At 32.1% G+C, this 57,671-nt stretch carries 63 protein-coding genes (2 of these 63 only partly in view); 33 read left to right on the forward strand and 30 right to left on the reverse strand.

Translation table 11 applies throughout. The features are described from left to right. The 4 genes in view from HA140_RS02620 to HA140_RS02635 are tightly spaced (at most 47 nt apart) and all read left to right on the forward strand, a layout consistent with a single transcriptional unit that may run on beyond the window. On the forward strand, positions 1–84 hold the end of the coding sequence (locus tag HA140_RS02620; RefSeq protein WP_209039600.1) for a hypothetical protein. The gene continues 213 nt to the left of window position 1, outside the view; the window shows 84 of its 297 coding nt (coding positions 214–297); the start codon falls outside the window, past its left edge; it ends in the stop codon at positions 82–84. A gap of 26 nt (positions 85–110) precedes the next feature. Next, positions 111–716 (forward strand): hypothetical protein, encoded by a 606-nt coding sequence (locus tag HA140_RS02625; RefSeq protein ID WP_209039601.1) that lies wholly within the window; start codon positions 111–113, stop codon positions 714–716. Between the two features lie 47 nt (positions 717–763). Then, positions 764–1,996, forward strand: a complete 1,233-nt coding sequence (larC, locus tag HA140_RS02630) for a nickel pincer cofactor biosynthesis protein LarC (RefSeq protein ID WP_209039602.1) — start codon at positions 764–766, stop codon at positions 1,994–1,996. Continuing rightward, entirely contained in the window at positions 1,993–2,949 is a 957-nt protein-coding gene (locus HA140_RS02635; RefSeq protein ID WP_209039603.1) for a lysylphosphatidylglycerol synthase domain-containing protein, read from the forward strand. Before larC ends, HA140_RS02635 begins: the two co-directional genes overlap by 4 nt. Here HA140_RS02635 and HA140_RS02640 read toward each other — a convergent pair. Genes HA140_RS02640 through HA140_RS02655 form a run of 4 tightly spaced genes read right to left on the reverse strand, consistent with a single transcriptional unit; the run spans position 2,946 to position 6,438 of the window. Beyond that, complete coding sequence (locus tag HA140_RS02640; RefSeq protein WP_209039604.1) at positions 2,946–4,484, reverse strand: ABC transporter permease; 1,539 nt, start codon at positions 4,482–4,484, stop codon at positions 2,946–2,948. The genes HA140_RS02635 and HA140_RS02640 overlap by 4 nt on opposite strands. Before the next feature lie 28 nt (positions 4,485–4,512). Continuing rightward, positions 4,513–5,613 carry a CobW family GTP-binding protein gene (locus HA140_RS02645; protein WP_209039605.1) on the reverse strand — a complete coding sequence of 367 codons (1,101 nt, stop codon included), beginning with the start codon at positions 5,611–5,613 and terminating at the stop codon, positions 4,513–4,515. A 35-nt stretch (positions 5,614–5,648) separates the two neighbouring features. Continuing rightward, complete coding sequence (locus HA140_RS02650; RefSeq protein WP_209039606.1) at positions 5,649–5,939, reverse strand: 4a-hydroxytetrahydrobiopterin dehydratase; 291 nt, start codon at positions 5,937–5,939, stop codon at positions 5,649–5,651. A gap of 13 nt (positions 5,940–5,952) precedes the next feature. Next, on the reverse strand, positions 5,953–6,438 hold the full coding sequence (locus HA140_RS02655; protein ID WP_209039607.1) for a secondary thiamine-phosphate synthase enzyme YjbQ: 486 nt from the start codon (positions 6,436–6,438) through the stop codon (positions 5,953–5,955). Between the two features lie 108 nt (positions 6,439–6,546). On the opposite strand from HA140_RS02655, the gene HA140_RS02660 reads away from it, so the two are divergent. Both HA140_RS02660 and HA140_RS02665 read left to right on the forward strand, forming a co-directional pair. After that, the gene (locus HA140_RS02660; RefSeq protein ID WP_209039608.1) at positions 6,547–8,052 is read left to right on the forward strand and encodes a carboxypeptidase M32; all 1,506 of its coding nucleotides are present in this window, start codon (positions 6,547–6,549) and stop codon (positions 8,050–8,052) included. A 63-nt stretch (positions 8,053–8,115) separates the two neighbouring features. Beyond that, entirely contained in the window at positions 8,116–8,703 is a 588-nt protein-coding gene (locus tag HA140_RS02665; RefSeq protein ID WP_209039609.1) for an inorganic diphosphatase, read from the forward strand. Here the strand turns inward: HA140_RS02665 and hemC are convergent, their stop codons facing one another. Both hemC and rpoD read right to left on the reverse strand, forming a co-directional pair. Beyond that, positions 8,704–9,660 carry a hydroxymethylbilane synthase gene (gene hemC, locus HA140_RS02670; protein ID WP_209039610.1) on the reverse strand — a complete coding sequence of 319 codons (957 nt, stop codon included), beginning with the start codon at positions 9,658–9,660 and terminating at the stop codon, positions 8,704–8,706. Positions 9,661–9,756: 96 nt separating this feature from the next. Continuing rightward, entirely contained in the window at positions 9,757–10,938 is a 1,182-nt protein-coding gene (gene rpoD / locus HA140_RS02675; protein ID WP_209039611.1) for an RNA polymerase sigma factor RpoD, read from the reverse strand. Between the two features lie 323 nt (positions 10,939–11,261). Between rpoD and priA the strand changes: the two genes are divergently transcribed. Then, on the forward strand, positions 11,262–13,538 hold the full coding sequence (gene priA / locus HA140_RS02680; RefSeq protein WP_209039612.1) for a replication restart helicase PriA: 2,277 nt from the start codon (positions 11,262–11,264) through the stop codon (positions 13,536–13,538). Here priA and HA140_RS02685 read toward each other — a convergent pair whose 3' ends face one another. The 3 genes from HA140_RS02685 to HA140_RS02695 all read right to left on the reverse strand — a co-directional run bounded on the left by HA140_RS02685 (position 13,539) and on the right by HA140_RS02695 (position 16,098). Beyond that, complete coding sequence (locus HA140_RS02685; RefSeq protein WP_209039613.1) at positions 13,539–14,648, reverse strand: DUF3153 domain-containing protein; 1,110 nt, start codon at positions 14,646–14,648, stop codon at positions 13,539–13,541. A gap of 3 nt (positions 14,649–14,651) precedes the next feature. Further along, on the reverse strand, positions 14,652–15,503 hold the full coding sequence (gene argB / locus HA140_RS02690) for an acetylglutamate kinase (protein WP_209039614.1): 852 nt from the start codon (positions 15,501–15,503) through the stop codon (positions 14,652–14,654). Positions 15,504–15,567: 64 nt separating this feature from the next. Continuing rightward, positions 15,568–16,098, reverse strand: coding sequence for a DUF2854 domain-containing protein (locus HA140_RS02695; RefSeq protein ID WP_209039615.1), 531 nt, complete (start codon positions 16,096–16,098; stop codon positions 15,568–15,570). Between the two features lie 41 nt (positions 16,099–16,139). On the opposite strand from HA140_RS02695, the gene HA140_RS02700 reads away from it, so the two are divergent. Beyond that, positions 16,140–16,322 (forward strand): hypothetical protein, encoded by a 183-nt coding sequence (locus tag HA140_RS02700; protein ID WP_209040227.1) that lies wholly within the window; start codon positions 16,140–16,142, stop codon positions 16,320–16,322. 1 nt (position 16,323) lies between these two features. Here the strand turns inward: HA140_RS02700 and HA140_RS02705 are convergent, their stop codons facing one another. Then, on the reverse strand, positions 16,324–16,749 hold the full coding sequence (locus HA140_RS02705; protein ID WP_209039616.1) for a single-stranded DNA-binding protein: 426 nt from the start codon (positions 16,747–16,749) through the stop codon (positions 16,324–16,326). A gap of 28 nt (positions 16,750–16,777) precedes the next feature. Here HA140_RS02705 and HA140_RS02710 point away from each other — a divergent pair, with 28 nt between their 5' ends. After that, on the forward strand, positions 16,778–17,578 hold the full coding sequence (locus HA140_RS02710) for a precorrin-6A/cobalt-precorrin-6A reductase (protein WP_209039617.1): 801 nt from the start codon (positions 16,778–16,780) through the stop codon (positions 17,576–17,578). A 13-nt stretch (positions 17,579–17,591) separates the two neighbouring features. Further along, entirely contained in the window at positions 17,592–17,897 is a 306-nt protein-coding gene (gene cutA, locus HA140_RS02715) for a divalent cation tolerance protein CutA (RefSeq protein WP_209039618.1), read from the forward strand. A 6-nt stretch (positions 17,898–17,903) separates the two neighbouring features. Here the strand turns inward: cutA and HA140_RS02720 are convergent, their stop codons facing one another. The 4 genes from HA140_RS02720 to HA140_RS02735 all read right to left on the reverse strand — a co-directional run bounded on the left by HA140_RS02720 (position 17,904) and on the right by HA140_RS02735 (position 22,580). After that, positions 17,904–18,905 carry an adenosine kinase gene (locus HA140_RS02720; protein ID WP_209039619.1) on the reverse strand — a complete coding sequence of 334 codons (1,002 nt, stop codon included), beginning with the start codon at positions 18,903–18,905 and terminating at the stop codon, positions 17,904–17,906. A 15-nt stretch (positions 18,906–18,920) separates the two neighbouring features. After that, positions 18,921–20,231 (reverse strand): adenylosuccinate synthase, encoded by a 1,311-nt coding sequence (locus tag HA140_RS02725; RefSeq protein ID WP_209039620.1) that lies wholly within the window; start codon positions 20,229–20,231, stop codon positions 18,921–18,923. 81 nt (positions 20,232–20,312) lie between these two features. Then, on the reverse strand, positions 20,313–20,750 hold the full coding sequence (gene psb27 / locus HA140_RS02730; RefSeq protein WP_209039621.1) for a photosystem II protein Psb27: 438 nt from the start codon (positions 20,748–20,750) through the stop codon (positions 20,313–20,315). Between the two features lie 27 nt (positions 20,751–20,777). Further along, positions 20,778–22,580 (reverse strand): proline--tRNA ligase, encoded by a 1,803-nt coding sequence (locus HA140_RS02735; RefSeq protein WP_209039622.1) that lies wholly within the window; start codon positions 22,578–22,580, stop codon positions 20,778–20,780. 175 nt (positions 22,581–22,755) lie between these two features. Between HA140_RS02735 and HA140_RS02740 the strand changes: the two genes are divergently transcribed. The 5 genes from HA140_RS02740 (at position 22,756) to lepB (ending at position 25,043) form a co-directional block, all read left to right on the forward strand. Then, positions 22,756–23,106, forward strand: coding sequence for a resolvase (locus HA140_RS02740; protein WP_209039623.1), 351 nt, complete (start codon positions 22,756–22,758; stop codon positions 23,104–23,106). 96 nt (positions 23,107–23,202) lie between these two features. Next, positions 23,203–23,457, forward strand: a complete 255-nt coding sequence (locus tag HA140_RS02745; protein WP_209039624.1) for a hypothetical protein — start codon at positions 23,203–23,205, stop codon at positions 23,455–23,457. Continuing rightward, entirely contained in the window at positions 23,447–24,001 is a 555-nt protein-coding gene (locus tag HA140_RS02750; RefSeq protein ID WP_209039625.1) for an inorganic diphosphatase, read from the forward strand. The genes HA140_RS02745 and HA140_RS02750 overlap by 11 nt, the downstream gene beginning before the upstream one ends. Further along, on the forward strand, positions 23,998–24,354 hold the full coding sequence (locus tag HA140_RS02755; protein ID WP_209039626.1) for a Spx/MgsR family RNA polymerase-binding regulatory protein: 357 nt from the start codon (positions 23,998–24,000) through the stop codon (positions 24,352–24,354). The genes HA140_RS02750 and HA140_RS02755 overlap by 4 nt, the downstream gene beginning before the upstream one ends. A 29-nt stretch (positions 24,355–24,383) precedes the next feature. After that, a complete protein-coding gene (gene lepB / locus HA140_RS02760) occupies positions 24,384–25,043 on the forward strand; it encodes a signal peptidase I (protein WP_209039627.1) in 660 nt (219 codons plus the stop codon). Positions 25,044–25,091: 48 nt separating this feature from the next. Here lepB and HA140_RS02765 read toward each other — a convergent pair whose 3' ends face one another. Continuing rightward, positions 25,092–26,420, reverse strand: a complete 1,329-nt coding sequence (locus HA140_RS02765) for a histidine phosphatase family protein (protein WP_209039628.1) — start codon at positions 26,418–26,420, stop codon at positions 25,092–25,094. A gap of 116 nt (positions 26,421–26,536) precedes the next feature. On the opposite strand from HA140_RS02765, the gene HA140_RS02770 reads away from it, so the two are divergent. The 4 genes from HA140_RS02770 to tal all read left to right on the forward strand — a co-directional run bounded on the left by HA140_RS02770 (position 26,537) and on the right by tal (position 31,254). Beyond that, on the forward strand, positions 26,537–27,898 hold the full coding sequence (locus HA140_RS02770) for a CPBP family intramembrane glutamic endopeptidase (RefSeq protein WP_209039629.1): 1,362 nt from the start codon (positions 26,537–26,539) through the stop codon (positions 27,896–27,898). Positions 27,899–27,982: 84 nt separating this feature from the next. Beyond that, complete coding sequence (locus HA140_RS02775) at positions 27,983–28,411, forward strand: hypothetical protein (RefSeq protein WP_209039630.1); 429 nt, start codon at positions 27,983–27,985, stop codon at positions 28,409–28,411. Further along, positions 28,411–30,162: a peptidoglycan D,D-transpeptidase FtsI family protein gene (locus HA140_RS02780; protein ID WP_209039631.1), complete on the forward strand. Its 1,752-nt coding sequence runs from the start codon at positions 28,411–28,413 to the stop codon at positions 30,160–30,162. The genes HA140_RS02775 and HA140_RS02780 overlap by 1 nt, the downstream gene beginning before the upstream one ends. 90 nt (positions 30,163–30,252) lie before the next feature. After that, positions 30,253–31,254: a transaldolase gene (tal, locus tag HA140_RS02785; protein WP_209039632.1), complete on the forward strand. Its 1,002-nt coding sequence runs from the start codon at positions 30,253–30,255 to the stop codon at positions 31,252–31,254. A 24-nt stretch (positions 31,255–31,278) separates the two neighbouring features. Here the strand turns inward: tal and HA140_RS02790 are convergent, their stop codons facing one another. The 5 genes from HA140_RS02790 to HA140_RS02810 all read right to left on the reverse strand — a co-directional run bounded on the left by HA140_RS02790 (position 31,279) and on the right by HA140_RS02810 (position 35,705). Beyond that, entirely contained in the window at positions 31,279–32,412 is a 1,134-nt protein-coding gene (locus HA140_RS02790; protein WP_209039633.1) for an NAD(P)/FAD-dependent oxidoreductase, read from the reverse strand. Continuing rightward, positions 32,409–32,957, reverse strand: a complete 549-nt coding sequence (gene frr, locus HA140_RS02795; protein ID WP_209039634.1) for a ribosome recycling factor — start codon at positions 32,955–32,957, stop codon at positions 32,409–32,411. The genes HA140_RS02790 and frr overlap by 4 nt, the downstream gene beginning before the upstream one ends. A gap of 21 nt (positions 32,958–32,978) precedes the next feature. After that, a complete protein-coding gene (pyrH, locus tag HA140_RS02800; protein ID WP_209039635.1) occupies positions 32,979–33,683 on the reverse strand; it encodes a UMP kinase in 705 nt (234 codons plus the stop codon). Between the two features lie 126 nt (positions 33,684–33,809). Continuing rightward, positions 33,810–34,502, reverse strand: coding sequence for a cob(I)yrinic acid a,c-diamide adenosyltransferase (cobO, locus tag HA140_RS02805; RefSeq protein WP_209039636.1), 693 nt, complete (start codon positions 34,500–34,502; stop codon positions 33,810–33,812). A gap of 33 nt (positions 34,503–34,535) precedes the next feature. Continuing rightward, positions 34,536–35,705: a site-specific integrase gene (locus HA140_RS02810; RefSeq protein WP_209039637.1), complete on the reverse strand. Its 1,170-nt coding sequence runs from the start codon at positions 35,703–35,705 to the stop codon at positions 34,536–34,538. A gap of 65 nt (positions 35,706–35,770) precedes the next feature. Between HA140_RS02810 and hemH the strand changes: the two genes are divergently transcribed. From hemH to HA140_RS02825, 3 genes are all read left to right on the forward strand, one after another. Then, complete coding sequence (hemH, locus tag HA140_RS02815) at positions 35,771–36,946, forward strand: ferrochelatase (protein WP_209039638.1); 1,176 nt, start codon at positions 35,771–35,773, stop codon at positions 36,944–36,946. Between the two features lie 137 nt (positions 36,947–37,083). Beyond that, entirely contained in the window at positions 37,084–38,847 is a 1,764-nt protein-coding gene (gene ilvB, locus HA140_RS02820; RefSeq protein WP_209039639.1) for a biosynthetic-type acetolactate synthase large subunit, read from the forward strand. Between the two features lie 67 nt (positions 38,848–38,914). Beyond that, positions 38,915–39,265 carry a hypothetical protein gene (locus HA140_RS02825; RefSeq protein ID WP_209039640.1) on the forward strand — a complete coding sequence of 117 codons (351 nt, stop codon included), beginning with the start codon at positions 38,915–38,917 and terminating at the stop codon, positions 39,263–39,265. A 7-nt stretch (positions 39,266–39,272) separates the two neighbouring features. Here HA140_RS02825 and pgeF read toward each other — a convergent pair whose 3' ends face one another. The 3 genes from pgeF to HA140_RS02840 are packed head-to-tail and all read right to left on the reverse strand — an operon-like array spanning position 39,273 to position 42,182. After that, complete coding sequence (gene pgeF, locus HA140_RS02830; protein WP_308788989.1) at positions 39,273–40,055, reverse strand: peptidoglycan editing factor PgeF; 783 nt, start codon at positions 40,053–40,055, stop codon at positions 39,273–39,275. A gap of 22 nt (positions 40,056–40,077) precedes the next feature. Then, the gene (locus tag HA140_RS02835; protein WP_209039641.1) at positions 40,078–40,983 is read right to left on the reverse strand and encodes a Tab2 family RNA-binding protein; all 906 of its coding nucleotides are present in this window, start codon (positions 40,981–40,983) and stop codon (positions 40,078–40,080) included. Further along, on the reverse strand, positions 40,980–42,182 hold the full coding sequence (locus HA140_RS02840; RefSeq protein WP_209039642.1) for a S1 RNA-binding domain-containing protein: 1,203 nt from the start codon (positions 42,180–42,182) through the stop codon (positions 40,980–40,982). The genes HA140_RS02835 and HA140_RS02840 overlap by 4 nt, the downstream gene beginning before the upstream one ends. A gap of 66 nt (positions 42,183–42,248) precedes the next feature. Between HA140_RS02840 and HA140_RS02845 the strand changes: the two genes are divergently transcribed. The 6 genes from HA140_RS02845 (at position 42,249) to folE (ending at position 47,646) form a co-directional block, all read left to right on the forward strand. Then, on the forward strand, positions 42,249–43,043 hold the full coding sequence (locus HA140_RS02845; protein WP_209039643.1) for a creatininase family protein: 795 nt from the start codon (positions 42,249–42,251) through the stop codon (positions 43,041–43,043). A 111-nt stretch (positions 43,044–43,154) separates the two neighbouring features. Next, positions 43,155–43,883 carry an aldehyde oxygenase (deformylating) gene (locus HA140_RS02850; protein WP_209039644.1) on the forward strand — a complete coding sequence of 243 codons (729 nt, stop codon included), beginning with the start codon at positions 43,155–43,157 and terminating at the stop codon, positions 43,881–43,883. A 108-nt stretch (positions 43,884–43,991) separates the two neighbouring features. Further along, positions 43,992–45,032 (forward strand): long-chain acyl-[acyl-carrier-protein] reductase, encoded by a 1,041-nt coding sequence (locus tag HA140_RS02855; protein WP_011862552.1) that lies wholly within the window; start codon positions 43,992–43,994, stop codon positions 45,030–45,032. Between the two features lie 3 nt (positions 45,033–45,035). Then, complete coding sequence (locus tag HA140_RS02860) at positions 45,036–46,043, forward strand: acetyl-CoA carboxylase carboxyltransferase subunit alpha (RefSeq protein WP_025887807.1); 1,008 nt, start codon at positions 45,036–45,038, stop codon at positions 46,041–46,043. Further along, positions 46,018–46,752 carry an SDR family oxidoreductase gene (locus HA140_RS02865; protein WP_209039645.1) on the forward strand — a complete coding sequence of 245 codons (735 nt, stop codon included), beginning with the start codon at positions 46,018–46,020 and terminating at the stop codon, positions 46,750–46,752. Before HA140_RS02860 ends, HA140_RS02865 begins: the two co-directional genes overlap by 26 nt. Positions 46,753–46,905: 153 nt before the next feature. Continuing rightward, positions 46,906–47,646, forward strand: coding sequence for a GTP cyclohydrolase I (gene folE / locus HA140_RS02870; RefSeq protein WP_209039646.1), 741 nt, complete (start codon positions 46,906–46,908; stop codon positions 47,644–47,646). On the opposite strand, the gene HA140_RS02875 is transcribed toward folE, so the two are convergent. After that, on the reverse strand, positions 47,643–48,299 hold the full coding sequence (locus HA140_RS02875) for a phosphoribosylanthranilate isomerase (protein WP_209039647.1): 657 nt from the start codon (positions 48,297–48,299) through the stop codon (positions 47,643–47,645). The two genes, folE and HA140_RS02875, sit on opposite strands and share 4 nt — an antisense overlap. Before the next feature lie 55 nt (positions 48,300–48,354). Here HA140_RS02875 and HA140_RS02880 point away from each other — a divergent pair, with 55 nt between their 5' ends. Next, the gene (locus HA140_RS02880; RefSeq protein ID WP_209039648.1) at positions 48,355–49,578 is read left to right on the forward strand and encodes a site-2 protease family protein; all 1,224 of its coding nucleotides are present in this window, start codon (positions 48,355–48,357) and stop codon (positions 49,576–49,578) included. 22 nt (positions 49,579–49,600) lie between these two features. On the opposite strand, the gene HA140_RS02885 is transcribed toward HA140_RS02880, so the two are convergent. After that, on the reverse strand, positions 49,601–50,329 hold the full coding sequence (locus HA140_RS02885) for a lipoyl protein ligase domain-containing protein (protein WP_209039649.1): 729 nt from the start codon (positions 50,327–50,329) through the stop codon (positions 49,601–49,603). A 102-nt stretch (positions 50,330–50,431) separates the two neighbouring features. Between HA140_RS02885 and psaM the strand changes: the two genes are divergently transcribed. The 3 genes from psaM to HA140_RS02900 all read left to right on the forward strand — a co-directional run bounded on the left by psaM (position 50,432) and on the right by HA140_RS02900 (position 52,031). Beyond that, positions 50,432–50,536 (forward strand): photosystem I reaction center subunit XII, encoded by a 105-nt coding sequence (gene psaM / locus HA140_RS02890; protein WP_209039650.1) that lies wholly within the window; start codon positions 50,432–50,434, stop codon positions 50,534–50,536. 88 nt (positions 50,537–50,624) lie between these two features. Then, the gene (locus HA140_RS02895; protein WP_209039651.1) at positions 50,625–50,972 is read left to right on the forward strand and encodes a hypothetical protein; all 348 of its coding nucleotides are present in this window, start codon (positions 50,625–50,627) and stop codon (positions 50,970–50,972) included. 54 nt (positions 50,973–51,026) lie between these two features. Continuing rightward, positions 51,027–52,031, forward strand: a complete 1,005-nt coding sequence (locus HA140_RS02900) for a protochlorophyllide reductase (protein WP_209039652.1) — start codon at positions 51,027–51,029, stop codon at positions 52,029–52,031. Between the two features lie 6 nt (positions 52,032–52,037). Here the strand turns inward: HA140_RS02900 and bchL are convergent, their stop codons facing one another. The 4 genes from bchL to HA140_RS02920 form a co-directional block, all read right to left on the reverse strand. Beyond that, positions 52,038–52,925, reverse strand: coding sequence for a ferredoxin:protochlorophyllide reductase (ATP-dependent) iron-sulfur ATP-binding protein (bchL, locus tag HA140_RS02905; protein WP_209039653.1), 888 nt, complete (start codon positions 52,923–52,925; stop codon positions 52,038–52,040). Between the two features lie 190 nt (positions 52,926–53,115). Continuing rightward, positions 53,116–54,687: a ferredoxin:protochlorophyllide reductase (ATP-dependent) subunit B gene (locus tag HA140_RS02910; protein ID WP_209039654.1), complete on the reverse strand. Its 1,572-nt coding sequence runs from the start codon at positions 54,685–54,687 to the stop codon at positions 53,116–53,118. Positions 54,688–54,693: 6 nt separating this feature from the next. Further along, a complete protein-coding gene (locus tag HA140_RS02915; protein WP_209039655.1) occupies positions 54,694–55,950 on the reverse strand; it encodes a ferredoxin:protochlorophyllide reductase (ATP-dependent) subunit N in 1,257 nt (418 codons plus the stop codon). Between the two features lie 157 nt (positions 55,951–56,107). After that, positions 56,108–56,476: a hypothetical protein gene (locus tag HA140_RS02920; protein WP_011862565.1), complete on the reverse strand. Its 369-nt coding sequence runs from the start codon at positions 56,474–56,476 to the stop codon at positions 56,108–56,110. Between the two features lie 97 nt (positions 56,477–56,573). On the opposite strand from HA140_RS02920, the gene HA140_RS02925 reads away from it, so the two are divergent. Continuing rightward, the gene (locus HA140_RS02925) at positions 56,574–57,344 is read left to right on the forward strand and encodes a hypothetical protein (RefSeq protein WP_011818055.1); all 771 of its coding nucleotides are present in this window, start codon (positions 56,574–56,576) and stop codon (positions 57,342–57,344) included. 7 nt (positions 57,345–57,351) lie between these two features. On the opposite strand, the gene HA140_RS02930 is transcribed toward HA140_RS02925, so the two are convergent. Further along, a protein-coding gene (locus tag HA140_RS02930) for a non-canonical purine NTP pyrophosphatase (RefSeq protein ID WP_209039656.1) crosses the window boundary here: on the reverse strand, positions 57,352–57,671 show its 3' portion. Its footprint extends 265 nt past the window's final position; 320 of the gene's 585 nt are visible here — the last part of the coding sequence; its start codon lies off the right edge, out of view; the stop codon is at positions 57,352–57,354.

The raw sequence follows: 57,671 nt of genomic DNA on the forward strand, positions 1-57,671 counted from the left end.
AATGATGCGACAAATCCTTCTGATGCTATTGACGATGCATTAAAGTCTTTTAATGGTTTGGAGGAAAATAAGAAACTTAATTAGATAAATTGTTATTTCAAATTTTTAATATGCTGAAAAATCCTATCCCACAAGTTACTAATCAATTGCAGTACAGAGCAATAGGCATTGTCAATGGAAAATTTATCCCCCATGATATTGAGCAATTAAATAGAGGCCTCTTAATTGATGATGAAGGCGAAAAAATTGAAACAGTAGTTTTAGGTAAAGCATTATCACTCTTAAAAAAGCATATTGATTTAAAGAAAAATTATTATTGGATTGTTTATCCTAAGAATAAAAATACTCAAAACTTACATTTACAGGTTGCGGGTATCTGGCATCCTTATCAACTAAATGATTTCCCAAATGATTCTCCAAAAACTAACTTCTCAAAATTATTAGAAGAATTAGATTTAAAAGATAATTATTTTTCTGTTAGAGGAGAATTAGTTTTTGTAAATACTCAAAAAAAAGAAATTGTTATTAAAGTTTGCTCTGCTTCAAAGTTAAAGAATTTAAAAAATAAAAATTTTAAATTAGTTATTAGAGGAGAGCTTTCTCTTGAACTTCTTAATAGTTTTGTGAGTTTAGATATCATCAGAGATAAAAATGCTTTGAAATTAATCAGGTACGAAGTTATTGAAAAAAATTTTTCTGAAAAAAAAATAGAATAAAAGATTGATTTTTATCGTAATTTTACCAATCAAGCAATCTTAGATTTATGGAAGATGTTTTAATTGAATGTTCTCCAGGCATCTCTGGAGATATGTTGTTAGGGGCTTTTTATGATTTAGGTGTACCTAAAAAAGTCATTGAAAAACCACTAAATGAGCTTGGATTGAGGGATCTATATCATTTAGACTTTAAAGAATCAAAAAGTTGTTCTATACGAGGTGTCAAGGTAAAGGTTGAGAATATTGATTGCAATCCTGTCAAAAGAACTTGGGGCAGTATTAAAGAACTTATTTCAAATGGGAACTTAGAAGATAAATTAAAGGAAATAATTTATAAAGTATTTGAATCCTTAGCAATTGCAGAAGGGAAGGTTCATGGCATCAAATCTGAGGATGTTCATTTTCATGAAATTGGAGCTATAGATTCATTGGTGGATATTATCGGAGTATGTGCTGCCTTGAATTACTTAAAACCAAATAAGGTTTATTGTAATGAACCTACGTTGGGGAAAGGTTTTGTTCAAACTGAACATGGAAAATTATCTGTACCACCTCCTGCTGTAATAGAGCTAATAAGACAAAAAAACATTAAGGTTTTATCCAGTCGTGACTCAATAGAGGGCGAACTCTCAACTCCAACTGGCATTGCTCTACTTGCTAATTTAGTCAACTATCTAGAACCTCCCACAAAATATTCGATTAACTCTTATGGAGTAGGAATTGGGAACCTGAAATTCACATTCCCTAATTTGGTAAGAGTTTATAAAATTACTTCATTTGAGGATTCTTTTATTAACGATAATGAACAAATTAGTCCAAAGTGTGAAGAGATATCTATTCAAGAAGCATGGATTGATGACCAAACACCTGAAGATATATCGAATTTTGTAGAGAAACTCAAAGTTGAGGGAGCTTACGACGTTTCCTATCAAGCTATTAATATGAAGAAAAATAGAATTGGATTTTCTATTCAAGCAATCTTGCCCATAGAGAAAAAAGAATTTTTTAGGCGATTATGGTTTGATTATTCCAATACTATTGGTGTTCGTGAAAGGACCCAATCTAGGTGGATATTACTTAGACGCAGAGGAGAATGCCCCACGACTTTTGGAAATATAAAATTTAAACAGACTTTGAAACCAGATGGATCAATAACTATGAAGCCTGAAAATGACGAAGTTTTAAGATTGGCACTAGAGCATAAAATATCAACCGAAGAAATAAGAAAAATAATAAAGGATTCCAGTAAAAAATTTAAAGCATTTGAAAACTGGAAATGAGATTCAATTTAAGAAATCAATCATATTGGAAATTTCTAAAAAAATTTAAATTTGGAGTTTTAAAGAGTACTTTCTTTATTTCAAGCTTGTTATATTTTTGCGTCTATTTTTTTTATAATATTGATCAAATTTCTTTTGATATTAATTTAGAAACAAATGGAATTAATTTATTTTTATCATTTTTATTTTGTGTTTTAAGTATTTATCTGAATGCTTATGCATGGAAATATATAGTTAAATGGTTTGGGAAAGAATTTAAAAGTAATAATCTAGTCTCTTTTTATGTCTTAACCAATATTCTTAAATACGTTCCAGGAGGTATTTGGCATTTTGTTGAAAGATTTAATTTTATAAAAAAAATTAGTAATCCAAAGATTGCTTTGTATTCCACACTTATAGAACCTTATTTTATGTTGAGTGGATCTTTTCTCTTGGCATCTCTGGGATTAATTTTTTCACCACTTTATTTTTTTTTGATTTTTCCTTTAGTATTCTTAAATAGGAAATTAATTTATTTTATATTAAAAAGATTAGGGTCTCTTAAGGGGAAAGTATTTGATGTTCTGAGACTTCAAAATTTAAATGACCAATTTGAAGAGAGAATAAATATAATTTCTTTTTTCCCTACTAGAGCTTTATTCTTTGAAATTGGTTTTGTTTTATCTAAATTTATTGGGTTTTATTTTTGCTTAAATACTTTTTATCCAAGTAATACTTTGGATATCATATTTTTATTAGTAATTTTTTCTTTATCATGGTCTTTAGGATTGGTAGTTCCAACAGCTCCAGGAGGACTTGGTGTTTTTGAAGCCTGCCTCCTTTTTCTTGTTGGCATAAATATCCCACAGAATGCAATTCTTGTTAGCTTAATTTATTTTAGAGTTATATCTACATCGGCAGATTTGTTGTTAAGCTGCCCTTTTTTAATTAGAAAACTTTTTAAAAGAATTTAGTTTTTTTTCTCTAAACTTGGTATCAACGTAATTGATGCAATAAGACCTAGAGTCATGATAAAAATAGCTGGTAATATTGCTTCTACCATTCTTTCATCTCCAGCATATTGATATATTCGTACAGATAATGTATCGAAATCGAATGGTCTTAAAATAAATGTAATGGGCAATTCTTTTATCGTATCTACAAAAACTAAAAGTGATCCTACAAAGATTGGACCTTGGAGCAAAGGCAGATGAATTTTTTTGATGATTCCAAGCCAATTCTCTCCTAACCCAAGTGCAGCTTCATCTAGACTAGGTGAAATCCGCTCAAGACTTGAATCAATAGAACCCTTAGAAATGGTAAGGAATCTGACAAGATAACCCCAAATTAGTAAGCAAATAGCAATGAAGTTTAATTTTGAAGAAGAAACGCTTATTAAAGATAAAGCTAAGACTGTCCCAGGTATTGCATAACCTATCCCCGCAAGGTTTGTTATTATTTCAAGCAATAAGTTTTTATTTGGACGTCTAGCCAAGGAAATTATCGACGAAAATAGCATTGTTATTAATGCTGTAAAAAGTCCTAGACTAATAGTCCTAAATGATAGGTTTAATAATTCTAAAGATAACCCTTTGTGAATTTGATCGATATTTAGCAGAACCCAAAAAAAAGGAATTCCAAAAGAGAAAATTGGAGGGAATAAGGATATGGTTATTGCTAGAAAAGCTCTAGTTTTTTTTAATTTCCATCCTTGAGAATCTTTTGATGCGGGATTCTCACTCCACCTCTTTGATTTTCTTCTCGAGAACTTTTCAAAAATAATTAAAGTGAAAATTATTGACAAGGCCACTAAAGATAATCCTATAGCATTTTTTGGATTACCTTCAATTATCCAATTTTCCGCTATGCCTGTAGAAATACTTGGAATATTTAATAATGCAAACGTACCTAACTCATTCATTACTTCCATACACATTAAACTTATTCCCGTTATTAGTGCTGGCATTGCCATTGGGAAAGCTATTTTGAAGAAGCTCCTCCAAGGGCCAACTCCTAATCCTCTACTTGCATTTATTTGATTAACACCAAATTTATTAAAACTTTCATTTGCAAGAATGAATACATATGGATATGTAGAAATCGATAGTATTAACACCCCCCACCATAAACCAGTTATTTGATACCCAAAAATACTTCCTAAATCCTGCAAAATAGCTGTTATTAGATATGCTGGGGCAGCTAGTGGAACTAGCTGAAAAATACGAAGAATTTTTCTGTACTTAAAATCGCAATTTGAAAGTAACCATCCGTTCAAGGTTCCCAAGCCTCCTCCAAATAAACTTGTCAGCGCTAATACTTTTAAAGTACCAATTACCTCTTCTCCTCCAGCAATACCTAATGAAAAATCTCCACTTAAAACATATTGAATTCCCTCAAGAAGAAAATTGCATATTGGAATGATTACTACTATTGAAAGAATAAACGAGATTGCATAAAGAAGTTTTAATTCGTTTACTGCTTTTTTAAATCCCTTAATAAGTATTTTCAAAGATTAATTAAACCCTAATATGTATACTCTAATCTGTACTAAATCTACATGATGAGAGTTGCTTCTTAATAGTTTGATGATCTAAGTCTTTCCCAATTAATACTATCTTGTTAGATTTTTCTTTTGTCCATTCTTCATCATCTAGAGAAAATCGTTTTCCAGATAGGTGAAAAATGTGTTTTCGTTCACTTTCCATAAACCATAATATTCCTTTCGCCCTAAATACATTTTGTGAGATTTGATTATCTAAGAAATATTGAAACTTCCTTAAGGAAAATGGTTCAAATGTCTCATAAGAAACTGATGTAAAGCCCTCTATATTATTGATCAAATCGTGCGAATGAGAAGAGTGATCGTGTGAATGAGAAGAGTGATTATGCGAATGAGAAGAGTGATCGTGTGAATGAGAAGAGTGATTATGCGAATGAGAAGAGTGATCGTGTGAATGAGAAGAGTGATCGTGTGAATGAGAAGAGTGATCGTGTGAATTGCCTTCTTTATCGTTATCGAATTTAAAGCTATCTGTTTCAAATAGTCCTACACTCATGATTGTTTGTAACCCAACTTCACTATTGGTTGATCTCAAAATCCTTGGTTCTTTTTTTATTTTATTAATAAATTTTTCGACTTTTTTTAATTGTTTTTCGTTGACTAAATCACATTTATTAAGAAGCAGGATATCTCCGTATAAAATCTGGGAATAGGCGACACTTGTATTATTAATTTCAAAATCAAAATTTTCTCCATCAATGACAGTGATGATTGAATCTAATCTTACTTTTTCCCGAAGATCTCCAGCGGCAAAAGTCATGGCTACTGGTAATGGATCAGCTAAGCCAGTAGTCTCGACTATCAAATAGTCTATTTTTTCAGATCTTTCTAAAACTTTGGATACTGTATTTAATAACTCACCATTAATAGAGCAACATATACAACCATTATTTAATTCGATCATATCTTCTGAGCCTTCTATTATTAAGTCATTATCTATTCCTATCTCTCCAAATTCATTAACCAAAACAGCTGTTTTAAGACCAACTTGATTTTTTAAAATATGATTTAAAAGCGTAGTTTTGCCAGAACCTAAAAATCCACTGATAATCGTAACAGGTAATAACTTTTTAGACATTTTGACGAATTTTTTAAATGAATGAATTTGTAATTTTATTGATCGAAAATTTTATTTATTTCTGAAGCTAATGTTTGATCGAGATTTGTTATGCCCCCCAAATCATGTGTACTTAATCTAATTATTACTCTTGAATAAACGTTTTCCCAGTTAGGATGATGGTTGTATTTTTCGCAGATTAAAGCAACTTTAGTCATAAATGAGAAGGCTTCAATAAAATTAAAAAATTTAAATTCTCTTTGTATTTGATCATCGTTAATTTCCCAGCCTGGTATTTTGACAATTAATTCCTTCAATTCTTCATCTTGCAAAAGGTAAGGTTTCATAAAGTGATTAATATTAGTTCTTATTAGTTACATTATAAATATTCTGTCTTTTCTCACCAATTATATGTACATTTAAAACCCTTTCTTTTTGATCAAATCTATGTTCCCATAAATAAACTGCTTGCCATGTGCCAAGCATAATATTGCTGTCCAGAAAACTTAAGGATAAACAAGTGTTGGTTAAAGATGTTTTAATATGAGCTGGCATATCGTCAGCACCTTCCTGATAATGTTTATAAGAAATTTCTTCTCTATTTTTTGATAAAGTTAAGTAGGAATTATATGGGACTATAGATTGTATATATTTTTTTAAGTCTTTTAGTACGTTTGGATCAGCATTCTCATTAATAGTTAAGCTGCAACTGGTGTGAAGTGAAGTTAAATTTAAAATTCCTGAATCAAAATTATTTTTTTCAATAAATAAATTCAAATCATTTGTTATGTCAATAAAACCCTCACCATTAGTTATAAATTCTAATTTTGAAAATATTTGTTCCATATAAATAAAACTCAATTAATTGATATTCTATTATGGATTAAAAATGTATGTTTTATGCAAACATCAGAATTTTTATCTTAAAATAAATTTAATCTATATAAAAAATTTTTGGCCGAAATTCAATGGAATAAGCTGGGTGCTTATCTTAAAGAAACTCAAATATTAGGCTCAATCCAAAATACGCTTTATTGGGATCAGAATACTGGAATGCCCAAGAAAGGAGCCTCTTGGAGGTCTGAACAACTTACATATATTGCCAAAATCTTGCACAGGAGAAATTCTTCTGAAGAATTTTATAATTTAATACAATCTGCTAAAAATGAATTATTAGATACTGAACAAAATTCTAATAATCAACTCTTCATTAAAGATAAAGAAAGAAACATTAATCTTTTAATTAAGGAATTTAATAGAGCGAAGAATTTAGATCCTAAGTTGGTTGAGTCTTTAGCAAAGGCAAAATCTAAAGGATATGAAAGTTGGCAAGAAGCTAAGAAAAAATCAGATTTTAAAGTTTTTCTCCCATTTTTTGAAGAACTTGTCAAATTACGGATTGAAGAGGCGAAACAAATATCAGATCAATATTTACCATGGGAGACTCTAGCCCAACCCTTTGAGCCTGAAATAACTTTAAAGTGGTTGAATAAAATGTTTCAGCCTTTGAAAGATACTCTCCCAGAATTGATTAAAGGAATAAGCAAGTCAAAGAAATATCATTGGGATTTAAGTCCAGCATCTCAACAGATTTTATGTTCAAAATTACTTGATGAGTTTGGGAGAGATAAAGATCTAGTTGTGGTTGGCAAATCTCCCCATCCTTTTTCGATAACATTAGGGCCGAATGATTATAGGATTACGACAAGAATCGTTGAAGGCGAACCATTATCAAGTTTTTTAGCAACTGCACATGAGTGGGGGCATTCAATTTATGAGCAAGGTCTGCCATCACAAAGTCATCAATGGTTTGCTTGGCCTTTAGGTCAAGCAACTTCAATGGGTATACATGAAAGTCAATCATTATTTTGGGAAAATAGAATAGTTAAATCAAAATCTTTTTCGAAAAGATTTTTTAAAAAATTTGTTTCAGCTGGATGTACATTAAATAATTATTTTGAACTATGGAAATCTATTAATCATTTAGAAGCAGGATTAAATAGGGTTGAGGCAGATGAATTGACTTATGGTTTACACATTCTAGTTAGAACGGAACTTGAAATAGATTTAATTGAGGGAGGGTTACCCGCTGAAGATATTCCAGAGGCATGGAATAAAAGATATGGTGAACTTTTAGGAATAAAACCATCTAATGATTCAGAAGGTTGCCTTCAAGATGTACATTGGAGTGAAGGTGCGTTTGGATATTTCCCTTCATATTTGTTAGGTCATCTTATAAGTGCTCAAATATCTTCTCAAATGGAAAGAGACATTGGTTCGACAGATGATTTAATCCAAAATGGTGAATATCAAAAAATCATATTTTGGTTAAGAAACAATGTTCATAAATATGGCAGATCAGTTAATTCTATGGAGTTAGTAAGAGCTGTAACTAATGAAGAACTAACGCCAAACTATTTTATTAATCATTTAAAGTCAAAAATAAATGATTTTTGCTGAAACATTACTTTTAAAGAATTTGGTTGAGTGTGAGGATGTAAGATAAATAAAAATTATTTCTTGATGGCAAACCTTAATCAACCCCCAAGCAGGGTTACACCAAATTTATTGCACATACTAAACGCTTTCACTGATAGCTCAAATACAATAATAAACACTATTGTTGAGTTGAACTCTAATACCATTAATAAATATGAATTAATTACAGAAACGGGCCATCTTAAACTGGATAGGGTAGGTTATTCTTCACTCGCTTATCCTTTTGCTTATGGATGTATACCAAGGACATGGGATGAAGATGGAGATCCACTCGATGTCGAAATTGTTAGTGTAGCTGAGCCACTGATACCAGGATCTATTGTGGAGGCAAGGATTATTGGGGTGATGAAATTTGATGACGGTGGGGAGGTCGATGATAAGGTAATAGCTGTTCTCGCAGACGATAAAAGAATGGACCATATCACAAGTTATGAAGACCTTGGAGAGCACTGGTTGAAAGAAACAAAGTATTATTGGGAGCACTACAAAGATCTAAAAAAACCAGGAACATGTACTGTAAATGGTTTTTTTGGAATAGAAGAAGCTGTTAAAGTGATTAAAGATTGTGAAGAAAGATACAAAAAAGAAATTGATCCTAAATTAGTTAATTAACTAATTTTTGTTTTCTCTAAATTCTTCAAATATTTCACTAAGTATTTTGTCGGCACCTTGGAGCTTTAGTTTTTTTGCTAGTTCTGCCCCTACCAATTCAGGGTTATTAATATTACCAATAACTTGATCTTTTATAAGCCTTTCTCCATCAAGAGAGGCCACCATACCTGTAAGGTAAAGTTGTTCATTATCAATATTACTATTAACACCTATTGGGACTTGGCATCCACCTTCAAGTTCTCTTAAAAAAGCCCTTTCTGCCAGACATCTTTGACTAGTGGGTTTATCTTCTAGGACATTTATAATTTCTAAAACTTTTTTATCATCAGATTTACATTCAATACCTAAAGCTCCTTGGCCAACTGCATGAAGGGAAATTTCACTTGGTATAATCTGGTGAATTCTTGATTCAAAGCCTAATCTCTTTAAACCAGCGGCCGCAAGAATTATACAATCAAATTCTCCGGCATCTAATTTTTCAATTCTTGTAATAACATTTCCCCTGATATCTTTGAAAACAAGATGAGGGTACTTATATCTTAATTGTGCAAGTCTTCTTAGAGAACTTGTTCCTACAATAGAACCTTCAGGTAAGGTTTCTAATTTATAACAGTCATTTTTTTTGCTTACTACTAAAGCATCCGCTGGATCTTCCCTTTTTGTGATGCATCCTAATTTAAGGCCATTAGGTAAATTGGTTGGTAAATCTTTAAGAGAATGTACTGCTATATCAGCATGGCCTACTAGCATTTGTGCTTCAAGTTCTTTTGTAAATAAGCCTTTGTCGCCTATTTTTGCTAAGGCTACATCAAGGATTTTGTCACCCTGAGTTGCCATAGCTTCTATAGATACCTCTAAATTGGGAATATTCCTTTCTAGTTGATCTTTAACCCATAAAGTTTGAACCATGGCTAGTTTACTTCTTCTGCTAGCTATTTTCAGTTTAAAGTTGGTCATTAAATATTATATTGAGTTTAGATTAAAATTAAGTCGAAATTATTTTAAGCTATTCTTTTGCAACTTTTCCAAGCTGAAAATTATATTTAACCTTTTTTATTTAATATATTCTTTTAAAACTCCATTTCGATTTGGATGTCTTAGTTTTCTGAGGGCTTTTGCTTCAATTTGTCTAATTCTTTCTCTTGTTACATCAAAAATCTGTCCAATTTCTTCAAGAGTTTTCATTCTTCCATCATCAATTCCATATCTCAACCTCAGAACATCTCGTTCTCTTGGACTTAGAGTTGCTAAGACTCCCTCTAAATCTTCTCTTAATAAAGTTTTAGAAACATCTTGCTCTGGATTTTCTATGTCAGCCTCTATAAAGTCTCCAAGTCTTGAGTCCTCTTCTTTACCTATTGGAGTTTCTAAGGAAATAGGTAGCTGAGCACTTTTAGCTATAAATCTTAATTTTTCAATTGTCATTTCCATGCTTTCAGCTATTTCTTCTTCACTTGGTTTCCTTCCAAATTCTTGGCTAAGAACTTTTGTAGTTTTTTTAATTCGAGATATTGTCTCGTATAGATGAACTGGTAATCTAATTGTCCTACTTTGGTCTGCGATTGCTCTAGTAATGGCTTGACGAATCCACCAAGTAGCATAAGTAGAGAATTTGTAACCCTTTTCATGGTCAAATTTTTCGGCTGCTCTAATGAGGCCCAAACTTCCTTCTTGTATTAAATCTTGAAATGACAAACCTCTATTCATATATTTTTTAGCTATGGAAACCACTAATCTTAAATTTGATTGAACCATTTTCTCTTTAGCTCTTCTTCCTAAAAGAAGTCTTCTTCTGAATTTAGGAAGAGGCATATCTATTAACTCAGCCCATTCTCTAACTGAAGGGAAATGTCCTTTTTCTGACTCAAATTGAGTTGCCAGTTCTTCTAATTGGAGTAAGTCAGCAATTTTTCTTGCAAGTTCAATTTCTTCATCTGGTCTTAAAAGTCTAATTCTTCCAATTTCTTGAAGATAAACTCTTATTGAATCTTCAGTGTAGATACCTTTTGGGCCGAGTTTAATATTACCAAGCCCTTTATCTTCTTCTTCAGAATCACTAAATTCATTATTTTTTTCAATACTGCTTTGATTTAACTGAGAAGATGTCTCTAAGCTTTGACTATTTTTATCATTATCTTCTTCAACAACTGTTCCTAAGTTTGTATTAATTTTTTTATTGATCTTTTTTTTTGAGCTGGTCTTGGAATTCTTTGATTCTGCTGCTACTGGACACATGATAGACTCCTTTCTACGGTGAATTTAACTAGATTAAATTTTATTTAGGGCTAATTTGTACATTTAGTAGTAAATTTCCCCATTAATTTGTAAAAGAACTTTTTCAGGAATTTGAATAAAAAAGTTTTTTAAACTGTTGAAAAATTTAAATAGTGCTATAGATTACCTAAAGTAAAAAGTCTTGGGATTTCTCAGACAGGCAGATCATTTTTTGAATTTTAAGTCAATGATCAAAGCTTCATGTCTCCCTTAAGAACAGGATACTTACAATGTGCAAAAAACACTTTGTGGAATGTTCAACAATCCAATACTAAGAAAAAGTTTTGAAGCCGGCAAGTAATCAGTTATTAAATATTTCCTGCAAATTGGAAATTTTGCTCGATACAGGTAGTAGTAATGAAAGCTTTTTCTATTTAGATGGAAATAATCTTGGGGCAGAAGTTGGGGATATTGTAAGTGTGAGACTAAGAGGAAGATTATTGAATGGGTTAGTGATCTCCAAAAAAAAATTTTCGACAATTAATAAAGACGAATCTTATATTACTGGAGGGAAAAGCATAAGATATTTGTTTGTTGAAAGTATTTTGCAGAAAAAAATAATTGATAACTCTTGGAGAGAATGGATAGAGTCCCTCGCCTCTTTTTATATGGTTAGTAATTTAAAAATGTTTAAAACTGCATTTCCTCCTGGCTGGATTGGTAAATATAACAAAATTTCTCAAGGCTTAAAAGATCAAATATGGATTGAAACTAAAAAAGAATTCGATATTAAGAAGAATGGATTAACCAAAAAAGAATTTTTTTTAATGAATACTTTGTATGAAAAAGGTAATTGGCAAAGTGAATTAATAAAGTCTGGTTTTAATTACACTCTGATCAACTCAATGGTCAGTAAAAATTACCTTGTCAAATCTAAAAGAAAAAAAAATTACAGTACTAAATTAAATTCCTTTTTAGATGATCATATTGCAACGAAAAAACCAAATCCTACAAATGAGCAGAAAATTGTATTTCAAGAATTTCAAACAATGAAACCAGGAGATGCATTACTTCTATGGGGCGAAACAGGTTCAGGTAAAACAGAAGTTTATATGAGAATTGCTGAAGATCAATTTCTAAAGAAGAAAAGTTGTTTGATACTCGCCCCAGAAATCGGACTAATTCCTCAACTTATTGATAGGTTTAGTCGGCGATTTAATAATGTTGTTTACGAATATCATAGTAACTGTTCTTCTATTCATAGAACTGCTGTTTGGAAGAAAATTATTAATGCTAATGAACCTTTAATAGTAATAGGAACACGGTCCGCAGTCTTTCTTCCAATTAAAAATCTAGGATTAATAATAATTGATGAAGAACATGATATTTCATATAAACAAGATAGTCCTATGCCTTGTTATGACGCAAGAGAGATTGCTATTGAAATAGCAAAAAGGAATTCTGCAAAGTTGATTTTTGGGAGTGCAACCCCATCAATGAAGACTTGGAAAAAGTGTATTTTTGATAAGGATTTTAAATTGGTAAGAATGATTCAAAGGATATCTAGTAATGAGATGCCTGACATAAGAATTATTGATATGCGCCATGAGTTCAAGAAGGGAAATATGAAAATTTTTTCCAATGAATTATTAGAATTGCTTTCTCAACTTCACTTAAAAAATGAGCAGGCAATAATTTTGGTCCCTAGGAGGGGGCATAGTGGGTTTTTAAGTTGTAGAAATTGCGGATATTTAATAAATTGCCCCAACTGTGATGTTCCTTTATCAGTGCATCTCGGTTCGCAAGGGAAAAAATGGTTGAGATGTCATTGGTGTGATCATAAATCGAGATTGATCAATCGTTGCCCAGATTGTCATTCAACTGCCTTTAAACCTTTTGGAATAGGGACACAAAGGGTTATAGAGTTTTTAAATGCAGAATTTCCTAACTTAAAAGTACTTCGCTTTGATCGAGACACAACATCAGGAAAGGATGGTCATAGAGATATCCTTTTAAAGTTTTCTAAAGGTGATGCTGATATTCTTGTCGGCACTCAAATGTTGGCGAAAGGGATTGACATCCCCAATATTACTCTTTCAGTAGTTGTTGCAGCAGATGGTTTGCTTCATCGCCCAGATATTTCGGCAGAAGAAAAATCTTTACAATTGTTTTTACAATTGGCTGGCAGGGCAGGCAGAGCTGAAAAAAAAGGAACAGTAATTTTTCAAACATATAAACCTAACCACCCGGTAATTTCGTATCTTCAGAAAAGAGATTATGAAAGATTCTTAATTGAAAACTCTCGATTGAGAAAAGATACTAATTTATTTCCATTTTGCTCGATTTGCCTTCTTAAATTATCAGGTGAAAATTACGAATTAACTGAATCAATTGCAATTAAATTAGCAAAGTATCTAGTCAATTTTTGTGAGAAAAAGAATTGGAAATTAATTGGCCCTGCTCCTAGTTTAATTGCTAAAGTTGGAAAAAAATTTAGATGGCAGATATTAATACATGGTCCTGAAGGAACAAAGATACCTTTACCTGATAGATCAATATTATGGAAACTTATTCCAAAAAATGTTTTTTTAACAATTGATGTTAATCCAGCAGAGTTGTAATTACTTTGATGGAAGTTGAGGTAAATCTGTACCTAATTTAAATCTATAGAATCTTAATAAATAAGCTAATACAATAATAATTAAAATAGTAGATATCCCAATCAAAAGTTTATTGAGGCTCCAGAAAGAAAATTCAAGACTATTTATTTGTCCTTGATTTAAATTCCAAATTATAAGATTTTTTGTGATTTCTAAATTTGAATTATTTTTACCAATAAGGTTAGCTTTATTAGGGTGTACAATTTTAAAAATGAGTTCTAAATTATCAACACCTTCAATAGAAGTCAGATCCAAATCTACCCTGTAAAAGTATTTTTTAAAAAAAATAAAATCTTTTTGATTAGTATTAATTTCTATATTTGTTGATCCTCCTGCCAATTCTCCAGCTGTATTTTGGGTGATTTTAAGAACTTGCTTTGTATCTTCAAGATTGAGATTTTTATGTTTCATAGAAAAGGTTGATTCGTCTTGTTCAATTTCTACGTCAGGAAAAATATCTTTCATGTTCTCTTCGAATTTTAATTGCCAAGGAAATTTCTTTATGTATTTACTTTCTATTACTAAATTATTGTTTATTGAATCAATGTCTCTAAGATCAAGTGTATTTTCAACTTTAACGCAGCCACTTAAAAGTGGAATTAATAATAATAGTATTAAAAAAATGATCAGTGAAAAGCCTTTCTGAAAGGGTTTTGTTTCACCAGTTGGAATTTCAGTTACGTTAATAAATTTCTTTTTCTCCAAAATTTCTCTTTTTTTGCGCAGTGAGTTAAGAGATTTTTTATTTAGTGATGGATCGCTTTCAAACTGTACGTTCCAATTTTCTGGCTTTTTAATGTCAGGAGAATCTATAACTTCCATCAAATATTTTGCATTTTCTCTAGTCTTATTATCGTAAGATTTTTGAAGTTCTTTACAAAATCTTTTAGCCTCCTCCTTTTTATTAATACCACAAAGAGCAGTAATTAAAATTGTTCTTAAATTTACCCCCTCTTTGCTTGATAAAGAAAATGATTCGATTATAGGTAAAAGAAATTCAATACAATATTGATACTCTCCTTTGGCCAAAGCAAGTTCTACTGTTTCTAAAACTTGCTCATAAGTTTTCATAGGTTACGCAACTATCATTGTACCTACTCCAGAATTTGTAAAAATCTCAAGAAGTAATGCGTGTTCTATTCTTCCATCGATTATGTGAGCAGCTTTGACTCCTTGTGCTAAAGCTCTTATGCAGCATTCTGTCTTTGGAATCATCCCTTCGGTGACAATTTTTTTATCAATTAAATTTCTTGCCTCTTTGAGATTCGTTTTTTCAACAAGACTATTTTTGTTATCTTTTTCTTTTAAAATCCCTTGAGTATCAGTAAGAAGAATAAGTTTTTCTGCATTTATTGCAGCAGCAATTTCTCCAGCAACAAAATCTGCATTAATATTATGTGAAATACCTTCCATGGTTGATCCAATACTAGAAATAATAGGGATATATCCTTTAGAAATAAGAGGATCTAATATTTCAGGATTGATTTTTGTAACCTCTCCCACTAACCCATGACTCCCATCTCCTAATTCTCTAGATTGAATTAAGTTCCCATCAAGACCTGATATGCCCACAGCTAATGATCCAGTTTTATTAATGCCTTTTACAATTTGTTTGTTAACCCTACCCATTAGAACCATCTCGACAATCTCCATTGTTTTTTGATCAGTGATTCTTAATCCATTTTCGAATTTAGGAGATATTTCTAATTTCTTTAACCAATTATTAATCTCGGGTCCACCTCCATGAATTACTATCGGACACACGCCCACGCTTGATAAAAGTGCTATGTCTCTAAAAAAAGCATTTTTTAAGTCATCTTCTTCCATGACAGATCCACCATACTTGATGACAATTTTTCTACCTGAGAAACTTTGTATATATGGAAGAGCTTCGCTTAATATTGATACTCTTTGAGAATCATTCATTATTAAAAATCATTAAAAATTGATTAAATTGAAAAATTAGGTTTTTACGAATATATCGCTATATTCAATAAAAGAGAATAAAATCAAATTCTTTTTTATTATCGTGGATAATAAATTCTGATTCAAGACCTTTGACAAAAAACCTGTTTAATCTTTCTTGTTTTTCAATCCATTTTTCTAGAGGGACAGCATTTAATTCGAAACGCATTCTGAGACCATTTTTTTCTTCCTTCGTAATCTCTTCTATTTCTTTTAGTTGAGGGGGATTATCCTCATCCCACAAATTTAAAGATTCTAATGACGATTCAAGATGAGCTTTTATACCGTACCTCCATCTCGTAACATCTTTAACTAATGCTGTTAACTCTTTTGGTCTATTAAATTTATTTGTAACAAAATCTGTCTTGTTAAATAACTCTACAGGAGGTATCTCCGAAGTCTTTAAACCTAATCCAATTAAAAAAATAGGTACTCCATAAAAAAAAGTAGGTACACTTAAATTTACTGAGTCTGTGAAATAAGCAGTCATTCCAACAAAAGCTAATATACCCCCAGCGGTTACTATTACGTTTCCGGGCGATAAGTACTTCTTCATTTTGATTTAGTAGAATGAACTTTAATAGGCTAACAAGAATTATGCTAGATCTGAATACTGCAAATCAAGAAGATTTAATTTTCAAACTTGATCAAGATAGAGCATGGTTATTAGAAAATCTTGATAAGGGTAAATGGACAGAAATCAGAAGCGAACTTGCGGCGCTTGAAAGAAAAATAAGTAAGCTAATTATAAGTGTTCAAGAAAATAATGTTGATATTTGATTTAAAAAGGTATTTCGTCAACTTCGGGAACCAAAGGTGAACTATCCCAATTAGATTTTTTGGAGGGTTCTTTATTATCAATTGACTCATTATTTTCTTTTTCATCAGATTTAATAGCGTCAACTGGTCCTATTTGATGAATTTTTGAGGCTGTAAGTTCTGGTTGCTTTTCTTTTGTTCCGTCTTTTCTAGTGACAGAATTCATTTTCAGGCGTCCCTCAATAACAATATTTTGACCCTCCTTGAGTTCATCTACCATTTCTTGGGCAATATTTCCCCAACCTATGATCTTTAGATCTCTGGTAGGATCTTCACTACGTAATCCCTTAAAATTAACAATCATTTCTGCAATGGGAGTTTGGTTTTCTTTGGTATACCTCATTTGGGGAGCGCTATTAATTACTCCCTGGATTAAACAATGATTCATTACTTCTTATTTAATTAAAGATATACTGATGCAGAATCAAGGAAATTGCTATAAAAATGTTTGGATCCTATCAGGAACTTCTGATGGACCTGTGATAGCTAATATGCTTCTCGAACTAAATTATTCTGTTTTTGCAAGTGTTTTAACTTATAAAGCTGGTCAAGCTTATATTGACAATCCAAAGTTACATATCATTACAGGTAAATTAAATAATAAAGATGAAATAATTAATTTTATAAAAAAAAATCAAATCAGATTCGTTGTCGATGCTACTCATCCTTTTGCCGTTATAATTTCTGAAAATCTTAATAATGCATGTAAAGAGATTAATACACCTTTCTTTCTATTTGAGAGAAACTCTCTAATAAAAAACACTAATAATTTTTCTTATATTGATGATTTAAAGGATATAAATAACGTTGATCTAGAGAATAAGAATATTCTTCTGGCAATAGGTTCAAGATTCCTTAGCGATACAGCTAATTATTATATGAAGTGTAAGGCAAATGTATTTACAAGGGTACTTCCTACCTATGAGAGTATAACCAAAGCTTTTGGATCATGTATTAAAAATTCAAATATAGCGATACTTAAACCGAGTAAAAATAATAAAAGAATCTTAGAAAAAAAACTCTGTGATTTTTGGGAGATAGATTATGTTCTATGCAGAGAATCAGGAAGTTATTCTCAGAAAAACTGGGAAAGGATTATTTCTGGAAGTAACATGAAGTTATTTTTGGTTAAAAGGCCAAAAATAAAAAATGATTATTCTTACTCTTTCAATCAATACAAGGATTTGATTAATCACATAATTAAATCAAATTATTGATGTTTAATTCATTATGGAAATATTAGTTATTATCGCAACTGAATCAAGTAAAACAAATGCTGTGAGAATGGCTAAATTACTCATAAAAGAAAAAATTGCAGCTTGTGTTTCCATAAAGCAAATTTTTTCAGTTTATGAGTGGGATGATGATATTCAAGAAACTAAAGAGTTTGAAATTACTATAAAAAGTAAACTAGAATTTAAAGATTGTTTAATTGATTTCGTAAATAAAAATTCCACATATGATGTCCCTCAAATTATTTACAAAAAATACCATGCTGAGATGAAATATTATGATTGGTTGAATAAGACTATTTGATTACATCTATTTTATTAACTCTTTAAGATCAATATCCGATCTAGATCCTAATTGCGTAATAATTTGCCCCGCACAAATTGAAGCTATCTCTCCGCATTTTTTGAGGGAACAATTGTTTATTAATCCATGGATAAATCCTCCCGCATAGATATCTCCCGCTCCTGTAGTATCAATTATCTTGCCTTTCGTTATTGATTCAATTATTTCAACATTATTTTTGTTAACTATAAGAGAACCATTGCTTCCAAGAGTTACTATGACTAATTCACATAGGGAAGATAGGTCTTCTTGGCAGCTTGATAATTTATCATTTTTAAATAGACTTAACACTTCGGATTCATTACAAAAAACAATATCTACATATTCATAAATTAATTCTAAGAAACTCTCACGATGTCTATCTACACAAAATGAATCAGACAAAGAAAGAATTATTTTTGTACTAGATTGTTTTGCAATTTGGGCGGCTTTAATAAAAGCTTTTTTAGCTAATTCGCTGTCCCATAAATATCCTTCTAAATATAAGTATTTACTTTCTTTAATTACATTAAAGTCAATGTCTTTTGGTTCAAACTCCACAGATGCTCCTAGGTAAGTGCACATAGTTCTTTGTGCATCAGGTGTAACTAAAATAATTGAATGAGCTGTTGGAGCACCTTCAATAGTTGGTGGAGTATTAAATATTGTTTTACTTTTTTTTATATCGTCAGAAAAGAAATTACCAAATTGATCATTTTTCACTCTTCCTATAAACTGAACATGATTGCCTAATTCTGCTAAAGAAACAACGGTATTTGCTGAGGAACCACCTGAAATTCGTTTGATCACTTTGCAATTTTCTAACAATCTCTGAGATTCATCAGAATTAATTAGATTCATTGATCCTTTATCCAGATTATTTATCTCAAGAAACTCATCTTCAATATTTACAATAATATCTACTATTGCGTTTCCCAGACCAATGAGATCAACTTTTTTATGTTCAAAATGTCTAAAGGATTCCTTCATTAATTCGGAACTAAATTACCTTAGCAGTGCTCTTTTAGGACCATGTATTGGGTCTTCAATTACTATAGTTTGATCTCTATTCGCCCCCAACGAGACGATGGCAATTGGAACCTCCATTAGTTCAGCTAAAAATCTTAGATAATTCATAGCATTCTCTGGGAGATCAGATAGTTTTCTGCAATCTGCAGTTGAACATTGCCAACCTTTTAATTTTTTGAAGATTGGTTTACATTTTTTTAAGTCATCTGAATTTGTAGGAAAGTAGTCTATTTCCTCTCCATCGAGATCATATGCAATGCAAACTTGAATCTCATCCAATTCATCTAACACATCAAGTTTAGTAACGGCTAAACAATCAAGACCATTTACAGATACAGCATATTTACCAATAACTCCATCAAACCACCCACATCTTCTCCTTCTCCCAGTAGTGGTTCCAAATTCACTGCCCCTATCACATAGTTGATCATTAATACTTCCTTGTAATTCAGTTGGGAATGGCCCTTCACCTACTCTTGTGGTATAAGCTTTTGCTACACCTATGACTCTATCAATTAAAGTTGGACCCACTCCAGCACCAATACATGCCCCTCCTGATATAGGGTTTGATGAGGTAACAAAAGGATAAGTTCCATGATCTAAGTCAAGTAGAGTCCCTTGAGCACCTTCGAAAAGAATATTCTTCTTGTTTTTTGAGGCTGCATGGATAGTCCTCGTACAGTCAACAACATGCTTTGATAATCTTTCCCCATAGTCAAGATATTCTTCAATAATATCTTCTAATTTGAGTGGTTTAATTCCATAGATTTTTTCTAGTAGACCGTTTTTTTCTCTTAATGGAATTTCGATTACATCACTTAGCCTTTCCCTATTGAGCAAGTCTCTTATCCTAATTCCATTTCTTTGTGATTTATCCGCATAAGTTGGGCCAATCCCACGACCTGTGGTCCCAATTTTGTTTGAACCTCTATCAGCCTCCATCGCCTCATCTAATATTCGATGGTAGGGCATTGTTACATGTGACGTTGATGAAATTTTTAATCCTGAGATATCAATTCCATTATCAATTAACATATCAATTTCTTTAAGCAAGATTTTTGGATCTACAACAGTTCCCGAACCAATTAGACAAGAAGTATTTTTATAAAGTATCCCTGAGGGAATTAAATGTAATTTTAAAACTTTATCATCTACGACTATAGTATGACCTGCATTTACTCCCCCTTGATAGCGAACAACAACATCTGCCGAACGACTAAGTAAATCCGTTATTTTACCTTTTCCTTCGTCACCCCATTGGGCTCCGATTACAACAACATTAGCCAATTTTAGAAGAGCATTATTTTTGTGCGAATATCTAATATATTCAAAAATCTTGGTTTACTTTTAAAAAGTAAATGAATTGTATCAACTTTCTCTTAGAACCATTTTTTCAGCAAGAGAAAATTCTTTTGTTAAACGCTCTTTAAGTTTATCTGGTAAAGGTCTACTTGCAAAGTTTTTGTAATGACCTGCCATAGCATTTAATGCTGTTTGCATTGTGGTAAATGATTGTGTTTTATTCACCATCCCTCTATTTCTATATCTTGAAATATAGTCAGTTATGAGTGTAAGAGCTTCACTTCTCACTTCATCTTTATTTGGAGAATCTTTTGGAGTATCAACAGCTGTTTGTAATGTTTTAACGACTGAAATTGTATCCTTTGCATAGTCACCTGTCATAGCGGTTTTTGCAGCTATGGAAGGGGAACTAAATAGTGTAAAAGCAACAATTAAGGATATTGCAAAAGATATAGCTTTGATAAGATTCTTAAAAAATAATTTTGATGTCAATTTCAGTAACATAACTTTGCTCCCAGAAAAAAATAAGCCTCAGGACTTTTTATTGTACATTATTTCAGATTCGGAAATAAATGTTTCTAACAATTTATCAGTACTAATTTTAAGCTTAGTATTATTTGTTCTACATAAAAGTTCTACTTCTTTATTAATTGAATCTCTGCCAATAATTATCTGAAAAGGAATACCAATTAATTCCGCATCTTTAAATTTAACTCCAGCCCTGTCGTTTCTATCATCAAGAAGGACATCAATTTTATTAATTAAAAAGTTGTTATAGATTTGCTCAGTAAGATCACCTTGAATAGGATCTTTTAGGTTAGTTGGGATAATAATAACTTCAAAAGGAGAAATCTGGATAGGCCAACAAATTCCTTTTTGATCATGATTCTGTTCGATAGCCGCTTGAGCTATTCTTGTCACTCCTATTCCGTAACAACCCATCCATAAATTTTTTAACTGACCGTCCCTATCAGAGAACTTTGCATTTAATTTTTCACTATATTTCTGACCTAGTTGGAAAATATGTCCAATCTCGATACCTTTTTTTTCTTTAAGTTCTTCATCATCATAAATATTTACTTTATCTCCTTTTTTGGCATTTCTGATATCCCCAATTAGATAGTCTTTTGAATCAAAAGAAAATTCTTGAAAAACTTTATGGAAATTAACTTTATTCCCACCACTTATAAACTTTGAAAGGTCACTTGCAGAATGGTCAATTATTCTTGTCCATTTTTTTTTCCAATTAGAACTAGCTTTAATAGTTTTATTATCTAAATCTGGCCCGATAAAACCAAAGGGTAAATCAACTAGATTTTTTTCGATAGTATTTTTGTCTTCAATCTTTTTAAGATTAAGGAGATTGAAGTGATGAAGTTTATTGATTAAGTTAAAAAGCTTTACTTCATTAATTTGTTGATCGCCTCTTATGCATGCAAGAACTGGGACCTCAAATTTACCTTCGAACTGTGCAAGGAATATTACTACTTTAACAATTTGACTTGGGTCTAAATTATTATTACTGCAAACTTCTAGGATTGTTTTTTGATTAGGCGTTTCCAACCACTCTGCAATATTATCCTTTAGTGGGATAGGTTGAGATGGTAGAGAAACAGCTTTTTCGATATTGGCAGCATAAGAACCGCTTTGAGTGAACAAAATGGAATCTTCCCCAGCATCAGCAGTGACCATAAATTCCTTAGATGAAGCACCGCCAATTGCTCCACTATCAGCTTCAACCCCTACTGTCTGCAGTCCACAAGATTTAAAAATATTTTCATAAGCATTGCCCACTTTTTCATAGAAAGAAGCTAGATCGTTTTCTGAAGAATGAAAAGAATAACCATCTTTCATTATGAATTCTCTACTTCTCATCAATCCAAACCTTGGCCTTATTTCATCTCTAAATTTTGTCTGAATTTGGTAAAAACATTGAGGTAATTGCTTATAGGAGTTGATGGTCTCTGATGCAATACTCGTTATCACCTCTTCGTGAGTTGGTGCTAAACCAAATTCTTTGCCTTGTCTATCTTTGAGATTAAACATTATTCCTTCACCTGCGGTATATCCTTCCCATCTTTCACTTTTTTTCCATAAATCTGCAGGATGAAGTTGGGGTAATAGTAATTTTGTACAACCAATACTATTAAGTTCTTTCTCAATAATTGCGGATATTTTTTCAATAACTCTAAGCATTATTGGCATGTATGCATAAATACCGCTGTTAACTCTGCGAATATACCCAGCTTTTAATAGTAATTGATGTGAAATAATCTCAGCTTCAGAAGGTGTGTCACGAAGTGTCCCCAGAGGAAATGAGGTGGTCACGCGCATACAAAAAAATCCTTAGATAATATTTAATTTTATCAATTAAGATGAAAAAATAATTCAAAGTGTCTTGAGTCCCTCAACGCGGCTAGTCTAAGAATGTTCTTTCTGCTAACTTCTTCAGTAATAAAGTTCAAACTCTTTAAAAAGTTCATTACTACTTAATCATTTTCTTAAGTTTATGGAAAATATAGATTCCAATATTTCTAGTGAAGAGGAATTAGTAGGTATTGATGAAGTTCAAAAATTCCTAAATAGATCAAGAGCTTCTGTCTATAGGTATACAAATACAGATTTAAGAAATCTAAACCCTAGTTTTAATCCAAGAAAATTAAATCCCGAATTTCGGACTGATCAAAAAGATCCTTTAAAATTCCATCCTAATGAAGTAGCAAGATTTGCAAAAGATATTCTAAGAATAAAGGAAGTTACTGTAGAGGTCTTTAATTCACCTTCGTCAGCTGCTCAAAATATACTGGCGCAAATATTAGACGAACTAAAATCTATTAGGTCTTTGCTAGAAAAAGAGTAATTAAAAGGTCACCAATGAATGTTTTGATTTATTGACATTTTGAATGTAGGATAATGATGTTTAATTATCTCCTTAATCTTTACCAATTAAGAGTCCTTGAGTTACACGAAATCAAAGCAGTTTATTCAAAGTAAATCAAGCGAAGAATCTTCTCATGGTTCTCCTCGAAATGATTTTGAAAGAGATGATGATGACCCCTTAAGTATAAGGAGTTTATCAATAACATCTTTAGGTATTATTTTTGCCTTTTTGACAATTTTTTTACCTTCAATAAGTATTTTAATTGGCAGACCTCTATCTCAAAGAAACGAGATAATTCATAATCACGATTTTAAAAAAGATGGACCTTAGTTCAATACCTCCATCTCCAATGAAGGGAATAGTAAATATTGTTGTTGAAATACCTGCAGGGAGTAGGAATAAATATGAATATTGCTCTGACGCAGGAATAATGGCCCTAGACAGAGTATTACATTCTTCAGTTAGGTACCCTTTTGATTATGGTTTTATCCCAAATACCCTTGCTGAAGATGGAGCTCCACTTGATGCAATGGTGATAATGGATGAACCTACTTTTGCGGGTTGTCTAATAAAAGCTAGACCTATTGGAGTTTTGGATATGCATGATTGTGGTGCATATGATGGCAAACTTTTATGTGTGCCTATGGCTAATCCTAGGCAGGCTAATATAGTGAGTATTAATCAAATTGCTCCTAATCAGCTTGAGGATGTTGCAGAATTTTTTAGAACAAGTAAAGGACTCGATGGAAGAACAGTTCAAATTGATGGTTGGAGGGATTTTGATGTAGTTGAAAATTTATTGAAAAGTTGTATGCCTCTAAAAAAGAAGAACTTTAAAGTACTTAAGAAATCAAATATTAGTAAATTAAATTGAAAAAAATAATTTTTTATAGTTATTTAAAATGCTCTACATGCCGAAAAGCTGCAAAGTGGCTTGAAAGCAAAGACTTTGAATTTCAGTTAATTGATATTGTAAAAGAACCTCCGCTTGTTAATTATTTAAATCTAGCCTTAGAGCAATACTCTGATGATAAGAAAAGGATTTTTAATACAAGAGGTAAAGCCTTTAAAACTCTTGATCTTGATATTGATCGTTTGTCAAAGGAAGAAATTATTCAACTTCTTTTAAGTGATGGCAAATTAATAAAAAGACCATTTTTGATTTACGAAGGGGGAAAAGTAATATTAGGTTTTAACGAAATTGAGTATGCAAAACAATTTATATAAGTTTAGAAAATCAAGACTTGATTAATCCTATGCCTAATTCCATAAAAAGTTTTTTAAAAGAATGGGGTCTACTAATTCTATTAACTTTTTTTGTTTCTTCTTGTAGATCATTTTTAGCAGAACCACGTTATATCCCCTCTGGTTCAATGCTCCCAGAATTACAAATAAATGATAGGTTAATTATTGAAAAATTTTCACTAAGAAACTCTTTACCAAAAAGGGGAGATATTGTTGTTTTTAACTCACCTTACTCGTTTGACAAAAAATTAATTTCATCAAGATCTAAGCCTTTACCAAAAAAAAGATATTGTTTTTTTATGAGTTTCCCTCCAATGTCGTTTATTCCTGGCTTGAGGGATCAAGCTTGCGATGCTTATATTAAAAGAGTGGTGGCCCTTCCAGGAGAAATTGTAAGTGTAAACTCTAATGGTGAATTAATAATAAATAATAAATTAATTCCTGAACCCTATGTCTCTAATAAGTGCTCATTATCCCTATTTAATAATTGTGGTAAATTTGAAAACATAAAAGTGCCAGAAGATCATTTTTTGGTTTTAGGTGATAATAGGGCAAATAGCTGGGATGGAAGATATTGGCCTGGAAGTAAATTTCTTCATAAAAAAGAAATAATTGGTAAAGCATATTTCAGATTTTGGCCTCTTAGTCAAGTTGGCTTTTTCAGTAAATGAAGCCTTTTAACTGACTCTAAATTTATCAAAATTTTAACTAGGCTTAATTTAAAGTGCTCCTGAAGCAGTTGAATCAAGTATTCCCCCTAGATGTGTTGTAATGTTAAGAGCGCTAATCACAGGGGGCTTATTAGGATCATTAAAAAGATCAATTATAGTTATGCCGCCATTACCCTGTTTTATCATCCAAATATTTGAATAATTAATCCCAAGGATATTACAAATTAGAGTTTTATTGACTGCATCATGAGCAACTATGAGAGTTTGATCATTATCCTTTTGAGATAAACAAATTTTGTCAAAAGCCTCTACTGACCTTTCTGATACATCTTTTATACATTCACCTTCGGGCATTATTACTTCTTCAGGTTTATCATGCCAATTTTTTAGTAAACTAGGCCACTCTTCTCTAATTTCTGCTTCCAATTTACCCTCCCATAATCCGTGACTGATTTCTACAAGCGAATCTATTCTCTCAATTTTTAAATCTTTTTTATTTTGAAGGATTATTTGTGCAGTTTCATAAGGTCTATGCATTGAACTTGAAAATGCCTTATTGAAAGAAATATTTCTCAAATATTCAAAAGTCCTTCTAGCTTGATCTCTTCCGTTTTCATTTAAAGGGATATCAATTTGGCCTTGAAATCTACCTTCTTTGTTCCAGTTAGTTTCACCATGCCTTATTAGAAATATTCTGGAATCTCCAATTTTATTTGGAATATTTTTATTAAGATGGGAAGTTTGATTTAAGCATTCAATTTGAGTATTAAAAGAATCATCTTTCTTTGAAATATTGAGTATCGAGAAAGAAGCATTTTCTAATCTTATTTTTCTAAAACCTTGCTTAGGCTTTCCTAATAACAAGAGTATTAAACATCTGAGAATTGCATTATGTCCAACAACTAAAATATTTATATCATCTTTGTCTTGATAAATTTTTAAAATATCTTCTACAAAATTTGTTGCTTGAAAAAATAACTCTTGAATTGGTTTATGAGTTTTATTGTCATTTCTTTTTAAGATAAGATTTTCTGGATCATTTTTCCATATAGGGTAAATTTCTGGAAATTTCTCTTTTATTTCATCAATTTTTAGACCAGACCATTCACTAAGATCTACCTCTAGCAAATTATCATCGAATATAATATTTTGTTCTTTATTGAAGGCCTTTTTAATTGTTTTTGCTGTCTCTGCTGCTCTCACAAGTGGGGAGGAATAGATTTTATCGAAGTTTATTTTTGATAATGCTTTTCCTGCTTTTCGGGCTTGTTCGTATCCTTCATCGGTTAATAATGAATCGTCTGTTCTTCCTTGAATTAATCCTTTTGCATTGAAACTGCTTAGTCCGTGCCTAACTAAAACTAATCTTATAGCCATTATATAAATTTGAAAATTAAGATAATTTAATCATCTCATGGCGTGATTAAAATAGATATATAAATATAAGGAAATTCAATGATAACTAACTATAGTTTTCAAGAATATAATAAGTTATGATCTTTAAAAATAGTTCTAAGTCGAAACTCACATTAGCTTTTATTTCGATCGTCATAACTTTTTTTGTTTGGCAACAAGGCTTAAGAGACAGTTTAAATAGACCGTCTGTTTCATTTGATATTAGTCAAAAAGAGCAAGAAATTGCTGAATTATCTGTCCAATCAATACCTGTAAAGCTTAAAAAATTTTTTATCATTAATGATCCTGTTGATCAGATAAATAAAGCACTCTCTGATGTCTCATTTGAAGAGCTAACAGAAAGAAATAAATTAATTCGAATAATCACTTCAGAATCAAATGATTCTTTAATTTATAAAAATATATCCAAAGATTTTAAAGATAAAAACTTTGAATTTCTTATTGATGAGATAGAAAAAAAATCTAATAATAATTCATATAAAGCAAATCCAGATAAATTTGATTTATTTAAAGGTGATAGATTTTTATATCACCTTTTAAGCAGGAAATTTGATTTTGACGATAGTGCATTAATAACAAAATCATTTTCAAGAAAAATGTTTTTTAAAATATTAGCCATAAGATTAATTCCACTTTTAACAATACTTATTGGCTCTATTCTGGCTTTAAAAATATTATGGAAAACCATATCTTTGAAAAAGTTTGGTTGGAAAGAAATTAAATCCTTAGATTTAGAATTAGTAGATATGGTTTTATTAATTGCAGGTGGATTTGTTGTTTTAGGAGAAGTGGTATCACCTTTGTTTTCTATTAGTTTGGTTGAACTTTTTTCTAAAAATATCTCTAATGAATTGTCTCAATCTTTAAAAATTTTCTTTGGATATCTTTTTATGGCTATTCCGCCATTATGGATAGTTTTTTATCAAATTAAATCCTTGAATGGTGAATTTACTTTTAAAAAGGATTATTTACAGTTCAATATCTTGCCAATAAAATATGCAATTATTCAGGGAATTAAAGGTTGGTTAACAATTGTTCCTTTTGTTTTATTGATCTCTCTGATTATGAATAGTCTGATCGATAATCAGAATGGTAGTAACCCCTTGCTGGAAATTGTTCTTAATAATAATAATTACTTATCATTTTTTTTATTATTTGTAACAACAACTCTATTGGCTCCTTTATTCGAGGAGATTATATTTCGCGGTATTTTACTGCCAACTCTTTCAAGAGATTTTGGAGTAATTTCGGGTATCATAGTTTCTGCTTTTATCTTTGCATTAGCTCATTTAAGTTTGGGAGAAATGCCACCGTTATTTGTTCTAGGGATCGGATTGGGAATTACAAGAATTGCTTCAGGAAGTTTGTTCTCTTCAGTGATTATGCATTCTTTATGGAATGGATTGACTTTCTTGAATTTGTTCTTATTGAGGACATAAAGAACTTAATTTTTTACTTGCGAATCAAACAAAAAGATGTTTATTTAATTAATAACGCCTCTTTCATTTAAAAATAAATCATAGATGAAACCTTATGGGAATCAACTTAATTTTAAAAAAAAAGTTTCAAATGAAAGTAAAAAAAATTTCGAAAAAATATCCATAATCAATATCAAATTAATACATCTAATTTTCGATACTATTAATATCTCTCTATTGGTATTAATTTTTACCTTATTTTTCTTATCTTTTGATAGCCAAAGAAAATGGTCAAATACATATAAAAGCTTATCTAAAACAAGAGCTATCAATAATAATCTCATTGATTATATTTCTAAAATTGAGGAAATTTATATTAGCGAACTTGAGTCTCTCAATATCTATAGAAAAACAAAACCTGAAGATTTAATCTATCTCGATAAACTAGTAGAAAAAAAAGAAAGTTTATTTAAAAAAAATTTAAGTAGTTTTATTGAAGGTTTTATAGATAGCAAATATCAAAAGGGATATTGATGAAAAAATTCAAAAAAATTGTTCGTCTAACACCCCTTGATCAAAGAAGATTTAAATTTATTTATGTTTTTAGTTTACTACTAATATTTTGTTTGTTTGGTAGGTTAGTTAAATTGCAAGTCTTTAACGCATCTGATTTGCAAAGGAAAGCTAGATTAATACAGTCTTCTAAAACTAACGCCTTAAAAAAAAGGAGATCAATTGTTGATAGGAATAATAGACTAATCGCTTACGATAAACCTCTCTACAAATTATGGGCCCATCCAGAATATTTTAATTTTCCGGGTGATTCAATTAACAGAGTTCGCAGTATTGAAGAAGTTACAAAAAAATTGTCATCTATCTTGGATATTAATGATGAAATACTCGTAGAAAAATTTAATAATAAAATGAGTGGTATTAAGATTTTAGATAAGATTTCTGAAGAAAAGGCAGAAAAGATTAAGAATCTTCAAATAAGCGGACTTGATTTGTTTAAATATTCGCAGAGATATTACCCCCAAGGAGAGCTTTACTCTAATCTTGTAGGTTTTGTTAATGATGATAATAAAGGTTCAGCAGGTTTAGAGCTTCATTTAGATAATCAAATTAAAGTTTTTAATAAAAGTAATTTAATAAAAAGAGGAGGAGATGGAACTCCTTTACCGGATAATTCGGCCCCAGGTGATTTTATTTATGATTACAAAAGTTTAGGACTAACTATAGATTCAAAATTACAGAAAGCGTCATTCAATGCATTATCAAAGCAAGTAAGCGAATGGAAAGCAAAGAAGGGATTTGCCATAGTTATGGATGTTAATAATGGTCGGATCCTCTCCTTGGTTACTGTCCCATCATATGATCCAAATAAATTTTGGCAGTATGATTCTGAACTCTTTAGAGGCTGGTATTCTCAAGATTTATTTGAGCCTGGTTCAACTTTTAAACCTATTAATCTTGCCTTGGCGTTAGAAGAAAAAGTAATCCAGAAAGATGGATTAGTTGAAGATATTGGGCAGATTAAGGTTGGAGGATGGACACTTTCGAATTGGGATAAAAAAGGTAATGGATACATTGACTATCCAAAAGTATTGCAAGTTTCAAGTAATGTTGGGATGGTAAAAATAATGCAAAATCTAGACCCCACAATTTATTGGGATTTGTTACAAAACTTAGGTATAAATAAAAATTTAGAGACTGACTTATTTGAATCAACTGCTGGCCAACTAAAGAGAAAAGATTTGTTTGTAAATCAATCAATTGAGCCTGCCGTGACTTCTTTTGGCAAAGGATTCTCAATCTCGCCACTTAAATTGGTTCAACTTCATGCGGCTTTAGCAAATGGGGGTTTTGAAGTGACTCCACATGTAACCGCAACTTTCAAGGAAAGAATTAATAAAAATCCAAAGAAACAATTTTTTTCATCGGATGTCTCTAAAATTGTTCTTGAATGGATGGAGAGTGTAGTTGATAAAGGTAGTGGATCTGGAGCAAAAATTGAAGGATATAGGATAGCGGGGAAAACGGGTACTTCTCAAAAAGCCATAAATGGTTCGTATACAAGTAAAAAAGTTTGTAGTTTCGTAGCAACCTTACCAGTTAATGATCCTAAATATGCTGTCCTCGTAGTTGTTGATGAGCCATCTAAATCATATGCATATGGTTCAACTGTTGCAGTACCAGTAGCGAGAGAAATTATCGAGAGTTTGATAGTTATTGAAAAAATACCTCCTAATATTAAAGATCACGGAATGATTGTTAAAAAACCCTAAAAATTTCCATTTTTATAAATATTTAGTACATTATCTGATGATTTCATCAGGAATAAAAGCTAGTTTATGTATATGTATGATTATCTAGATATGAAATCAATTTTAGAACAATTGTCCTCAATGACCGTTGTTGTCGCTGATACTGGAGATTTAGATTCGATAAAAAAATTTCAACCAAGGGACGCCACCACTAATCCATCGCTAATACTTGCTGCTGCTAAGAACCCTGATTATGTGAAGTTAATTGATAAAGCTTTAGAAAGTTCAGAAAATGCATTGCCCCAAGGATTCTCTGAAATTGAACTAATTAAAGAAACTGTTGACCAAGTTTCAGTATTTTTTGGAAAAGAAATATTGAAAATTATTTCAGGGCGTGTATCTACAGAAGTTGATGCAAGACTGAGCTTTGACACTGAAGCTACAGTAGAAAAAGCAAGAAAATTGATCAATCTTTATAAAAATTTTGGAATTGAAAAAGAAAGAATCCTAATTAAGATTGCCGCAACTTGGGAGGGAATAAAGGCAGCTGAAATTTTGGAAAAAGAGGGTATTAAGTGCAACTTAACTTTACTTTTTAACTTCTGCCAAGCTGTAACTTGTGCCAATGCAAAGATAACTCTGATTTCTCCTTTCGTTGGCCGTATATTAGATTGGCATAAAGCAAAAACTGGTAAAACTAGTTTTGTTGGTGCTGAAGACCCTGGTGTTATTTCAGTTACACAAATATACAACTACTTTAAAGAAAAGGGATTCAAGACAGAAGTCATGGGAGCGAGTTTTAGAAATCTTGATGAAATAAAAGAATTGGCAGGTTGCGATCTTTTAACAATCGCACCAAAATTTCTTGAGGAACTTAAAAAAGAAAAAGGAGAGTTAGTTAGAAAATTAGATGTAAGAACCCAAATAAATAATTCTATTGACTACGAATTTGAAGAAAAAGATTTCAGATTAAGTATGTTAGAAGATCAAATGGCAAGTGAAAAGCTTAGTGAAGGCATCACTGGATTCAGTAAGGCTATAGAAGAATTGGAAGAGTTGCTGCTAAAGAGATATTCAGAGATTAAAAATCATAAATTGATTTCTGCTAACTAAATTTAAGTTCGAATTGAAAAAGAATTAAGTCCCACTTTTTGTTAAAAGTCTTCTTATGACTCTTTTTGCAATATCTTCATAACTCATTTCTCCTGATAATATTTGAGCAATACGTTTAGGTGCTGTTTTTCTTTTTACACCTAATTGATATCCAGTTCTGGGAAATCTATAAAAAACTTGGGCTATTCTCCTCCCCCAAGCCATTGATTTCCCCCATATGTTGTTAATTTTTTTCGTATAAAGATTTAAATCATCTACCCTACCTAATAGGCACTGATCTATGTATTCTGCAGCATAAAAACTGCTAATTAAAGATGGTCTAATTCCTTCAGCTAAAAATGGATCACACAGAGATGCTGCATCTCCAACCGCTAAAACTTTGTCACCATTAATTGAGTGGAAGCCATTCCATATTCTCAGTTTCTTACTAATTGTTTTATCGGGAAAATCATCAAAACCGAAGCTTCTGATAACTTGTTTATTTATAGCCTGATTTTCTAAGAGACCATTATTTATAAAAGTACCTAAACCAATATTTAAGCTTTCTCTTAGGGGGAATGCCCATGCAAAACCATATTTTATAAATCCAAACTCAAATCTAACTGCATCGCTAGGTATTTCACCTAACCCTTTCAATCTTAATGAGATTGTGTTAGCAAATTTCGGATTTCTTGGCCCTAAATTGAAATAACTCGCCCATTTCGATTGGGACCCATCTGCAATTACAAGAAATTCTGCAATATATTTTATTTTGTTATTGCAAGTAATTTCCCATTTATCATTTTTTTTTATGATTTTATCTATCAATAATGATCTCATTATCTGGGCTCCATTACTCAAGGATTCATCAAGTAATAATTGATCGAGTTTTTCTCTTTTAATAATCCAAAATGGGGATTCACCAGTGAGATCAGCAGTTACATTATCTGCAGCCTTCCATCTGAATTCAACATTTTTAATTTTTGATTCTATGGAATCTGTTATGTCTAAAGGGAGAAATTGTTGCATTGAAGATGCCATCCCACCTGCACATGGTTTGTAATCTTGGAATTTTTCTTTTTCAATAATTAAAACGGAATAACCTTTCTTTGATAGGTTAAGAGCAGTGGAAGATCCTGATAAACCTCCACCAATTATTACAACGTCAAATCCTATCAAACTTTTAGAATTTCCTTTTCTTTCTCAGACAATTTAGTTTCTATTAAAGCAATATATTTATCAGTAATTTTCTGAATTTCAGATTGATTATCTCTCGATTCGTCAATAGAAATAAGGCCATCTTTTTCGTCTTTTTTTTCTTTATCAACTGCATCTCTTCTGATATTTCTCAAAGCCACTTTTCCTTCCTCTGCATATTTAGAGGCTAATTTACAAAATTCTTTTCTTCTTTCTTCTGTTAAAGGAGGAACATTTATTCTTATTACTTTCCCATCATTATTTGGAGTAATACCTAAATCACTCATAGAAATAGATTTCTCTATCGCTTGTAAACAAGAAATATCGAAAGGTTGTATTGAGATTGTTTGTGAATCAACAGTGCTTATAGACGCAAGTGATTTGATTGGTGTTTCTGCTCCGTAGTATTCAACACTTATTCTGTCTAACAGGGAAGCATTAGCTCTGCCTGTCCTAATTGTATTAAAGTTTCTTTGTGTGGCTTCAATACTTTTATTCATATTTTCTTGAATTTCTTTTTCTTTCATGATTAAAAAATTAAATAATCTTTAGCTAATTAAAGAGCCTATTGACTCACCTGCAACAGCTTTAGAAATGTTCCCTTTTTTGAATATATCAAAAACCATAATTGGGATATTATTATCTTTGCAAAGTGCAATCGCAGTACTGTCCATTACTGCTATTTCATCACTAAGAACTTGTTGATAACTGAGAGAGGAATATTTTTTTGCATCTTTAAATTTATTTGGATCACGATCGTATACTCCATCAACTTTAGTAGCCTTCATAACAACTTCAGCGTTTATCTCTGCTGCCCTCAAAGCTGCCGTAGTATCAGTTGTAAAAAATGGATTTCCGCATCCACCCCCGAAAACTACAACTCTACCTTTTTCTAGGTGCCTCATGGCTCTTCTTCTGATGTAGGGTTCGGCAATTTCCTGCATTTCGATTGCTGTTTGCACTCTGGTTGCAACTCCTACTCTCTCAAGACCATCTTGGAGTGAAATTGCGTTCATTACTGTTGCCAGCATTCCAACATAATCAGCCGTCGCGCGATCCATTCCGTCTGCAGATCCTTTAAGCCCTCTAAAAATGTTTCCACCACCCACAACTATTGCAAGTTGTATATTATTTTCGACTACTTTTGAAACATCCTCTGCAATTGACTGAACTATAGCAGGATCTATACCATATGGTTTTTCACCCATTAGTGCTTCTCCACTAAGTTTTAAGAGAACTCTTTTGTAAGTCATTCAATAATTGTACTTTTAAGACATTAGCAAGTAAATGTACCAAATTTATTTTTTGTTCAGATATTGCTTGCGTCTTTAAACATTTCTAAACTTGCCTTAAGAGTATTAAATTAAAATTTGTTTTAATTAGAACTCAACGCACTTTTGTGCTTTTATTCCTTGTTCTTTGAAAGGATGTCTTATAAGCTTCATTTCTGTAACTAAATCAGCGTAATTGATCATTAAATCAGATGCGCCTCTTCCAGTTAAAACAATATGATTTTTTCTATTATTTAAACTTTTTAAAAAGGTAATTATTTCTTCTGAAGCTAGATAGCCAAGTTTTGTGGCTACATTAACTTCATCAAGGATTATAAGTTTATAAGATTCATTTTTAATATATTCTTTGGCTAGTTCCCATGCTTCCTGAACTAATTTTTCATCCCTAATTCTATCTTGCGTCTCCCAAGTAAATCCTTCTCCTAATGAATGCCAAGATATGTCTGAAGAGAAATTCTTAAGTGCTTTTTCTTCTCCAGTGGTCCATCCCCCTTTAATAAATTGTATTATTGCAACTTTATGACCGTGCCCTATCGTCCTTAATGCCATTCCTAAAGCTGCAGTTGTTTTACCTTTACCATTCCCAGTGAAAACTATCAATAATCCTTTTTTGTTTTTTCTGATTTGTAGTCTTTCAGCTTGAATATCTTTTCTTTGTTGCATCCTTTTTTTATATGAGCTCTCATCATTCTCTGGCGATAGTTTACCTCCCATACCAAGCTCTTTAGCTTGACTGTCAAGACTAAATATCTTCTCAGTGGGAAAAGGTTCTTCTTGCATAACAATCTAATTTTATTAAGTGATTATAAATCTTTAAATACTTTTAGATCTCTTAACTTTTAAAAGTGCATTATTAACTGCCTGTTGTTGATCTCTTTTAGTAATCCAGTGGTGATAAGTTTGAGTATGTAGGCTAACCGAATGTCCCATCATTCTTGCAGCTACAGTATCAGGTAAATCATAAAAGATTGTTCTAACTGCCCAAGCATGCCTAAGATCGTAAGGTTTTATTTGTAAAGAGTAACGCTTAAACTGATCTGTAATTTTTTTTCCAATTTTCTGTAAGGTTGTAATCTTTAGATCCTTGTTAATATTTGGCAGTAGTTCTGGATTTTCACCAAGTTTTGATAATTCGAACTTTTCTACCCATTCAGGATGAAATGGCCAAACTTGATGTTCCCCTGTTTTAGTAGTAGGTAAAACTCTTATAATTTTGTCTCCAAAACTTGTTAAAGAACTTAAATCGCAAAAAAACACTTCATGATTTCTTAATCCGTATGTGGCCATTAAACCAAAAACAAATTTCCAAGATTTATTAGGTATCTTCGCCCAAATAATTTCTATTACCTCGTCTGTTGGGAGATCCCTAAATCCTGCTTTATTTAAACCATATCCTCTAGAATTTAGTTTCCAATCTTCTGGAAGTTTAATTTCCAAAAACTTAGCTAAAACACTTAGAGAAGTCGCGCATTGTTTCCTACTTCTGCTTCCTTCCTTATAACTTTCAAGTGTTTTTTGAAATATTTTTTCTAAATCTTCACTGCCATATTCACTATAAATATTAAGGACTCTTTTCAGATAAGGTTTGTAAGAACTTCTCCAAGTAGTTTTTCTAGTACTGCTTAAATATTCACTTTTGCTTTCTTTAAAAAAGAATTCTTCAAATTGATTCAATCTATTTGGAAATTCAAAGTCATTTTTCCCCCCCTTTTTACTTGGGTTAACTATCCAATTAATCCAGTCAAATTGATTTAATTCCAGTTGCAAATTGATTAATTGTAATTTTTTCTTAGCCTCCTCTAATCCAGAAATATCAGCTTTTAAACCAAGAGATATTCTTTGAATTTTAAAGTTATTCTTATCTTCTTTTAAAGGAAGTGAACCTCGTATATTTAATTTCCCCCCCCTTTTTTCAATTCTTAGTTTGCTCCCTTGAGTAGCAAATTTATCATTGATATTATTTATTTCCTGAATTACGTTCATTTATTTATATAATTGAACTTATAATGACGTTTTTAATGTTGATTTTCAATCTCCATAAATTTTAAATGGATAAAGTAGGCGTCTTACTAATGAACTTAGGAGGGCCTGAACGTATTAATGATGTAGGTCCATTCTTATACAATCTTTTTTCTGATCCAGAGATAATCAGGACCCCTTTCCCTGCTTTCCAAAAGCCTTTGGCTTGGTTAATTAGTACGCTTAGAAGTACTACTTCTCAACAGGCTTACCTTTCTATAGGTGGTGGATCTCCTATAAGAAGAATAACTGAACAACAAGCAAGAGAATTGCAATCTAAATTAAGAGATAAAGGGTTGAATGCTACTACCTATATTGCCATGAGGTATTGGCATCCTTTTACAGAATCAGCAATAGCTGATATGAAAGCAGATGGTATCGATCAAATTGTAGTACTACCTTTGTATCCACATTTTTCAATCAGTACAAGTGGTTCAAGCTTCAGGGAATTAAAAAAATTACGAGATTCAGATAGTGATTTTAAGAAAATCCCGATGAGATGTATAAGAAGTTGGTTCAGTCAATCAGGTTACTTAAAATCAATGGTTGAATTGATTTCAGAGCAAATTTCACTTTGTGAATCACCTTCTGAAGCTCATATATTTTTTACTGCACATGGAGTTCCTAAGAGTTACGTAGAGGAAGCAGGAGACCCATATAAACAACAAATTGAAGATTGTTCTTTATTAATAATAAATGAGTTAGAAAAATATTTAGGTCATAGCAACTCTTATACACTTTCTTATCAAAGTAGAGTTGGCCCAGTTGAATGGTTGAAGCCTTACACAGAAGAAGTGTTAGAGGACCTGGGAAGTTCCAAAGTTAATGATCTGATTGTGGTACCCATAAGTTTTGTTGGGGAGCATATTGAAACATTGCAAGAAATTGATATTGAATATAAAGAAATTGCTGAAAAAGCTGGAATAGTAAACTTTCGTAGGGTTAAGGCTTTAAATACTCATCCTACTTTTATTGAGGGTCTTAGTGATCTAGTAGTTTCTTGTTTAGAAGGGCCTCTAGTTAATATTGAAGAGGCTTCACAGTTGCCTGAAAAAGTTAAACTTTACCCTCAAGAGAAATGGCAATGGGGTTGGAATAATAGTTCTGAGGTTTGGAATGGAAGAGTTGCCATGATAGTTTTCCTCATACTTTTTATAGAACTTATTTCTGGTTCTGGTCCGTTACATAGGCTAGGAATTTTATAAAGATCAACTTATAATTTACCTTGAAAAAATTTGAATTTATTGAAAGATTTTTGAATTAGTTTCTGACATTACATTTCTAAATGAGGCAAAAGTTTTTGATTAAGTTTAATATTTATAGTAATTATTGAATTTCTTTAGTGACTCTTACTTCGAGATCCTTTTCAAAAGGTAGTTCAAAAAATGAAAACCCAGTTTGGATAACTGGTGCAGATGCACTAATGGATTCTCTGAAAATTCATGGGGTAAAAGTTATATTTGGATATCCTGGAGGAGCCATACTACCAATATATGACGCAGTTCATAAAGCAGAACAGGATGGTTGGTTAAAGCACTATATGGTTAGACATGAACAAGGAGGTTCTCATGCGGCTGATGGATATGCAAGATCTACGGGTGAAGTAGGAGTATGTTTTGGGACTTCAGGGCCAGGTGCAACAAATTTGGTTACTGGAATAGCAACTGCTCAAATGGATTCAGTCCCTCTTGTAGTTGTTACAGGTCAAGTTCCAAGACCTGCTATTGGGACTGATGCTTTCCAAGAAACTGATATTTTTGGTATAACTCTTCCAATTGTTAAACACTCATGGGTAATAAGAGATCCTGCAGACATCGCAAAGGTTGTTTCAGAAGCTTTTTTTATTGCCTCTTCTGGTAGACCTGGCCCTGTGTTAATTGATATACCCAAGGATGTAGGTCAAGAATTCTTTAATTACCAAAGAGTTTTACCCGGTGAGATTATTCCTAAGGGATTTAAAAGAAATGGCGATATAAATAATTGTGATATCAAAAAAGCGATTAAATTGATAGAAGGGTCTGAAAGACCTCTTCTTTATGTCGGTGGTGGGGCAATATCTTCAGGAGCTCATGATGAAATAAGAATATTGGCTAAGAATTATCAAATACCAGTAACTACAACATTAATGGGAAAGGGTGCTTTTGATGAAAAAGATAACTTATCGGTTGGAATGTTAGGTATGCATGGAACTGCTTACGCAAACTTTGCAGTTACAGAATGTGATCTTCTAGTAGCTATTGGAGCTAGATTTGATGATAGGGTGACAGGAAAATTAGATACTTTTGCTCCTAATGCTAAGGTCATTCATATAGATATTGATCCAGCAGAAGTTAATAAAAATAGGCGTGTAGATGTTGCAATTGTATCTGATGTTTCAAAAGCTGTTCGCAAAATTAATGAAAAATCTCTCAATAGCAAATTTGCTTTTAAGACTAAGAACTGGTTAGAAAAAATAGATTTTTGGAAAAATAAACACCCTTTGTATGAGCCACCTGAGAAAGGAGAAATTTATCCTCAGGAAGTTCTTTTAAAAGTAAGGGAACTTTCACCTGAAGCTTATATAACTACAGACGTTGGACAGCATCAGATGTGGGCTGCTCAATACCTTAGAAATTCTCCAAGAAAATGGATTAGTAGTGCAGGATTAGGAACTATGGGTTTTGGATTACCAGCGGCAATTGGAGTAAAGGCTGCCTTACCTAATTCAAATGTTATTTGTATCGCAGGAGATGCAAGTGTCTTAATGAATATTCAAGAATTAGGAACATTATCTCAATATGGATTAAAAGTAAAGTTGGTCATCATAAATAATCGCTGGCAAGGGATGGTAAGACAATGGCAGGAGAGTTTCTACGATGAAAGATATTCCTCATCAGATATGAGCTGCGGTGAACCTGATTTTGTGAAACTTGCGGAATCTTTTGGAGTTAAAGGTTACTTAATTTCTGAAAGAAAACATTTGCAGAATGAATTTAAAAATGCGCTTGAACATGATGGCCCTGCCTTGATTAATATCCTTGTAAGAAGAGGTGAAAATTGTTATCCAATGGTTCCTCCAGGTAAAAGTAATGCTCAAATGGTTGGATATGTTAATTGTGAAGATTAATTTGTTTTAAATTCGTCATTTTAAAAAATTAACTTTAAGATAATTTAAAAACTTAGATATTACTGAATTGAAAAAATTATCAAAAATTTTTATTATTATCTGCTTTATTGTTCTAAATCCTGTAATAGTTAACTCGGCTGAAATCCTTCAAATTAAAAGTTCAAATACTATTTTGGTGGGGGACCAAAATAGGAATTTAACTATTGGATTATTTTGTGTAGACGTAAATGAAAATGATGAGCTTAAAGCAACTAATTTACTTAAGAGTGAATTTCCAAGGGGAAGCAAAGTGAAAATAAAACCTTTTGGTTTCAAAGAGAATGTTTTGTTAGCAAAAGTTTTTAATATTAAAGGTACTAAGGAGATGACAGAATTATTAGTCGCTAAAGAGTTAACTAGTAAAATTTGTTCAAGTTAACTTGGCTCTATGAACAGATAAAATTCCATTGCCTCGAGATTGTTTTGCTCCTTCTCCAGGAATTAAATTCATTTTTTAATTTGTATGTGCATAAATTGGAGATGTTTATATTTGTATTAGGGATATTTTCATTTACAAGTTGTCTATAGGCAGATCTTTTAAGATTAAGTTGATTTAAGTATTGCTCTTTGAAGTGATTTGAATCACTAAAACAAAGATCTTTTTCAGTTTTAGTTAAATTGATTTTTATGTTTATGTTTTCTGCCTTTCTATAAAATTCCTTGAGTGTCAATTTATCAACTAGATAATGTTCCTCTGAAATCGCTGGCCCTATCGCAACAAGTAAGTCATCTTTAGATGTCCCAAAATTATCGAAAATTTTAACAAGATTTTTTATTATTTTTTTTTCTAAACCCTTTCTTCCACAATGCAAGGCTGCAACATTTCTTGTCCTTTTATCTGCAAAAAATATTGGCATGCAATCAGCGGTATAAACCCATAAGTTTTGATTGTATTTATTACCGAAAAGACAATCTGCATCAGTCTTATTCCCTTCTTGCGAATGTGATCCAAACACTATCACATCACTGTGAATTTGATTGGAAACACAATTTATATAATTTTCATTAAAGTGATTCCCTAATAATTGCAGAAATTTCTCAGAGCTAGACTTCGTAAAGTATGCATGTTTGAAATTATTATCACTCAGGATAGGTGATGAATAATACTCAAATTTCTTGTTTTGAATAAAAATTTCAGCTTTTGAGAAATTTATTTCTTTATAAGATATAGTTCCCGCTCCTAAACTTAATTTATGAAATTAATTCAATATCTCTCAAGATCCAGAATCCTGCAAATTTTTCGATATATGGCGTTGACTGTATGGCAATAAATTGATAACCAAAAGAATTTTTTTTATTCTCTAAAAACTTTGTGCTCAATATGTTTGCATCTTTTTCTGGCAAATCTGTAACGAGCCACTTATCGTTTTCTGATGCTTCAAGTATGAGTTGGTTCTTATTGATGACTAATTTAATAGGTTCTAAGCAACTGAACCATGCAGAAAGTGCTAATGATCTATCTTTGCTAAAAAGTCTTAATCCTGGTACTAAATAATTATCATCTAAATCTTGATTAATTGGGAAAATATCTCCAAATTCCATAGGCCAATTTTGTGCTGATTTTAATTCGCCAATTGATATTTCAGAGATAGTTAAAGCATCACCTCTCACTGCTTCTGGTAAAGGTTGAGGAGGGGTTTCCATTTTTGAAGTAAAAGTAGGAGCTAATACACCTCTTACATAACCTTTTTCATTTGGATAAATATCTTTTTCGAGAAATTCGATTCTATCGAATAAATCGTAAGTTCTCCTACTTACAAGAGCATCAATACTTACGGCCTCTAGAGATTTCTTAATGATCGATTTCATTGAAGACCTCCAGAATCGAACTATTGAAGGTTTCGCCCACCCTTGTTTTTTTGCTTCACTTATTGCTTCATTTAGTGCCTTTGTAAGCCATACTGAATTAACTTCATTGGCAGGACATTTTTTATTCCAAAGAAAAATATCTTCTGTCTTAAAATTCTTTGTAGAGCAAATAATTAACTCCCACCTTTTTTTTCCATTTGATTCAATAATTGGTCTTGAGTAAAAGTCTAATTCCCAATCTGAAATTTTTAATTTAAGACTTGACTCCATTTTTTTATTGATGTTCATTTATCTTGTTCTTTTTTGTCGAAGAGGGCTTTAGTTTTTAGTGCTCTCTCTGTGGCTTCTTGCATAACTTTTTGCTTATCAATAATTAATTCTCCCGCTGAGTTTTCTAGGAGTGCTGTATTGAGACCAATGCGACCTTTTTCGAGGTCAATTTCAGATATTAAAGCTTTTATAATTTCCCCTTCTCTAAAAACTTCTCTTAAAGAACGAATCGATCCATTTGTTAATGAGGATTGATGTAGAAGTCCACTAGCTCCACCTAATTCAATAAAAAAGCCATATGGTTTTACAGCTAAAACTTCTCCTTCAATTAATTGACCTACTTCTAGACTTGTAAGTTTAGAAACTAATGATGCTTTCTTTTCAGAGAGAACTAATTTTCTGGACTCTGGATTCACCTCAAGAAATGCTACTTTTAGAGTTTTTCCCACAAAAGATTGATAATCTTGACCATCTTCAAGCTGGGATCTTGGGATGAATCCTCTCAATCCATCCACATCACATGTAAGCCCACCTCTATTAAATCCATTAATTAAAACGTCAATTAATTCTCCATTTTTTGCAGAACTTGATACTTTTTCCCAACTTTGTCTGAGAATTAATGCCCTAGCGCTCACAGTTACCATCCCATCAGCATTTTGTTCTTTAATAACCAAAACTTCCATTTCAAGACCTATAGAAAACTTTTCTTTAAAGTTAGTTATGACGCCCAAACCACACTCTTTTTTGGGCATATAACCAGGCGCTTTCCCACCAATGTCAACATATAGTCCATCACTTTCGACTGCTATAACCTTCCCTGTAATTGTTTCTCCTGTGGCCCCAATTGGCTCATTTGCATTTAAAGCCTCCAAAAAAGCATTTTCGTCAAAATCGAATTCATCAACTGTTCTTTCTAATTGAAAATCTGTGTTTTGCTCAGAAAAATTAAGGGGTCTATTTAGGTCTTGTTGAGAAATATCAGAAGCCTCATTGTTTTCATTACTGTCCACAATTTCTTTTACTGGATCATCTTTAATTATTTGAGGTTTGATTGCGATATTCTCTTTTTTAATTTCTTCTTGCAAATTGGTTTGTTTATTATCTTTTTCTTGAGACTTTTTTTGAGTATCTCTCTTGCTTATGCGAAGTACCTGAAGAGGTTTTTTATTGCCCTTTGGTTGGATATTATCTTGGGCATTTTTATTACTGACTCCCATCGTAGGTAAAATAAGGATAATTAATTATTAACATACTCTAAATGTTAGTACTCAAAATTAAAATTAATGAACTTTAAACCAATACCTAATAAATTTGAATACTTAAATTGGCAAGAAGTTGAGAGTGTTGCAAAAAACAAAAGATCAACAGTGATTTGGCCATTCGGAGCTGTTGAGCAACATGGGCCGCATTTGCCTCTTGCTACAGATAGTATTTTTGTTGATGAAATTATTAGTGAAGTTTTTAAATTACTCCCTGCCGATATTCCATTAAAAAAACTGCCCACTCAATATATTGGTTTTTCTCCGGAACATAAGGGTTTTGCCGGGACAATTTCACTGACCTCAAATTTAATAACATTAATGATTAAAGAAGTTGGAGGTCAGTTATCTGAAATGGGTTTTAAAAGATTGATATTGATTAATGGACATGGCGGTCAAATTTCACTACTAAATACAGCTGCAAGAGAGCTAAGGAGTTTCGCACCCGAGATGGCAGTTTTCCCTTGTTTCTTATGGAGTGGTGTTATTGGATTAAGTGAATTGTTAACAAAAACTGAAATCCAGGATGGGCTTCATGCTTCTTTAGCTGAAACAAGTTTGATGCTCGCTTTGAAGCCAGAATTAGTAGGTGATGAACGCCCAAATGAGGGCATGAAAGGACAAATTCCAGAAGGCTGGAGTCTAGAAGGGAATGCGCCTACTGCTTGGCTTACTGACGACTTCAGTAAATCAGGTGTTATTGGAGATAGTAGAGGAGCAAATGAGTCTTTAGGAAAAAATTTAAAGGAATTATTGATTAATCATTGGTTCAAATTGATTATGAATCTGATGCAATCAGATTGGCCAAACAATTCTTAAATAAGTTTAAGTAAAAAATGTGACTTAACAATTGAAACTATTTTCATGATATTTAAATAAACTCTCTATAATCGTGTAATATTCATGCATAATGAGCTAAAGATTACTGACATGCAAACTCTAGAATCAAGTAAAAAAACTATTGAAGAATCGATTAATCCGATTTCTTTAGATTTACCCGACTTCACTACAGATTCTTACAAGGATGCATACAGCAGAATAAATGCAATTGTTATAGAGGGAGAGCAAGAGGCTCATGATAATTACATTTCAATAGCAACTTTAATTCCAAATGAGTTAGAGGAATTAACTAAATTGGCGAGAATGGAAATGAAGCATAAAAAAGGCTTTACTGCATGCGGAAGAAATTTAGGTGTAGTAGCTGATATGGATTTTGCTAAAAAATTCTTTTCTAAATTACATGGCAATTTTCAAGTTGCTCTTGAAAAAGGAAATTTAACTACATGTCTTTTAATACAAGCTATCTTAATTGAAGCATTTGCAATTTCTGCTTATAACGTATACATAAGAGTTGCGGATCCTTTTGCAAAAAAAATAACAGAGGGAGTGGTTAAAGATGAATATCTTCATTTAAATTACGGTCAAGAGTGGCTTAAAGAGAATCTATCAACTTGTAAAGAGGAATTAATGGAAGCTAATAAGGTTAATCTTCCATTAATTAAAAAGATGTTAGATGAAGTTGCAGATGACGCATCAGTTTTAGCTATGGATAGAGAAGAATTAATGGAAGAATTTATGATTGCTTATCAAGATACATTGATGGAAATAGGTCTAGATAATAGAGAAATCGCAAGAATGGCTATGGCAGCTATCGTCTAATTAAATTTGTAATTAATTAAGGCTTTTAATAATTAATCAAACCTATTTAAGTAGTTACCTCTGTGCTATTCTTCATAACATCGTATAGAAACCATTTATAAATTTTAAATGTTTGGGTTAATAGGCCACTCAACTAGTTTTGAAGATGCAAAAAGAAAAGCTTCGATGCTAGGCTTTGATCATATTGCTGATGGCGACTTGGATGTTTGGTGTACTGCTCCTCCTCAGCTTGTTGAAAATGTAGAAGTTAAAAGTGCAACTGGAATATCTATTGAAGGTTCTTATATAGATTCTTGCTTTGTTCCTGAAATGCTTTCTAGGTTTAAAACCGCTAGAAGAAAAGTACTAAATGCTATGGAACTAGCTCAGAAAAAAGGAATTAATATTACAGCTTTAGGAGGATTTACTTCTATTATTTTTGAGAATTTTAATCTTCTACAGCATAAACAAATTAGAAATACTTCATTAGAGTGGGAAAGGTTCACTACTGGTAATACTCATACCGCTTGGGTTATTTGTAAGCAGCTAGAAATAAATGCTCCTCGCATTGGGATAGACCTTAAAAAAGCAACTGTTGCTGTGATTGGTGCTACAGGTGATATTGGTAGCGCTGTTTGTAGGTGGCTTATCAATAAAACTGGGATTTCAGAACTTCTTATGGTGGCAAGACAACAAGAACCTCTAGCGCTGTTACAAAAAGAATTAGATGGTGGCACCATAACAAGTTTGGATGAGGCACTGCCTCAGGCGGACATTGTTGTGTGGGTTGCAAGTATGCCTAAAACTATTGAAATTGATACTGATAACTTAAAAAAACCATGTTTAATGATTGATGGTGGATACCCAAAAAATCTTGATGAGAAATTTCAAGGTGAAAATATTTATGTTTTAAAAGGAGGTATAGTAGAGTTTTTCAATGATATTGGTTGGAATATGATGGAACTTGCGGAAATGCAAAACCCTCAGCGAGAGATGTTTGCTTGCTTTGCAGAAGCTATGATTTTAGAATTTGAAAAGTGTCATACAAACTTTAGTTGGGGAAGAAATAACATTTCCCTTGAAAAGATGGAATTTATTGGAGCCGCTTCTTTAAAACATGGTTTTTCCGCAATTGGACTTGATAAGCAGCCTAAAGTATTAACTGTCTAAATCATGGCTAAACGTTACCTTCTTGATTTTGAAAAGCCTCTTGTTGAACTTGAGAAGCAGATAGAGCAAATTAAAGAATTAGCTCGAGATTCAGAGGTAGATGTTAGTCAACAGCTTCTACAGCTTGAAACCTTAGCTGCTAGAAGAAGAGAAGAAATATTTAAATCTCTCACGCCTGCTCAAAAGATTCAGGTAGCTAGACATCCTCAAAGACCAAGTACTTTGGATTTTGTTCAAATGTTTTGTGATGACTGGATCGAATTACATGGAGACAGAAATGGTGGCGATGATATGGCATTAATTGGGGGGATAGGTTCGATAAATAATAGACCAGTGCTGATGTTAGGGCATCAAAAAGGAAGGGATACAAAAGAAAATGTAGTAAGAAACTTTGGGATGGCAAAACCGGGAGGTTACAGAAAAGCTCTTAGATTAATGCAGCATGCAAATAGATTCGCTTTGCCAATTCTTACATTTATTGATACTCCTGGAGCTTATGCTGGTTTAAAAGCTGAAGAACAAGGTCAAGGTGAAGCAATTGCTAGAAACCTTCGAGAGATGTTTGGATTGAAAGTTCCAATTGTTGCTACTGTCATTGGAGAAGGAGGTTCAGGAGGCGCACTTGGAATAGGTGTCGCCGATAGGTTACTAATGTTTGAACACAGTGTTTACACGGTTGCTAGTCCAGAAGCATGTGCATCAATTTTATGGAGAGATGCTGCAAAGGCACCAGAAGCAGCATCAGCACTTAAAATTACAGGCAAAGATTTACTTAAATTAGGTATTATAGATGAAGTTTTACCAGAACCTTCTGGAGGGAATAATTGGGCTCCTTTAGATGCTGGAAATACACTAAAAGAGGCTATTGAGAAACACCTGAATGCTCTACTTCAAATGCCTGAAGACCAATTAATTGAGGAAAGATACAAAAAGTTCAGGGTTTTAGGTAAATTTATCGAAGCAAATAATATTGAAGAGATTTATAGTGAAATCCCCCAAAAAACTGAATAATTTGAAACTAGCTTTTATAACGGGTGCTACGAAAGGTATAGGTAAATCTACGGCAATTACTTTTGCCAATGCTGGCTGGGATTTAATTTTACTCTCCAGGAGTATGGATTTAATGGAGAAACTAAAGAGCGAACTGTTGACCACAAAATCAAAAATTAACCTCGTAAAATGTGATTTATCTAATGCCCTAGAAATAGAGCATTGTGTTAAAGAGGCAATTGAAAAATATGGATGCCCTTCAGTACTGATAAATAATGCCGGTTGCGCATTTAATAGCCCCTTAGTCGAAATGGAATTAGGTCAATGGGAACAAACTATTCAAATAAACCTGACAAGTGTTTTTCAAATTTGTAGTTCAATAATTCCTCAAATGAGAAAAAATGGCGGTTTAGTTATTAATGTTAGTAGTCATGCCTCTTATAATGCATTCCCCCAATGGGGAGCTTATTGTGTTTCAAAATCTGCATTAGCTATGTTTACTAAATGTTTGAGGGAGGAGGAGAGATCTAATTCAATAAGAGCCTGCACCATAACTCTTGGTTCAGTCAATACTCCTCTTTGGGACTCTGAATCAATCAATTCTGATTTTGATAGAACTTCTATGCTCTCCTCAAAAGAGGTATCAGAAACTATTCTCTACATGGCTAATAAACCTCAATCACAGTTGATTGAAGACTTGACTTTGATGCCTTCTGGCGGAGCCTTTTAAACATTATGTTTATCTGATTTATCTTAAAATAGTGATTTTTTTTAGTACTATTAGGACCCGATTGAACAAGAGAATGTGATATAGTATATGAGCAATTAAGCTTTTGGAAGATACAGTTAATTAAGTTGCATACAATTTTCTGTTTAAAATTTTATGACCTCTACATTACCCAACGATAATATTAGAAACTTTGACGACCAGATTACTAATAAACTAATTTCTGAAATTATAAGAGATAGAATTAAGAATTCTGGGAAAAGATTTAGTGCTAATGATAATATTTCTGAATTTATAAATCCTGGTGAACTAGAAATTTTAGAAAAAGAAGTAGCTTCAAGAGTAAAAGACTTACTTAATTCCCTAGTAATAGATGTTGAAAATGATCATAATACTCAAGAAACTGCTGAAAGAGTTTCAAAAATGTATTTAAATGAAGTTTTCAAAGGCAGATATCATGAACAACCTAAAGTTACAAGTTTCCCTAATGACAAAAATCTTGATGAAATTTATACAGTTGGCCCAATTTCCGTCAGATCTGCATGTTCACATCACCTAGTTCCAATTCTTGGAGAGTGTTGGATAGGTATTAAACCTGGAAATAAAGTCATAGGACTTTCAAAATTTGCTAGGGTTGCTGATTGGGTTTTTTCAAGACCTCATATTCAGGAAGAAGCTGTAATGATCCTTGCAGATGAAATTGAAAAATTGTGTGAACCTAAAGGTCTAGGTATTATTGTGAAGGCCCAACATTATTGTATGAAGTGGAGGGGAGTCAAAGAACCAAATACCAGTATGATAAATTCTGTGGTAAGAGGTGATTTTAGACACGATTTAAGTTTAAAACAAGAATTTTTTGAGCTTGTAAAACAGCAGTCTGCTACTAATAATTACTAATTTCTTTTTAAAAACTTAAAAAGATCCTCAGTTTTTTTTATATCTTTTAAACCTGGTGATATTTCAATACTACTTGAAATATCTAATCCATCTGGTTTGAAGTTAGTGAGGATTTCATCAATCCATTCAATTGATATTCCACCGGCTAACCACCACGGTTTGCTAAATTGCAAATTCTTTAGATAAATAGAATTTATTTTTTTCCCTGAACCTCCATAAGTTTCTCTATTCCAAGAATCAAGCAGTATCGCATCTACGTAATCCTCAAAAGGTTTTATTTTATCTATGTCCTTTTCCGTTTTTATTCTGAAAGCCTTCCATAGACCGATATTTGGAATTTTTTCCCTTATTTTTTTGCAATAATCAATATCTTCATCTCCATGTAATTGAATGATAGTTTCACTTGGGTTTCCTAAGAAATTTTTAATAATTAAATCTATTGGACAATTTTGGACAACTGATACCCTTTCGATTTTTGGATACAACTTTTCTAAGGTTGTAAAAATATTTTTCTTAATTTCAGCTGATATATATCTTGGCGACTCCTCCACTGAAATAATACCAATAGCATGCGCTCCTAATTTTGCGACTTGAAGAGCTTGTTCTTCTGAAGTTAGGCCACAAATTTTAATTAAGGTATTACTCTTGGGCATATAATTAGCCTATATGTAAAAATAATATTATTGCTAAATATAGCGGAGATTATTTTTGAGAAGTTGGCAAATTTTTAAAATATGGGGAATTCCCTTTAAAGTTCATCCTTATTGGTTTGTTATTTTCTTTTTATTCTCATGGAGTATAAGTAATCAGGTTAATTTAACTTCAGGTGATATTTATAGTATTAAAGATTCTTGGGTTATAGGATTTTTAACTTCTTTTTTCTTATTATCTTCAATTATTTTTCATGAAGTTTTTCATACTTTTGTTTCACTTAATCAGGGTGTAAAAATAAAAAAAATTACTTTTTATTTTCTAGGGGCAATTTTACAAATAGATAAGCATTGTCAAACTGCTTTAGGTAATATAAAAATTGCAATTGTTAGACCTCTTTTATGCTTCGCTACAGCGTCTATCCTACTTTTAATTAGTAATAACAGTGTATCTCAAGAACAAATAGCAGTAAATGTAATTTCTAGAGTAGGTATATTTAATTTGTTCTTAGGTTTCTTAAATTTGATTCCAATTGGTTCTTTAGATGGGGGGAATTTATTAAAAAGTATTATTTGGCATTTCACAGGGAGTAAAAATAAAGGAAGAAATTTCCTCAATAAAGTAAATTTATTGTTATCTTTTTTTGTTTTATTTATTGGGATAGTTTCTTTATTTAGATTTAACTTTTACTTTGGCTTTATTCTCTCTTTTTTGGGCTTGTTTGGAGTTAATTCTTCAAAATCTGAAAGTCAATTTTTTAAAATTGAAAACATAGTTAAATTTAATAAAGTTTCTGATATCAAATTGAAGCCTTTGAGGAAAATTGAATACGATTCAAACTTCTCACAATTTAATACATTAATAAAAAATAAAAAGGATGTATCGGATAAATATTTTTTTGTTACGAATAATGGTAGATGGACGGGTTTTGTTGACGAGAATATTTTAAAAACTGTTTCCTTAAAAAAATGGGAAAGGAACTTGGTAGGGGATTTCAAGAAACCAATCGATAATTTTGAAAGTGTATCTTATAACGAGAAATTATGGCGAACTATAGAAAGACTTGAAGAAACAAATGAAGGTTTTTTATTGGTTCTGAATGCTGTAGATATCCCTTTGGGGATAATTGATAGGTCAAAAATTGGAACCTTTGTATTGCATAAATTAGGTTTTAATTTGCCTTCAGAGATTGTTAACAAACTAAACTTTAAAAATCATTATCCCTTAGGAATTGAATTGCCAAGAATAATTAATTCAATGAAGCAGAAAGGAGATCTTTAATAATTCTTGTCATTAAAATTTTTTATTTTTTATAATCAAAAGCAATATTTTTGAAATTTATATTTGATTTGTTTTTCAGGAATGAATTTCTCAAATGTTCAACTATTTCATCATTTGTTAGTTTTAAATTAACTTTTGGTGGAGCTTCTTCTTTGAATAATTTGAACCACAAATCTTTTGAAGGGTTTGTTTGAATCTCTCCATGTTGAAGGAATGCACTTTTTTTACGAAATTGGGCACTACCTATTCTCTTAAACCCATCTTGATCAACTAAATCAGAAATTAATGAAGTTCCAAAACAATTTGTTTTAATGCTTGATTTTCGTAAATTACCATATTGCAAGTTTAGACCTAACTCTCTAAAACTTTTAATTAACCAATTATTAACCATTTCATAACTTAAGACTTTATAGTAAGTTTTTTTAAAAGTTAATGCATATGTTATGCCTCCGGAATGCAGAACAGCACCCCCTCCAGAGGGACGCCTAACAATATTAATTTCCCCATTTGATAATAAAGTTTCCCAATGAGGGGGAATTTCCTTTTGGTGATAGCCAATTGAAAGCCAATCCCCAGTCCAATAGTAGAACCTTAACGTGAGAATTATTTCAGGATTCGAAATTGTCTGATCTAAAGAATTTAAATCTAAAGCCATTTGATCAAATCCAGGTAAATTATTTGTCGAAAAAATTAAAGCTTGATTTTCTATTTCCAAAATTAACTTTGTAAGTTTATTTATGATAATTTTCAATAAATTTTTTCTTTCAATTTGTTAATTACGTAACATCATTTTGTAATAGTGTTTAAAAACTCTACTTTTCGGTGGAGAATATAGAAAATATTTTTTTTTACCATGGAGCCAACTCAAACAATAAATCTTATTGCATTAAGCCTCATAGTTGTTATGCATGCAGGAGTTTTAGCATTAAGACTAGGAATTAGTTTAGGTAGGAGTTAATAAAAGTTTATTAGAAAATTTAAAATTTTAAGTTAATAATATAGTAAAACTGAATTGATTTATTCAGTAAAAATATCAAGAACTTAATTTGTCAAAATCTTTTTATAAAAATAGTATTCTTTACAAAAAATACTTAGGTTCTGTATTTATAAAAAGACAACAGAAAGGAGATAATTTTGTATCTTTAATTTATTTAATTATAAAAATCTGCTTTTCCCTTTTAGCAATAATAAGCCTGATTAAACTTGGCTATAGCTCCAAAGTAAGGTTGACCAGATTAAGGGAAATTGAAGACTCATTTTCATACGAAAAATATAGATTTAATGTTTTAACAAATAAGTTTGATGATTTATTCTCTTCTGAAGGTGAGCAAAGATTTATGAAGGATCAGGATCAAATGATTTCTCGGGACATTATCAGAGTAATATGGCGTTGATAAGGATGATCTTGAATCATTCTACTTTTCATTTTTCTATTAACTTTTTTGCTAGTGAGTAAGAACATTAAGGGTTTAGTCCTAATAACAGGAACAACTTCAGGAGTTGGATTAAATACTCTAAAACCTCTATTAAGATTTGGATGGGAGGTTATAGCTGTTAATCGATCAAATAAAAGAGCTATAAAAATAGCTGAGCAATCCTTGACAAAAGACGAAGTTAAAAATGTTCACTTTATAGAAATAGATCTTTCTAACTTGGATGACGTGAGAAAAGGTTGCAATGAAATATTAGGAAGATTTAAAAAGCCAATAAATTCTCTGATTTGTAATGCGGCAGTTTACAAACCGAGACTAAAGAGACCTGAAAGGTCTCCTCAGGGGTATGAAAACTCTATGGCAGTAAATCATTTTGGGCATTTTCTCATGATAAATCTTCTCATAGAAAATATTTTATCTTCTGAAAGAGAAATTTTTTTAAATGGCAAATCAATTGTATTTAAGCCAAGAATCACAGTCTTAGGGACAGTTACGGCTAATTATTCAGAACTTGGCGGAAGGATCCCAATCCCTGCCCCAGCTGATTTGGGAGATTTATCTGGATTCAAAAATGGTTTTTTATCTCCAATAAGTATGGCGAATGGAAAGAAATTCAAACCTGGTAAGGCTTATAAGGATAGTAAACTTTGCAATATGGTGACCGTTCAGGAATTATCAAAAAGATATCCTGCTGAGAAGATTATTGTAAATTCTCTATATCCTGGCTGTGTTGCTGATACAAAACTTTTTAGAGATACACCTTGGTTATTTAGATTCCTTTTCCCTATATTTCAAAAATTCATAACAAAAGGATATGTTTCACAAAGATTGGCAGGAGAGAGGGTCGCTCAGGTGGCAACTTATAAAGAATTTGCTAAACCATCAGTCCATTGGAGCTGGGGAAATCGTCAAAAAACTGGTAGAAAAGCTTTTTCTCAAAGGTTGTCAAAAAGAATAATTGATACGAAGACCTCTCAACAAACTTATGATCTAACAAGCCAATTGGTTGGATTAGATTGATTTAGATTAATCAAATCCTAATAAATCAAAAATTTCTCTATCTTTAAGTGGATTCCCTTCTAAAGGTTCTACGTTTTCAAGCATATTTTTGGCAAGAGATAAATATTCATTTTGAACTTCAATAACATCTTCAGTTGGTTCCATTTCAAAAATGGTGCATTTTTTTAGTCTTGATCTTCTAATGGCATCGACATCTTTAAAGTGGGCCATAGTTTTTAAACCTGTCTTTTCATTGAATTTATCAATTTGGTCTGTATCTTTTGATCTATTTGCGACAACCCCACCTAATCTGACTTTATAATTTTTTGCTTTTGCTTTGATTGCAGATACTATTCTATTCATAGCAAATATTGAATCGAAGTCATTAGCAGTAACAATTAGACAGTAATTTGCATGTTGCAATGGAGCTGCAAACCCCCCGCAAACGACATCCCCGAGGACATCAAAAATAACAACGTCAGTATCTTCTAATAAATGATGTTCTTTTAATAGTTTAACTGTCTGACCGGTTACATATCCCCCGCACCCTGTCCCAGCAGGAGGACCTCCACTTTCGACACACATTACGCCATTAAAACCTTCAAACATGAAATCGGTTGGCCTCAATTCTTCGCTATGAAAATCTACCTCTTCAAGAATATCGATAACGGTAGGAACCATTTTGTGCGTCAAAGTGAAAGTGCTATCGTGTTTCGGATCACATCCAATTTGTAGAACCTTTTTACCTAGTTTTGAGAATGCTGCAGAAAGGTTTGATGATGTAGTTGATTTTCCGATACCACCCTTCCCATATACGGCAATAACTAAAGCTCCTTCTTCAATATTTATTTTTGGATCTTGCTTTACTTGAACACTTCCTTCTCCATCAAGAGGTCGATTTATAGTACTTGTCATTTAAAGCTTAAAACACATTATTATTTATATTCTTGCAGCGTAAATACACATGAAATATGTTTCTAAACAAATATGTATTTAATTGTATTAAAAGTGGGAGATATGTTCTAATAACTGAATTTTTAGAATTAAATCTATTGAATTATAAGTGAAAATACTCATGACTTAATTATATTTTGTGAGTAAAAATTTAACTGAAATATGCTTTAGCGTCGTAAAGGGTTTCATCACTTATTTCTGGGATTCCCCTCGAGATTGCGTATTTTTCGGTATTAGTTTTGACTTTACCTCTTACAAAAAATGGAACTTTTGTTAATTCAGCTCTACCAGATTCAGTCCAGATAATTCCTTCCTTACTATTTTTCTCTTCTTTATCCTCAGAATTTACTAAATCTTCTGTTTTTGTGGCTGTATGTCCTAAATGGCTTTGATGACCATCAACAAACTCAAAGTCATGTTTAAACATATCAATAAGATGCTCTTCTAATCCCATCATTAGGGGATGCACCCAGTCATCAAAAATCACATTTGCACCTTCCCAGCCCATCTGTGGGCTAAATCTTGCAGGAACATCTTGAACATGCATTGGTGTACTTATTACTGAACAAGGAATGCCAAGTCTCTTGGCACTATGCCTTTCCATTTGAGTACCTAAAACCAATTCAGGGGCTGCTTTTTTCATGGCGTCTTCTACTTCTAAATAATTATTAGTAATTAGAGCTTCTAAATTTAGTTCTTTTGCAGTTGCTCTTACTTGTCTTGCCATCTCTCTACTGTATGTCCCAAGACCAACTACTTCAAAACCCAATTCCTCTTTGGCAATTTTTGCGGCCGCGATTGCATGTGTTCCATCACCAAAAATAAAAACCCTTTTGCCAGTTAAGTAATTTGAGTCAACAGATTTTGAGTACCAAGGAAGTTTTGACTTGTGTTCTAATTCTTCTTTATTAGTCATAGGGAGATCCAACTTATTATGAACTTCATTTATAAATTCAATTGTATTTTTTATTCCAATTGGAATGGTGTTCGTAAATTCCATTCCAAAGTTCCGTCTAAGCCATTCACATGATGTTTCAGCAATTTCTTGATAAAGACAGATATTTATTTCAGCATCAATTAATCTTTCAATGTCATCTGGACTAGCACCTAATGGAGCAACTACGTTTGTATCTATTCCTTGTTCTGAAAGGATACGTTGAATTTCAATTACATCATCCCTACATCTAAATCCTAGTAATGAAGGACCAAGTATATTTACTTTTGGTCTGCGACCTAATTTCTTCCACCTTAGAGGACTTATTTTTTCTGAATAACTTACTTTCTCTTTTAAAAGAGTTCTTATTAATTGATAAAAAGTTTCTGATGCTCCCCAATTTTCTTTCTTGCTATAAGCAGGTAATTCAAGATTAACAATTGGCATATCAAATCCCATTCCTTTTGCAAGAGCACCGGGTTGATCTTGGATAAGTTCTGCTGTACAACTTTCCCCAACTAAAAGAGTTTTCGGTTTAAATCTTTCTACAGCTTCCTTAATGTTTTTCTTAACTAATTCAGCTGTATCGCCTCCTAGGTCCCTAGCCTGGAAAGTTGTATAAGTCACTGGAGGCCTTTGCCCCCTCCTCTCAATCATTGTAAATAGAAGATCTGCATATGTATCCCCTTGAGGGGCATGAAGAACATAATGTATATCTTTCATTGAAGAGGCAATTCTCATTGCACCAACATGTGGTGGCCCTTCATATGTCCATAGAGTTAATTCCATATTCTCTTAATGCGTTACTAAAGTTTTTGAAGTTAGTATTTGATTTCTTCTCAAAGGTTTGGAGAAGAGACCTGCCAAATCTGCGGCTTGATCAATTCCATGAATTGGACTAAATACCATTTCTATAGACCATTTAGTACTAATTCCTTCGGCCTCAAGTGGGTTAGCTAAACCCATCCCACAAACTACTAAGTCTGGATTAGATTCCCTTACTCGATCTAATTGTTTTTCTACATGTTGCCCTTCGACAATTTTTGTATTATCAGGTAATAAATTAATTTCCTCTTTCATTAAATCTTTATTTAGGTAAGGAGTGCCTACCTCTATAAGATCCATTTCGCATTCATTATGTAAAAATCTTGCCAAAGATATCTCCAGTTGCGATTCGGGAAGAAGAAATAATCTTTTCCCCTTAAGTATTTCTTTGTGAGATTCAAGAGCAAGTTTTGCTCTATTAATTAAAGGCAAAATAATTTCATGAACTTTAAGTTCACTAATTTTGAAAGCTTTCGCTGCAGCTAAAAACCATTCAGTACTTCCTTCGATACCAAGAGGAAATGGAGCCGAAATTATTTCACAGCCACGATGTTTTAGGTCTCGAACGGTATCACTTAAATAAGGCTGAGTTAATAAAACTTTTGTATTTTTGCCAATCTTTGGTAATTCTGTTGATTGCCGTGGTGGGAAGCTCTCGATATTTGAAATTCCTAAATTTCTAAAAATCTTTTTAAACCTATCCTCTACATTATTTGCAAGAGTTCCAACTAATAATAATTTCTCCTTATCTGATGTCTCCATCAATGGAATTAAAGCTTTTAAGGCGCCATCCTCTCCTTGGGTAAAAGTTGTTTCTATTCCACTGCCAGAGTAATTAACGAATCTAACTTGACCTGAAAATCTTTTATTTAATTTCTCTGCGACAGTTGCAAGATCTAATTTGATTACCTCACTTGGACAAGATCCAACTAGAAAAAGAGTTTTGATTTCTGGTCTTCTCGCAATAAGATCATTTACCACTCGATCTAATTCTTCATGTGCGTCAGCAAGACCAGCAAGATCTTTTTCTTCAAGAATAGCCGTCCCAAATCTTGGTTCAGCAAAAATCATAACTCCAGCAGCGCTTTGAATTAAATGAGCACAAGTCCTTGAGCCTACAACTAGAAAAAATGCATCCGGCATTCTTCTGTGGAGCCAAACTATTGAAGTTAATCCACAAAAAACTTCCCTGGGCCCAGTTTCCTTATTAAATTCAACTTTACTCATTAAAAATTTTCAAGAGCTTATATTTCAAGCTTGCATAAACTTTTTGATTTAAGAAAGTAATTAATAAGTTCTCTTACAAAATGAACACATTTAAAAAACTTATATGAATGTTTAAATACTTAAATGGGAATTATTAAAAAAAATTTTGGGGCGTATTTTAATTTCTGTAGAATGAATTTCCTTGACTTGTTTTTGAAATCTTCCACACATTTCTAGCTATTTTCGTCGCTAATAATCCTGCTCTTTCTAATTTAGATTTCCCAGGCTTTGCCCCAATTAAAGCTGTCACTTCTGAAGTGGTTAAAGGTGCTCCAGTATTTATAGCTAATTGCGTTAACTCCAATCTATCTCTGAGGTTCTTAAGATTTACTTTTTCAATTTTATCTTCTTCTAACCAACTAAAAGATGGGTCTTTCTGAGATAGTTTTTGCATCAAGCTTAGGCTAACTAATCCAAGAGTTTGATCAGGAGTTAATTCTTTTTCAGTACCAGAAACATTTGGTTCTTTTTTTTGAGAAGTTCCCATGAAAATGTATATCTTTTACTTGAAGTTATCGTTTTGTGGGAAGCATGCAAGTAAATTTAATAGAAAAAATGAACCATTATCCGTTATAGTCGCGTGAATGGAACCAACTTCTAGTTTAAATAGAGGGGAACGAAAAAAAGGCAGTTCTCTTGTTACAGGATCTGAGGTGCAATCTCAGGCCAGTGGTGCAAGCTGTTTTATTACAACTGATTCAGAAAAGTCTTTGGTGTCCAGACAAGCAAGTCAAGTTGAGCAAATTGAGTTGAGAACATATGTTTTTTTGGATTCTCTTCAACCTCAATTAGCTGCATATATGGGCACGGTTAGTAGAGGTTTTTTACCTATACCCGGAGATTCATGCCTTTGGATGGAAGTTTCACCTGGTATGGCCGTGCATAGAGTCACTGATATTGCCTTAAAAGCAAGTAACGTAAGACTTGGTCAGATGATTGTTGAAAGAGCATTTGGCTCTCTTGCTCTTTATCACAAAGATCAAAGTACTGTTTTACATTCTGGGGATGTTGTTCTAGATGCTATTGGAAGTGAAGTTAGAAAAAGAACCAAACCTTCAACAAGTTGGACAGAAGTTATTCGAGCTATTACTCCAGATCATGCTGTTTTAATAAATAGACAAAATAGAAGTGGATCAATGATTCAATCTGGAATGAGCATGTTTATATTAGAAACTGAACCGGCTGGGTATGTCTTAAAAGCAGCAAATGAAGCAGAAAAAGCATCAAATATAACTGTTGTTGATGTTAAAGCAGTTGGAGCTTTTGGTAGATTAACCTTAGCAGGGAAAGAAGGAGATGTAGAAGAAGCGGCAGCAGCTGCTATAAGAGCAATTGATGAAATTTCAAATTATTGATAATTTTTTAATTTAAGCCAATTTCTTTTTTGAGGTAAGGTGACATAATTTTGGCAGCTTTACCCCTGCTTCCTAACTTACTTAGTTGTGATTGTGAGAGCTCTCCATAAACAGAGTTAGCTTCTTTTACCCAAAAAATAGATTCGAACTCCCCATTTGGATATTTTGGGTTATTAAGAATTTCTCCCCAGCATATTCCAGTTGTATCCTTAACTAAGTTTCCTGAGGGATCACATAAAACCATACAACTTATAAATCTTGCGCTCCTGTAAGGACTATCAGCAAGTTCATTAATTAATTTTTTAATTTTTTCAGCGTTGTTTTTGG

Origin of the sequence: Prochlorococcus marinus CUG1417 (assembly GCF_017695975.1) — a bacterium.
Lineage (GTDB): Bacteria > Cyanobacteriota > Cyanobacteriia > PCC-6307 > Cyanobiaceae > Prochlorococcus_A > Prochlorococcus_A marinus_AG.

Excerpts from the sequence above, each read along its gene's own strand:
- HA140_RS02625 (WP_209039601.1), top strand. The coding sequence starts at position 111 with ATGCTGAAAAATCCTATCCCACAAGTTACTAATCAATTGCAGTACAGA.
- larC (WP_209039602.1), top strand. The coding sequence starts at position 764 with ATGGAAGATGTTTTAATTGAATGTTCTCCAGGCATCTCTGGAGATATG.
- HA140_RS02635 (WP_209039603.1), top strand. The coding sequence starts at position 1,993 with ATGAGATTCAATTTAAGAAATCAATCATATTGGAAATTTCTAAAAAAA.
- HA140_RS02645 (WP_209039605.1), bottom strand. The coding sequence starts at position 5,613 with ATGTCTAAAAAGTTATTACCTGTTACGATTATCAGTGGATTTTTAGGT.
- HA140_RS02650 (WP_209039606.1), bottom strand. The coding sequence starts at position 5,939 with ATGAAACCTTACCTTTTGCAAGATGAAGAATTGAAGGAATTAATTGTC.
- HA140_RS02655 (WP_209039607.1), bottom strand. The coding sequence starts at position 6,438 with ATGGAACAAATATTTTCAAAATTAGAATTTATAACTAATGGTGAGGGT.
- HA140_RS02665 (WP_209039609.1), top strand. The coding sequence starts at position 8,116 with ATGGCAAACCTTAATCAACCCCCAAGCAGGGTTACACCAAATTTATTG.
- hemC (WP_209039610.1), bottom strand. The coding sequence starts at position 9,660 with ATGACCAACTTTAAACTGAAAATAGCTAGCAGAAGAAGTAAACTAGCC.
- rpoD (WP_209039611.1), bottom strand. The coding sequence starts at position 10,938 with ATGTGTCCAGTAGCAGCAGAATCAAAGAATTCCAAGACCAGCTCAAAA.
- HA140_RS02685 (WP_209039613.1), bottom strand. The coding sequence starts at position 14,648 with ATGAAAACTTATGAGCAAGTTTTAGAAACAGTAGAACTTGCTTTGGCC.
- argB (WP_209039614.1), bottom strand. The coding sequence starts at position 15,503 with ATGAATGATTCTCAAAGAGTATCAATATTAAGCGAAGCTCTTCCATAT.
- HA140_RS02695 (WP_209039615.1), bottom strand. The coding sequence starts at position 16,098 with ATGAAGAAGTACTTATCGCCCGGAAACGTAATAGTAACCGCTGGGGGT.
- HA140_RS02700 (WP_209040227.1), top strand. The coding sequence starts at position 16,140 with ATGCTAGATCTGAATACTGCAAATCAAGAAGATTTAATTTTCAAACTT.
- HA140_RS02705 (WP_209039616.1), bottom strand. The coding sequence starts at position 16,749 with ATGAATCATTGTTTAATCCAGGGAGTAATTAATAGCGCTCCCCAAATG.
- HA140_RS02710 (WP_209039617.1), top strand. The coding sequence starts at position 16,778 with ATGCAGAATCAAGGAAATTGCTATAAAAATGTTTGGATCCTATCAGGA.
- cutA (WP_209039618.1), top strand. The coding sequence starts at position 17,592 with ATGGAAATATTAGTTATTATCGCAACTGAATCAAGTAAAACAAATGCT.
- HA140_RS02720 (WP_209039619.1), bottom strand. The coding sequence starts at position 18,905 with ATGAAGGAATCCTTTAGACATTTTGAACATAAAAAAGTTGATCTCATT.
- psb27 (WP_209039621.1), bottom strand. The coding sequence starts at position 20,750 with ATGTTACTGAAATTGACATCAAAATTATTTTTTAAGAATCTTATCAAA.
- HA140_RS02735 (WP_209039622.1), bottom strand. The coding sequence starts at position 22,580 with ATGCGCGTGACCACCTCATTTCCTCTGGGGACACTTCGTGACACACCT.
- HA140_RS02740 (WP_209039623.1), top strand. The coding sequence starts at position 22,756 with ATGGAAAATATAGATTCCAATATTTCTAGTGAAGAGGAATTAGTAGGT.
- HA140_RS02750 (WP_209039625.1), top strand. The coding sequence starts at position 23,447 with ATGGACCTTAGTTCAATACCTCCATCTCCAATGAAGGGAATAGTAAAT.
- lepB (WP_209039627.1), top strand. The coding sequence starts at position 24,384 with ATGCCTAATTCCATAAAAAGTTTTTTAAAAGAATGGGGTCTACTAATT.
- HA140_RS02765 (WP_209039628.1), bottom strand. The coding sequence starts at position 26,420 with ATGGCTATAAGATTAGTTTTAGTTAGGCACGGACTAAGCAGTTTCAAT.
- HA140_RS02770 (WP_209039629.1), top strand. The coding sequence starts at position 26,537 with ATGATCTTTAAAAATAGTTCTAAGTCGAAACTCACATTAGCTTTTATT.
- HA140_RS02775 (WP_209039630.1), top strand. The coding sequence starts at position 27,983 with ATGAAACCTTATGGGAATCAACTTAATTTTAAAAAAAAAGTTTCAAAT.
- HA140_RS02780 (WP_209039631.1), top strand. The coding sequence starts at position 28,411 with ATGAAAAAATTCAAAAAAATTGTTCGTCTAACACCCCTTGATCAAAGA.
- tal (WP_209039632.1), top strand. The coding sequence starts at position 30,253 with ATGAAATCAATTTTAGAACAATTGTCCTCAATGACCGTTGTTGTCGCT.
- frr (WP_209039634.1), bottom strand. The coding sequence starts at position 32,957 with ATGAAAGAAAAAGAAATTCAAGAAAATATGAATAAAAGTATTGAAGCC.
- pyrH (WP_209039635.1), bottom strand. The coding sequence starts at position 33,683 with ATGACTTACAAAAGAGTTCTCTTAAAACTTAGTGGAGAAGCACTAATG.
- cobO (WP_209039636.1), bottom strand. The coding sequence starts at position 34,502 with ATGCAAGAAGAACCTTTTCCCACTGAGAAGATATTTAGTCTTGACAGT.
- HA140_RS02810 (WP_209039637.1), bottom strand. The coding sequence starts at position 35,705 with ATGAACGTAATTCAGGAAATAAATAATATCAATGATAAATTTGCTACT.
- hemH (WP_209039638.1), top strand. The coding sequence starts at position 35,771 with ATGGATAAAGTAGGCGTCTTACTAATGAACTTAGGAGGGCCTGAACGT.
- HA140_RS02835 (WP_209039641.1), bottom strand. The coding sequence starts at position 40,983 with ATGAACATCAATAAAAAAATGGAGTCAAGTCTTAAATTAAAAATTTCA.
- HA140_RS02840 (WP_209039642.1), bottom strand. The coding sequence starts at position 42,182 with ATGGGAGTCAGTAATAAAAATGCCCAAGATAATATCCAACCAAAGGGC.
- HA140_RS02845 (WP_209039643.1), top strand. The coding sequence starts at position 42,249 with ATGAACTTTAAACCAATACCTAATAAATTTGAATACTTAAATTGGCAA.
- HA140_RS02850 (WP_209039644.1), top strand. The coding sequence starts at position 43,155 with ATGCAAACTCTAGAATCAAGTAAAAAAACTATTGAAGAATCGATTAAT.
- HA140_RS02855 (WP_011862552.1), top strand. The coding sequence starts at position 43,992 with ATGTTTGGGTTAATAGGCCACTCAACTAGTTTTGAAGATGCAAAAAGA.
- HA140_RS02860 (WP_025887807.1), top strand. The coding sequence starts at position 45,036 with ATGGCTAAACGTTACCTTCTTGATTTTGAAAAGCCTCTTGTTGAACTT.
- folE (WP_209039646.1), top strand. The coding sequence starts at position 46,906 with ATGACCTCTACATTACCCAACGATAATATTAGAAACTTTGACGACCAG.
- HA140_RS02875 (WP_209039647.1), bottom strand. The coding sequence starts at position 48,299 with ATGCCCAAGAGTAATACCTTAATTAAAATTTGTGGCCTAACTTCAGAA.
- psaM (WP_209039650.1), top strand. The coding sequence starts at position 50,432 with ATGGAGCCAACTCAAACAATAAATCTTATTGCATTAAGCCTCATAGTT.
- bchL (WP_209039653.1), bottom strand. The coding sequence starts at position 52,925 with ATGACAAGTACTATAAATCGACCTCTTGATGGAGAAGGAAGTGTTCAA.
- HA140_RS02910 (WP_209039654.1), bottom strand. The coding sequence starts at position 54,687 with ATGGAATTAACTCTATGGACATATGAAGGGCCACCACATGTTGGTGCA.
- HA140_RS02915 (WP_209039655.1), bottom strand. The coding sequence starts at position 55,950 with ATGAGTAAAGTTGAATTTAATAAGGAAACTGGGCCCAGGGAAGTTTTT.
- HA140_RS02920 (WP_011862565.1), bottom strand. The coding sequence starts at position 56,476 with ATGGGAACTTCTCAAAAAAAAGAACCAAATGTTTCTGGTACTGAAAAA.
- HA140_RS02925 (WP_011818055.1), top strand. The coding sequence starts at position 56,574 with ATGGAACCAACTTCTAGTTTAAATAGAGGGGAACGAAAAAAAGGCAGT.